The organism is Actinoplanes sp. HUAS TT8 (assembly GCF_051380535.1).
Taxonomy (GTDB): domain Bacteria; phylum Actinomycetota; class Actinomycetes; order Mycobacteriales; family Micromonosporaceae; genus Actinoplanes.
Genome location: NZ_CP195646.1, coordinates 6,833,700 through 6,891,370 on the forward strand (window position 1 = coordinate 6,833,700; position 57,671 = coordinate 6,891,370).

Sequence of the window (57,671 nt, forward strand, 5' to 3'; positions counted from 1 at the left end):
ACCGCCGCGAATCCCTGGTCGGGCTGGCCGTCGAAGGGCTGGACCGGTACGTCGCGGCGCTGCCCGCCGACGGGGCGATCGACGAGGGCTACGCCTACTGGTGGAACGGCGCCGGGCGGCTCCTCGAAGCGATCGACATCCTGACGTACGCGTCGAGCGGGGCGCTCACCGCCGAACCGGTCCCGGCGCTGCGGGCGACGGTGGCCTTCCCGCACCGGATGCACCTGGGCGGCCCCTGGTACGTGAACTTCGCCGACTGCGTGGCCCGGCCCTCCGGCGACCAGCCGTGGCGCGAGCTGCACCGGGAGGCCCGGCGGACCGTCGACGACGCGGCCCTCGCGCACGCGGCGGCACACCGGACACCCGGTTCCCCGGTCGCGCACGAGAACGACGGCCTCGGCCGGTTGCTGCGCGCCCTCACCGACCCGGCCTGGGTCGCCGCTGGTGGCCCGCCGCCGGTCGGCGAGTCGTGGCTGCCGCGCGAGGTGTGGATGCCGTCGACCCAGGTGCTGGTCGCGCGGATGGCCGCCGGCACCTCGGCCGGGCTGACCCTCGCGGTCAAGGGCGGCCACAACGGGGAGAATCACAACCACAACGACGTCGGCACCTTCGTCGTGGCCCTGAACGGGGTGCCGGTGCTGGTGGATCCGGGCCGGCCGACCTACACCGCGCAGACGTTCGGGCCGGACCGCTACGACCTGTGGACGATGCAGAGTTCGTGGCACAACGTCCCGGAGATCCGGGGACTCGCGCAGGCCCCCGGCCCGGAGCACACCGCCGACGACGTGGTCGTGAGCAGCGGCTCGGCGTACGCCCAATTGGCTCTGGATCTTGCGAAGGCCTACCCGGCGGCCGGCCGCCGGACCCGGCGCCGCGGCGGACCCGGCCCGTCGGTCGAGATCCGCGCGTGGCGCCGCACCGCGCGCCTCGACCGCGACCGGGCCGAAGTGACCGTAAGGGATCAGTGGGAGCTGGCCCCCGCCGGTCTGGCCCCGACCCGGATCCACCTGGTCGTGGCCGGGGGCGTGCGGGTGCGGCCCGGGCGCGCCGACATCACCGCCCGCGACGGCGCCGGCATGCTGCGGCTGAGCTGGAGTCCGCCCGTGCCGTGCGCGACGACCGTCCGCGAGCTCGACGACCCCCTGCTCAGCGACGTGTGGGGCGATCATCTGACCCGGCTCGAGATCGACGTCAGCGGGCTCGGCGCGATCGGTACCCTCGACCTGACCGTGAAGGAGCAGCAGCGGTGAACACATCGGACAAGCGGGGGCCGCTGCCGGAGACCCGGCGGGCCCGGCTGCTCCAGGCGTTGCAGCGGGACGGCGTGCTGCGGATCTCCGACCTGACCGAGACGCTCGGCGCGGCGGCGGTGACGATCCGCCGTGACATCGCCCAGCTGGCGGCCGAGGGGCTGGTCCGGCGCGTGCACGGCGGGGTGACGCTGCCCGGTTCGACGGTCGAGCCGGAGGCTGAACCGGAGATCACCTCGCTCGGCATGCTGGTGCCGTCGCTGGACTACTACTATCCCGCGGTCGCGCGTGGCGCCGAGGAGGCCGCCCGCGAGCTGGAGATGCGGATCGTGCTGCGCGGCTCGTCCTACGAGACCGAAGATGATCGCCCGCAACTGCTGCGCCTGGTCGATCAGGGCGTGGACGCGCTCATCGTCGCGCCGCGGATGGACGTGCCGACCGCCGGGCGGACCATCGACTGGCTGGCCGGCACCGGTCTGCCCGTGGTGCTGCTGGAACGCACCGCCGCCACCGGGCCGTTCCACGTCGCCATGGAGTCCGTGGTCACCGATCACGCACTGGGCGCGGCCATGGCCGTACGTCATCTGGTCGATCTCGGTCATCGCCGCGTCGGCGTCGTGCTGGCCACGCCCAGCCCGACCCGCCCGCACGTGCATCGCGGCTGGCTGGAGGCGGTCACCGAGCTGGGTCTGGACGTGAACGCAACGGTCGACCTGGAGATCCCGGACGCGCACAGCCCGGACTGCGGGGCCGCCCTGGACCGGGTCCTCGACCGTTGCCTGGCCACCGGGACGACCGCGCTGCTGGTGCACGCCGACGCCGAGGCGATCGCGCTGGTGCAGCGCTGCGAGGAGCGGCGGATCGCGGTGCCCGGGCAGCTCTCCGTGGTCGCCTACGACGACGAGGTGGCCGGCCTGTTCAGTCCGGCGCTGACCGCCGTGCGCCCGCCGCGCCGCTCGATCGGGCGGGCCGCCGTCCGGCTCGTCGCCGACCGTCTCCATGACCCGGATCGCCCGGCTCACCGGATGGTGATCAGTCCGGCCCTGCGCATCCGCGCGTCGACCGGAATTCCATCTCCGCACTAATGCGGATCTGTCGGGCCGATCGACAAACTCGCGCACACACGCGTAACAACCTGGGGTGATACTGCTAGCACGGACAGTGCGTTCAGGGCGGTGTTGCCAGTGCTGAAGCGTTTGTTCCCCATCGGATCGGCGGTGATCGCCGCCGTCGTTCTCACGACGGCGTGCGCGGCGCCCGAGTACACCTACGTCAAGAACTCGGACCAGAAGACGTACTTCAAGGTCCCCCACGAGTGGCACCAGACCGCCACCGGGGACCTGGACGACATCCTCGCCGGCACCAACCCGGACTCGGCGAACTCGGCCGCCCGCCAGCAGATGTGGTGGTCGGTGGCCTACGACGCGGACGCCGACCCGACGGCCGCGCACCTGCTCACCGGTCAGGTCACCGACCAGCCGATCGTCTACGCGCGGGTCTCCAAGCTGACCACCGACCAGCAGAACGCGATCTCGCTGGACGTGCTGCGCGACATCCTGCTGCCGGTCACCGCGGACGCCCGCGAGGCGGCCGCCCCGACCACCCCGCTCACCGGCTTCGAGCTGGTGCGCGACGACCTGCTCGCCCCGGCCGACGGCCTGCACGGGGTCCGGGTCGTCTACGACTACGAGCTGGCCGACGGGGTGTTGCACACCTTCGACCAGACCACGCTGGTCAACAACGCCGGCGACACGCTCTACCTGCTGATCATCCGGTGCTCGGCCAGCTGTTACCGGGAGCGGTCCGGTGAACTGGACGACATCGCCACGTCCTTCACCGTGAGGAGCACATGATGGAGGGTCTGCGTCCGCCCGACGAGGGCCCCGTCGTCCGGGAACGGGTCACGCGCAAGAGGCTGGCGTTCTGGGACCGGGTGAAGTTCCTGCTGCTCTTCACGCTGGCCTTCTTCGCCCTGGTGTGGACGGACATGGCCGACAACCCGCTCCTGCCGTTCCGGGACGCGCTCTACGAGCGGGTCCGCAGCGGCACCGGCATCACGATCATGGTGCTGGCCGGGATCGAGGTGCTGCGCCAGCTCCACTATGTGATCAGCGAGCACGCGTCCTGGTACCACCGGATGTGGACACACGGCGTGTTCGGCGGCGTCGAGCGGGTCACCCGCCGGCTCTTCTCCGACTGGACCCGTTTCCGGCTGGTCCGGGTGTTCAAGTGGCTGCTGTTCATCGCCGTGGTCGCGCTGGTGCTCGGCTCGGTGCTGGACACGTCGCCGGCCATGGCGCTGTTCCAGGTGCCGGCCCTGCTCTGGTCCGCCGCGCCGATGTTCCTGCAGGTCATATTCATCCTGTTCATCGCCGTGGGCCAGTTCGCGGCGATCTTCTGGTTCCTGTCCCGCGGCGGCGTCGAGGTCTACTACCCGGACGACGTGAAGACGCGCTTCACCGACGTGTGGGGGCAGGACCACGTGCTCGAACGCGTCAAGGAGAACATCGTCTACCTGGAACGGCCGGAGGCGATCGAGGGTCAGGGCGGCTACGTGCCCGGCGGCATCCTGCTCTGGGGCCCGCCCGGCACCGGCAAGACGCTGATGGCCGAGGCGGTGGCCGGCGAGACGGGCCGGCCCTACGTGTTCGTCGACCCGGGCGCGTTCATCAACATGTTCTTCGGCGTGGGCGTGCTCAAGGTGAAATCGCTCTTCCGCAAGCTGCGGAAACTCGCTTTGAGGTACGGCGGGGTGATCGTCTTCTTCGACGAGGCGGATTCGCTCGGCAACCGGGGCGCGCTCGCCCAGGGCGGCCCCGGCTTCCCCCGCGGCGGCTTCAGCCACACCGGCTGCAACGGCTTCTCCTACCTGTCCGACGACACGCGTTGGTCGGTCCTTCGTTCCGGGCTCGCCTCCTCAGCCTCCTCCGAGGGTGAGCAGCAAATTCGGAAAAATCGCATTATGTACGGCGGGGGCATGGGCGGCGGCGGTGGCGGCATGGGCACCCTGGAAGCCCTGCTCACCGAACTCTCCGGCCTGAAGAAGCCCCGCGGTTTCGTCAACCGGCACGTGCGCCGCGCGCTCGGCATGCGCCCCAAGCCCCCGCCGAAGTACCGGATCCTCGTCATGATGGCCACGAACCTGCCCGAGGCGCTCGACGAGGCGCTGCTGCGGCCGGGCCGCATCGACCGGATCTACAAGGTCGGCTATCCGAGCAAGGCCGGGCGGGTCCGCACGTACGAGGGGTACCTGCAGAAGGTCAAGCACGAACTGACCGCCGAGCAGATCGACAAGCTGGCCACGATCACGCCGTACGCGACCGGCGCGACCATCAAGGACATGGTGAACGAGGCCCTGATCACCGCGATCCGCGACGACCGGGACACCATCGGCTGGCGCGACATCATCAAGGCCAAGCAGCTCAAGGAACTCGGCCCGGCCGAGAACGTCGAATACATCGAACGCGAGCGGCACGCGGTCGCGGTCCACGAGGCGTGCCACGCGGTCGTCGCCTACCGCACCCGGCACCACATGGAGATCGACATCGCGACGATCGAGAAGGGCAGCGGATACCTGGGCATGGTCGCCAGCATCCCGCCCGAGGACCAGTTCACCACCTGGCGCAGCCACTACGAGTCGGACATCCTGGTCTCGCTGGCCTCCCTCGCCGGCGAGCGGATGTTCTTCGACAGCGACAACTCCTCAGGCGTCTCCGGCGATCTGGAGTCGGCGACCGCGGTGGCGACCAACATGGAAGGCGTGTGGGGCATGGGTTCGACCGTGTCCTCGTACGCGGCCTCCAGCCGCCTCGGCATCGGCACCCCCGGCGGCTTCGGCAAAGGCGTGACCAAGGGCGACAACAACGACCTGTCGGCCCGGCGGGCCCTGGCCGACCGCATCGAGGACAACCTGTCCGAGATGCTGGAACGCGCCACCACCATCCTCAAGGAGAACCGCCGGGAGGTCCTCGCCCTGGCCCACGCCCTGGAAACCCACAAGACCCTGACCGGCGAGGACGTCATCGCCGTCCTGGAGGGCCGGCCGGGCCCGCTCATCGACGGCACGGTCTACGCCGACGACCAGTTCCTCACCGAGGTGGAGAGCTACCACCGCGCGGCGCTCGTCGCCCACCAGGGCCACTCCCGCCTGGCCGCGTCGCTGCCCACCCGCATCCACCCCGAGCCGGTCCTGGCCGACGCCACCCCCGACACCCCGGCCCCGGCCCCGACCGGCCACGAGATCTGGCGCCGCCCGGACCCGCCCGGCCACCCCAACGGCAACGGCAACGGCGCCGGCCCGGCCCCCGCGCCGCCGCCCGGCGAGATCCCCCACCAGCGCGACCCCGACCCGAACTGATCACATCGGCCGGCCGACCTCAGCTGAGCTCTATCGCCGTGCCGTCGGGAGGCGGGCCCGCCTCCCGACGGGGCCACTCGGCAAGCACCTCCCGAGTGAAGGCGTGGAGGTCGGCCGCACCCCCGAGCGACTCCTGCACACGCAGGTAGATCCTGGCATCCATCCGGACGGTCAGCCCCGGTCCGCCGAGGCGGGCGGCCACCGTGGCATTGTCCAGGAACAGCGGATCCCCGGCATCGACGGCCAGGACGAAAGGTGCGTAGTAGGCCTGCATGAATCCGTCCAAGGTGACCTCGAGGTCGTCACTCTCCGGCTCGTCCTCGTCAGGATCGAAGGCATCGATCTGCAGACCGCCGTCCTCGTGGGGGAACGAAGCGATACAAAGCACACGGCATGCGGGACGAATCCCGCCGATCGCCTTGATCGAGCTCTTCTGCCTCCCCGCTTTTTCCCTGACCCTGTCGCCGATCGGCTGACTCCGCCCTTTGGCCTCCGCCACCAGCCAGTTCTCACGGCCTGCGTCGTCGAGGAACAGCCCGAACAGGTCGGCACGATGCCGTCCTGTCCGGAACGTGACCCCGCGCTGCCTCGCATACCTGCTCACATGCAGCAGATGGGATACTCCGCAGTGGGTGCGGCAGAACAACGCTGTGGCTGCCTGCCCGAGGGCGTAGACGATGCCCGCTCTCTCCGACGGATCCAGATCTTTCATCAGCGGAGCGCGTTCCAGTTCACCTCGCTCGCTCCGTCGCAGGTAGGCCGGGATGACCGCGATCCGGTGCAGCGCTTCCCAGATCGACGACTCACCGTCGTACGCCCGATCGCCGGGCTCCCGCCCGGTGGTGAAGAGCGCATGCGCAAGGTCACCGGAACTGACCGTGAGGGCGCCCCGTTCGGGAACTCCGAGCTCGGGCGGAAACTGAATACTCCGGAATGGGATCTCGTAATCAGTTCCGGCACGACCCCCCGCCAAACCCGCGGACATCAGGTCCACCAGAACATCCGAGTGCGGTTCGGTGGGGTTGAGGGCACCGGCAAGTTCTTCCGGTGCCACGGTTTTGGTCGACAGAAGCGTGTTGTGATCGTCGCTGATCGCGGCGAGCAGAACGCTCAGCTGTACAAGCTCCGGAAGCTCCCTCGGCATGCCGATCACATGTTTCACGGTGGCCCGGGAAAGGTCCGCCGATTCGAACACGAGGATCGGCCTCTGGCGGCGTAAGGCCGCGCCAAGCAGCCGATAGTGCCGCGACAGCCCGGTGGGCGACGGAATCACGACGACCGCGAGGGCACCTCTTAGATCGCCGCCTATGCCTACGGACACATCATCGGCATGATGGACCCGGACATTCCGGTCCGCCAGGATCGCCACGACCGAGTCCCGGAGCGCGCCCGGCTCGGCGATGAGAATCACCTGCATAAGGCCACTATCGCAACTCCGCCCGGCAGATTTCAGCGGAAGTGGCGGCCTCGGGGGACGGCGTCAGTCAGGAGTACGGGTGGCGCCGGATGGGTAGCGTGAACCGGCATGACCACTGATGCCATCGTCACCTACCGGACCAGCGCCGACAGCACCACGCTGGAGGCGACGCTGCTCGCACCGGAGCTGGACGTGGCCGTCGCCGACGAGTTACGCACCAGCCTGGAGAAAGCGGTCGCCGGCTCCCCGTGCCGTCAGCTGTCGCTCGACCTGGCCGAGGTCACGTTCATCGACTCGTACGCGATGGGCGCCCTGGTCGGTGTCCGCAACAGCGCCGCCGCGGCCGGCCTCACCATGGTCCTGACCCGGCCGTCGCCCCCGGTCCGCCAGGCCATCGAGGTCACCGGCCTCGCCGAGGTGTTCGGCCTCGACCCGGTCTGACCCCGGCCCCGCCGCCCGCACCCGGCCACGCGTAAACCCCACCTTCCCAAAGGGGGGATGCCGTACCCACCGAGCATTATCCGGCAAAACGATGCGTCCCCGCGGCCACCCTGTGGACAACCCGCCGGTGTGGACAAGTTGACAACGCCCTAAATCGCCTGCCACCACAGGTAGCCCGCCAGCCCGACCGCCGCCACGGCGATGGTGATGCGCAGCGGGCGTTCGGGGCTGCGCCGGACCACGGCCGGCCCGATCGAGCTGCCGACCAGGCAGCCGGCCGCGAGCAGCCCGGCCGCCGCCCAGTGCACCGGCCCGGTCAGCGCGTAGAGGATCGCGGCGGCCAGGTTGGCCGCGCCCAGCACGACCGTCTTGACCGCGTTGGTGACGGCGAACGGCTCGGTGGAGGCGACCGCCATCGCCGCGAGCAGCAGCACTCCGGCCGCCGCGCCGAAGTAGCCGCCGTAGATTCCGATCAGGAAGATGGCGACGCCGAGCGGCGGCCGCCGTCCGGGCCGGGTGTACCAGTCGCGCAGCGCTTCGCGGAACAGCAGCGCGAGCGCCCCGAGCACGATCAGGAACGGCACGATCAGTTCGAAGGCCGACGACGACGTGTTCTTGAGCAGCAGTCCCCCGGTGATCCCGCCGGCCGCGCAGACCGCACCGGTGGTGAGGATCCGCCGCCCCTGCCCTCGCAGCTCGTGCCGGGCGCCGGCCGCGGTCCCGGCCGGCGCGGCCAGGAGCGCCACGGTGTTGGTCATGCTCGCGGCCACCGGCGGGATCCCGGCGGCCAGCAGCACCGGGTAGCTGACGAGCGACGCGAGTCCGGCGATGGAGCCGGTCAGCCCGGAGCCGATACCCCCGAGGAACAGCAGCCCGGCCTGATCAAGATCCACGTCTGTTGACCCTACGGCCCGGCGGCCGAAACCGCCGGGCCCTCGGTGGTGAGATGTCAGGCAGCGGCGCGGGTCCACTGCTGGTCGGTGGCCGAGGTGGAGCAGGTGGTCTGCTGGAGGTCGACCGCGTCGGCCGCCAGGGCCAGGCATTTGCCGGAGTGCCGGGCCTTGAGCTGGTAGTAGCTGCCGTTCGCGACCCACGTCCACTGCTGGTTGGATCCGGTGCCGCAGGTGTACTGGATGATGTTGGCCCCGTCGGCGGTGGAGGCCGAGGTCACGTCCAGGCATTTGCCGCTGTTGCGGTTGATGACGTGCACGTAGCCGCCGCCGGTCGAGCGGAAGTCCCACTGCTGGTTCGTGCCGCTGTTGGCCGCATACGTCTTGACCTCGGCGTTGTCAGCGGTCGAGGAGTTCCAGACGTCGATCACTTTGGTCGTGCTGCGGTTGGTCACCCGGTAGTACGGAACGGCGCTGCCGCTGATCGTCCCGGCCGCCGCGTCCACGGTGACCGTCGGCGCCCAGGTGAGGGTCATCGAGGTGCTCGACGGGAACGTGATCGGCAGCCAGACGTACTCCGAGCTGTTGACCGCGGCGCCCCAGGCACCGGCCCAGCGGTCACCCATGTACAGGTAGCTGCTGCCGAGTTGCAGCACGTACGCCGGCTGCGAGTTGTAGGTCGTCGCGTCGCCCACGTTGGTCCACCCGGTCCACGGCCCGGAGATGCTGGACGCGGTCGCGTACTTCGACTGGTTGGGGTTCCACCCGGATGTCCCCGAGGTCAGCATGAAGTAGGTGCTGCCCCGTTTGAACAGCGCCGGCGCCTCCCTCGACGCGTCGTTCCAGAAGTTCCCGACCACCGACTCCACGTTCAGATAGTCCGCGGTCAGCCGGTAGATCATCAGGTCCTTGTTCTCGTCGGCCGCCGAGATCATGTAGGCGGCCGTCCCCTCCTGATACAGGGTTATGTCTCGCGACATGTAAGAATCGAAAGGCCGGAAGCTTCCCTGGTACGTGTAATTCCCGTCCACGGTGTCGGAAACCGCGACCGCCGCCCGCGCCTCGGCGTAGTCCGTCCCGTTCTCCTTGTGCATCCACATCACGTACTTGCCGGTGGACGCGTTGTAGACCACCTTGGGCCGCTCGATCTTGGCCGACGCCAGCTCGGACGCGGACGAGCGGGTGAGCACGTTGTTGCGGAACTCCCAGTTCTGCAGGTCGGTCGAGCGGTAGACGCTGACGGCGTAGAACGTGTCGTCGGCGTTCCGGTTCTCGCCGAACCAGTAGTAGTACGAGCCGACCTTGATCACCCCGCCGCCGTGCGCGTGCACGCCGCCCAGCTGGGTCCCGTTGGTGATCGTCACCGACGCCGCCCGGGCCGGGCCGCTCCAGAGGACGACCGAGGTCAGCGTCAGGAGCAGGGCCATCAGCGCTTTCATGCCGCGCTCCGGGAGAACTGCTGGTTGGCGCCACCGTTGCAGGTGTACTGGCTGATGTCGGTCCCGTCGGCGGTCCCCGACCCGACCACGTCGAGGCACTTGCCGCTGTGCCGCGCGACCAGCGTGAAGTAGCTGCCGGAGGCGACCCACGACCACTGCTCGTTGGTCCCGCTCCCGCAGGTGTACTGGATGACGTTGGCGCCGTCGGCGGTCGACGCCGACGCCACGTTCAGGCATTTGCCGCTGTACTGGTTGACGACCCGGACGTACCCGTTGCCGAGGTCCTCGAAGGACCATTTCTGGTTGGCGCCGCCGTTCCAGGTGTACTGCTTGACCTCGGCGCTCTCGGCGATCGAGGAGCCGACCACGTCCATCACCTTGGCGCTGTTGCGGTTGGTGACGCGGTAGTGGGTGAGCAGCGTGTTCCCGCTGACGTCGAGCCCCCACGAGTAGCGCAGCTGGTCGCGCCCGGAGTTGTTGGTGGTGGTCAGGGTCAGCGCGGTGCCGCTGCCGTTGATCTCCTGCAGCCGGTACGGGTCGGCGATGCGCACCCCCGGCCAGTAGACGGTGCCCAGCCCTTCGGCCCGCGCCTCGGCCGCGACCCCGCGGATGAACGCCACGAAGTCGTTGGTCGAGGAGGGCGCGTCGTAGTTGCGCCCGTCGGTCATGGTCGCGCCGAATTCGGTGATCAAGACCCGATTCGCGTACGAGCCGACGCTGGTCCGCAGAGCTTCCCGCCACGAGTCCTCGGTGTGCCGGGCGGTGTCGAAGAACTGGTAGATGTGCCGGGAGATGAGCGTTCCGTCGAAGCGCGTGTCGGTGGCGATCGTGGTCAGCCGCTGGTTGTAGCCGGCCCCGCTGATGATCACCCGGCCCTTGGGGACTCCGGAGTAGGTGCTGAGCCACTGGGCGGCCAGGTTCTTCCAGCCGGCGTCGCTGTATCCGTACGGCTCGTTGAAGGGTTCGAAATAGACGTTGGCGTTGGCGGAGTACTTGTTCACGATCGTCTGCCACAACGACCAGTACTGGGTGGCGTTGTCGACCAGGCCGTTCCGGGAACTGGCGCCCTCCCAGTAGCTCAGGATCACCTTGAGGCCCTTGGACGTGGCCATGTCGATCGCGCCGGTGTAGGACGCCCAGTACGACCCGGACACGGTCGCGTAGTTGACCGGCATCCGGACCGTGTTGGCGCCCAGGTTGTTGACGAAGCCGGTCAGGATCGCGTTCGCCTTGGCCTGCGTCGTGGCGTAGCTGTCGGAGGTGCTCAGCCCGCCCAGGACGAGGGTGTCGTCGACGAAGTTGTCCCGTTGGTCGGCCCAGTTGACGCCACGGAAGTCGCTGGTGGCCGCGGCCGCGGGGGTGGTGGGGACGGTGAAGAACGTCGCCAGCAGGACCGCGCACAGCGCGGTGGGGATTCGTGCTCGCATGACACAGTCGTAACGTCACCGACACACGGAAGCCACGCTGAGCGGCCAGACGTGAAGATGACGAACAGCCACCCCACCAGCCATAGCGCATCGAGACTGGACGATGTTAACGTAAACAGTCCCGCACTTCCCTAGTAACGGAACGTGTTCACCAGCGTCGTCATGTCCCCGGCCAGGCGGGACAGGTCGGCCACGGCCGCCTGCGCCTCCCGCGCGTTGGCCGACGCCTTCTGCGCCACCTCGGCCACCTCGGAGATCGCCTCGGACACCCGCCCGGTGCTGCCGGCCGCGTCGGACACGCCCCGGCTCATCTCGGTCGTCGTCGCCGTCTGCTCCTCCACCGCCGAGGCGATCGACGTGGTGTAGTCGCCGATGGTGGCGATCACCTGGACGATCTCGCCGATCGCGGCGGCCGCGTTGCCGCTGATGGACTGGATCGCGGTGATCCGGTTGGTGATCTCCTCGGTCGCCTGGGCGGTCTGCTGGGCCAGCTCCTTCACCTCGCCGGCCACCACCGCGAAACCCTTGCCCATCTCCCCGGCCCGGGCCGCCTCGATCGTCGCGTTCAGCGCCAGCAGGTTCGTCTGCTCGGCGATGGTGGTGATCAGCTTGACCACGTCGCCGATCTCCTCGGTCGCCGTGCCCAGCTCGGCCACCTGACTGTTGGTGCCCTCGGCGGCCGTGCGCGCGTTGTTGGCCACCTCGGCCGCCTTGGCCGCGCTGGACGCGATCTCGGCGATCGACGCGCTCATCTGCTCGGCCCCGGCCGCCACCGACTGCACGCCCTCGTTGACCGTGTGGGTCGCGCCCGAGGCGGTGCCCGACGACTCGGAGACGCGGGCGGCGTCGGCGCCGAGCCGGGTCGTGGTGTCGGTGAGCCGGTCGGCCGCCGCGCGCACCTCGTCGGCCGAGCCGGCGATGCCGCGCACGGTCCCGGCCACCTTCTCCACGAACCGGTTGAACGCCTCGGCCAGCTGCCCGGCCTCGTCGTCCCGGGTCACCCCGGCCCGCTGGGTCAGGTCGCCCTCGCCGTCGGCGATCTGCGCCATCCGGTCCCGCAGCTGCTCGATCGGCCGGACCACGGTGCGGGCCAGCAGCAGGCCGATCAGCGCGGCGACCAGCACCACGGCCACGGTGATCCACAGGCCGGCGTGCTGCGCGGCGGTCGCGCCGGCCAGGATCGTCGCGGTCGGCACGGTGACGATCAGCGACCAGGTGTCGACCGCGCCGAGGGTCATCGGCACGGCGACCTGCACCCGCTCGTCGTCGCCGGTGAGCACGCGCTGCGCCGCCGACCCGGACCGGGCCGCGCTAGCCCCCAGCGCGACCACCCCGGCGTCGGCCGGCTTACCGGCCTGCGCGCTGTCCCCGCCGCCGACCAGCAGGCCGTTCGAGCTGACGAGCATCGCGCTGCCGGTGCCGAACGGCTTGATCGCGGCGACCGCCGTGGCGATGGTGTCCAGGGGCAGGTCGACACCGGCCACGCCGAGCGTCCTCCCGTCCCGGATGATCGGCGCGGCCATCGAGCTCATCAGCACGTTCTTGCCCGCGACCTCGTAGGAGTACGGCTCGATCACCTTCTCCTTCCCGCTGTTGCGGGCCAGCAGGTAGTAGTCGCCCGCCCCCTCCTTGGTGTAGTCGGTCAGCACGGTCGACGTGATCGTGTCGCCGTCCCGGAACCAGTAGGGGACGAACCGCCCGGTCGCGTCGTGCCGCGCGTCGGCACTGCGGTACCGCCGGTCCAGCCCGTCGAAGGCGTCCGGCTCCCACGCCGTCCACACCCCGAGGAACGCCGGGTGGCCGGTGAGGATGGCCTTGAGCTCGGCGTTCGCGGTCGCCCGGTTGCCGCCCGCGGTCGACTCGGCCGACATCGCCTGGGTCAGGTCGCGGGCCGTGTCCATCGCGACCATCAGCTGCTGCCGCAGGTCGGCGGCGTTGCGGGCACCGGCCTCGGCCGCGTACGCGAAGCCGGTGTCCCGCGCCTCGTTGCTGTTGCGGCGGCTGATGTAGGTGGCGACCAGGGTCACCGACAGGCCGGTGAGCAGCACGACGGAGACGATCAGGCGCAGCTTGATGGTGAGACGTGGCAGGCGCACCGTTTGCCCCCTCGACGGGCCGAAGATAGTCGACATCACCCCCTTCGGCGCGAAGGCCGGTTCGCTGAGGGGCGTGCGATCATCGCCCGATGCGCCGCGCGATCATCACCCTGCTCGTCGTCTGCCAGAGCACGCAGGCGCTCATCTTCGGCGGGATCGCGCTGTTCCTGCCGCTGATCCGCACCGATCTCGGCCTGACCTTCGCCCAGGCGGGCACGCTCGCCGCGGCCGGCAACCTGGTGTACGCGCTGATGCAGATCCCGTCCGGATTCCTGGCCGACCGGTTCTCCCCGCGGACGCTGTTCCTGGTCGGGCTGCTCGGCACCAACGTGCTGGCCGCCCTGTTCGCGGTGCTCACGTCGTACCAAATGTTGCTCTTGAACCAAGCTTTTTCCGGGTTTTTCCGGGCTCTGGTCTTCGCGCCCGGTCTGATGCTGATCAGCGCGGAGTTCCCGAGCGACCGGCGCGCGACCGCGATGGGGCTCTACGTGGCCGGCGGCTTCTCGTCCAACATCCTGCTCAGTTCGGTCGGCCCGCTGCTGGTCGGACACGTCGGCTGGCGCGTGCTGTTCGGGGTGTTCGCCGTGGCCGGGCTGGGCACGCTGGCGCTGTATCGCCGCGCCGCCGGACCGGCCGTTCCGAAACCGCCCGGCGACAACCCGGCCCGCATCTCCGACCTGCCCGGACTGCTCCGGCACCGGATCGTCTGGCTGACCGGGGTGATCCAGTTCGCCCGGCTCGCGGTCGCCCAGGGCTTCACGTTCTGGCTGCCCACGTGGCTGGTCGTGGATCGCGGGCAGTCGCTCACCGCGGCCGGTCTGGTCGCCGCGCTCGGGGCCGCGCTGACCGCGCCGGCCAACTATCTCGGCGGCTACGTCTCCGACCGGATCGGGCGGCCGCTGCTGGTCATCGGCGGGTCCCTGGCGACGCTGGCGGCCGGGCTGGCGCTGCTCACGTACGTACCGGGAATGCCCGCCGTGCTGGTCGTGGTCGCGATGATCTCGGTGGTCGTGCAGGTCTACTTCGGACCGCTGTTCGCGCTGCCGATCGCCGTGCTCGGATCGCAGCGGGCCGGACTGCTCAGCGGCTTCGGCAACTTCTGCGCCAACCTGGGCAGCTTCGCGTTCGTCTACGCGCTGGGCGCGGTGAAGGACGCCACCGGCTCGTTCCGCGCCGGGTTCCTCAGCCTCTCCGTGGTCTGCGTGGTCGCGCTGGTCGCGGCGTTCCTGGCCCGGCCCCGCGTCGCCTTGTCGTCGTAGAGGCGCGCGTCGGCGACCGCGTAGAGACCGTCGAAATCGGTGCCGTCCAGACCGACCACGGCCACACCCGCGCTGGCCGCCGTCCGCTCGGCCAGCGCCGCCCGCAACCGCTCGGCCACCGCGGTCGCCGAACAGGCCTCGCGCAGCAGCACCACGAACTCGTCACCGCCGAGCCGCGCGACCACGTCCCGGTAATGGACCGACGATCGCAGCGTGCACGCCACCCAGCGCAGCAACTCGTCCCCGGCGGCGTGCCCGCGCGAGTCGTTGAGCTGCTTGAACCCGTCCAGATCAAAAATCAGCAGAGCATGCGCGGGTACGGCGGTGAACCGCTCGCCGAAACCCCGCCGGTTCAGCAGGCCGGTGAGCACGTCCACCCGGGACAGTTCGGTCAGGCGGCGACGCTGCCGGGCGGCGGTGCGGCCGAGCATCGAGGTGGCGACGGCCGCGGCCGCGGTGCCGGTCAGGTTGATCGCCACGTACCAGAAACCGGCCCCGCCGACCAGGAACGCCATGCCCACGTAGAGCGCCCCGGCGACGACCGCCACCGGCGCGGCGACGGCGGGCCGCATGCCGAGCATCAGCAACGGGATGCCGAGCAGCATGCCGATGCCGAGCGTGCTGTCCACGCCGCCGTCCAGCGCGGCGATCGCGGCGCACCCCAGGAACGAACTCATCGCGAACAGCAGCATCAACGGGCGGGCCATCGGCGACCGGCTGAGCCAGCCGGCCCCGGCGACCACGGCCAGACCGGTCAGGAAACCCCACACGCAGAGCGTGATCATGCCGGGCCGGGACGTGTCACCGGCGGTGAACAGCAGGACGTAGACGGCCGCGACCGAGGTCTGGGCCATCGCCATCCAGCCCGGGTCGGCGATCGCGTGCCGCCGCCGCTCGTCACCCCGGACCGTCGCCGCCTGTCCGGGAGTGATCAGGGCCCGGACCTCGGCCACCGCCTCGGCCGACGGCGCGTGCCGCTCCCGCGCGTCCTTGTCCGCGTAGAGGTTGCGGTCGGCGGCGGCGGCCAGCCCGGCCGCGTCCGTCGCGTCCCGCGGGAACGTGGCCGCACCGACGCTGCACGGCGCGTGCCCGTGCAGCCGCTCCCGGATCCCGTCGGCCTGCGCGGCGTCCCGGACGATCAGCGCGAACTCGTCCCCGCCGAGCCGGCCGGCCGTCGCCCCGGGCACCCGGCGCAACTCCCGCCCGGCCCAGACCAGCAGATCGTCACCGGCCCGGTGCCCGTCCCGGTCGTTGACCGCCTTGAAGTGATCCAGGTCGAGCAGCACCAGAGTCACCTCGCGCCCGGCCCGCTCGGCGCCGGCCAGCTCGGCGGCCAGCCGCAGGTCGAACCCGCGCCGATTCAGGCACCCGGTCAGCGGATCGGTACGCGAACTGTCGGCCAGCCGGCGCCGCAACCCGGCCAGGACGGCGGTGTGCCGCTGGCAGAGCACCGCCGAGCCGCCGAAGGCGAGCACGTGGACCAGCACATATCCCGACGGGGCGGGATCACCCCAGAAAACGATCATTCCGTACGCGAGAGCGCTGCCGCCCGCCGTCACCAGGAACATCCGGGGCGGCAGCACCGTCGCCAGCACCACCACCGAGCCGGGCACCAGCGTCCCGAGCGGCCCGGCCACGCACCCGTCCAGCAGTCCGAGCGCGGCCGCACCGGCCACGTTCACCACGGCCCCGGCGATCAGCGCGGCGGACCAGCCCCGCCGGGCCCCCGCGAGCCGCCCGGCCAACGCCCACAGCAGCACACCGGCCAGCACCATCAGGACGGCCACGGCCAGCATGGCCGGACGGTTCCGGCCGTGCTGGGTGACGACCGCGTAGACGGCGGCGAGCAGTGCCGGCGCCCCCGCGTTCACCGCGACGGCCCGCAGTCTCCAGCGCCGCGAACCCGCGTCTCCCGCTGATACCCCAGGCATGGCCGCACTGATCGGCGCCGCCCGCGCACCCCTGAGCATTCGGGTCACCGTTCCGCAACCCGGCCCGGTTCCCGGGCGGATCCGCGCCATCCTGATCCGCAACGCGGCACACCCGTACTGCAACCAGGTACGGCTTCAGCCGGGGATTCGTCGGACGAAGTTCCATGTGCCACCAGCCGCCGACCACGGCGGCGCCGCCCCACCAAGGAGACGCGCCATGGACAAGCTGACCATGATCTTCGCCTACGTGCACGCCCGCTACTTCTCGCCGCACAACGACGACGAGGGTGCCACCGCCGTCGAGTACTCGCTGCTCGCGGCCCTGATCGCCGGCATCTGCATCGTCGCCGTGACCGCGTTCGGCAAGCAGGTCGCCTCGATCTTCAACACCCTGACCGGCAAGCTCGTCATCACCTGACGAGGCGCCACCTCTACTTTCAGCCGCCCCGGGGCGGCGACCCCCTTCGCAAGGATGCGCCATGGAAAAGCTCAACATGATCGCGGCATATCTCCGCGCCCGTTACTTTCTCCCCGGCGACGATCGGGGCGCCACCGCCGTCGAGTACTCGCTGCTGGCAGCGCTGATCGCCGGCATCTGCATCGTCGCCGTGACGGGCTTCGGCAACCAGATCTCCACGATCTTCAACACCCTGACCGGAAAGATCAGCATTCCCTGACGACGTCGCGTGCCCGAACACGCGGTGTCACCGAGCTCGGCAAAGGGGTACGGCCACCGGCCGTACCCCTTTGCCTGTTGCCGACCCCGGCCGCGCCAGCGTTCATGACGCCGACTCCCCCGCAACAACCCTCAGCACCAGCCGAACACCGCAACCTTCGCGCCAGCCCAGCCCGCCACGCGGGTCACGGTCCCAGCTGGTACTCACGGCTGTTTTCAGGCCCGAAAACAACCCTCAGCACCAGCTGAACACCGCGACCTTCGCGCAGGCCCAGCCCGCCACGCGAGTCACGGTCCCAGCTGGTACTCACGGCTGTTTTCAGGCCCGAAAACAACCCTCAGCACCAGCCGAACACCGCGACCTTCGCGCAGGCCCAGCCCGCCACGCGGGTCACGGTCCCCGGCTGGTGCTCACGGCTGGATTCGGACCCGAAAACAACCCTCAGCACCAGCTGAACACCGCGGCCATTGCGCCGGTCCGGGCCGCGTCGCGGGGCGCGGTCCCGGCTGGTGCTCATGGCTGGTCGGAGCCGGGCAAGCGTGAGGAGTGCGGGCGGACGGAGGGAGCGGTCGGGAGAGGCGGGGGTGTGGGGGTCAGAAGAGGCGGCGGGGGACGGCGGCGGCGAGGGCGGCGTAGCCGGACGGGTTGAGGTGGAGGTGGTCGCCGACGTCGTAGGCCGGGTTGAGGCGGGCGGGGGCGGCCGGGTCGGCGACGGCGGCAGCGAAGTCCACGTAGGAGTCGAAGAGGCCGCCGCGGATGACGCCGTTGATCGTGACGCGGGCGCGTTCGCGCAGGCCGGCCGGGTCGTCGTAGCCGGTGTTGCCGCCGAACGGGGTGATCGTGGCGCCGTAGACGCGCAGGCCCTGGGCGTGGGCGCGGGTCACGACCTGACGGTACGCACCGGTCAGCGCCGTGATCACCTGGCGCTGGCCGGCTTCGGTGGCGTCGGCGGCGCCGATGTCGTTGACGCCTTCGAAGATCAGGACCCAGGCGGCGCCGCTGATGCTGAGGACGTCGCGGTCGAGGCGGGCGAGGACGTTCGGGCCGAGGCCGTCGTGCAGGACACGGTTGCCGCCGGCGGCCTGGTTGAGGACGGCCAGCCGGGGGTCGCCGAGTCGAGCGGCGAGCTGGTCGGGCCAGCGGTCGTTGCCGTTGGTGGTGGAGCCGCGGCCGTCGGTGAGCGAGTCGCCGACGATGACCACGCCGGCCGCGGAGCCGGCGGTGACTTCGAGGCCGCTGAGCAGGTACCAGTGGTCGACCGGGGTCGCGCCGGACAGGTCGGGCTTCTCCGACTGGTCGCCGTTGACCAGCCAGGAGGTTGTCCGGGAACCGGGGTGCCCGGTCAGGCTGAGCCCGGCCTGCCCGGCCGCCAGGTAGGCGGAAACGGTCAGGTTCGACCGGGCCGCCACGGTGAACGGCACCGGGTCGGAGACGATCTGCGCGCCGGCCGGGACGACGACCGACGTCTGGCCGCCGAAGGTCAGCGGGCGTGAGCTGCCGGCGACGATCCCGGAGGCGCCGGCCGTGCCGCCGAGGGGCCGGGCGACCGAGGCCGCGGTGATCGGCAGGTCGGTGGGGCCGAACGCGTTGGAGAAGCGGACCCGGATCCGTTTTCCGCCGATCGAGGTGTGCAGGGTCTGCCGCAGCGTGCTGTCCACCAGCACCGCGTCCGTTCCGGTGAACGGCGCCGGCGGCAGGTTTCCGGGTTCGGTCAGTTGCGGCATCGCCGTCCAGGTGTGCACCCAGGCCGGTGCCGCTGCGGACGAGGCCGAGGCGGGTGTCGCCGGGACCAGGCCGGCGGCGGCGACACCGGCCGATCCGGCCAGGAGATCGCGTCGTTTCATGTCAGAACCTCCGGCTGGTCGGCGGGCCGAGATAGCTGTACTTGACCCCGCCGGTGTCCACGATCAACCGCTGCAGGATCACCGCCGGGTCGACGGCCTGGAACGTGATGGTGTGCGTGCCGGCGCGGGCGATCTCGTGCGTGGTGGTGGTGACGTTGACGTTGTCCGAGGTGTTGCGGGCCCACTGGCGGTTCATCGTGGTGTCGTTGGCGCCGGTGGCCGCGACCGCGTCGACCTCCTGCGGCGTCCCGCCGTCCACCGCGATCGTGTATCGCAGTCGCCCGTTGCGGGGCGCCAGCAGCGCGGAGATCCTGACCGGCCCGGTGGTGGTCAGCGTGACCTTGTAGGAGGCTTGCGGGGACGCGCCGGCCGGCATGATCCCGTCGCCGGTCTTGCCGATCCCGGGCAGTACCCGCCAGCTGCCGGTCTTCTGATCGAAACCGGTCGCCGGGATGGACACGTACCCGTTGGCCTCGGCGTACCCCCGCGGCGTGATCCCGGGGTTGCGGATCGGCGCGCGGACCACGGCCGTGCTTCCCGCGCCTTCGACCTTCAGCGGTACGGACGTGACCCCGGCCGGGGCCCGCTTCCAGTCGACCGAGACGTACGCCCGGATCTGCTCGGCCACCGTGCCGGAGGCGGCGCTGACGTGCACCCACGGAACCGGCGAGGTGATCTTGTAGGCGAACGGCGTCGTCCCCCTGTTGTAGACGTCGATGTACTGCCGGTTCTGCGCCTGCCAGGGGCTGAACTCGGGCAGCACCGAGCTGTCACCGCCGTCGAGCGCGACCCCGAGCGACGCCCCGGACGGCACCTCGATCCGCTTCAGATACGGGTAGATCTCGTCCGGCAGCGCCACGTTGTTGAGCTCGGGCTGCTGCCACGGCGCGTTCGGGCCGTAGCGGGCGACGTTCCCGTACCCGATCTTGGGCTGGAGCTGCCAGTCCTTCCACTTCCCGCCGGCCAGCGCGGTGTTGTAGTGGGCGTTGAGCGCCTGGTCCTCGGCGAATCGCGCCTCGGCCTCGTCGGCCAGGCGGTTGGTCGCGGCCCGCCCCTGCGCGGCGTACATGATGTTGGTGAACTCGGCGCGCCGCAGCTGGTACAGATTCGCGGTCGCCTTCACCTGGTAGAAGACCATTTGGAAGTACGCATCCTGCCAGGCCTCGGGCACCCGGGCGCGCAGCCGGGTCGCGCGGTCGGCCAGCGCTGTCCACTCGGCGACCACCCGGTCCATCTCCCCGTAGTCGGTGAGACTGAACGGATTCCCCTGGTCGTCGTAGACCACCGCGGTCGGGTCGGTCCGCAGGTCCTTGGCCGGGTCCACGGTGATGCGCCGGTTGAGCAGTTCGGGCTTGCGGCGGGACTGCAGAACGCCGTACTCGGAAAGGATCTCCGCAATCGGAGCGGAGAGTGACTGACCGAAGCTCTGCGCCGCGTAGCGGCGTTCCCACGCGTTGATGCCGTCGAGCGGAATCGCATCCGGATTCCACGCGTAGTCCAGGAAGAACTGGGTCGGCTCCTCCTCGTTCTTGAGGTCGCCGACATTCGCCACCCAAAGACGATCAACACCTGAGGTGTACGACCGGTGGAGCTGTTCCCACGTGTTGACCAGGTTCGCGGTGTCGGCCCACTTGTAGTTGCGGCCGTCGCCCACGTAGTCGAAGTGGTAGTACATCCCGTAGCCGCCGCTGCGGGCCGGCAGCGATGGGTCGGGCAGCTTGCGCATGTTGCCCCAGTTGTCGTCGCAGAAGACCACGGTCACGTCGTCCGGCGGCCGATAGCCCTGGTCCCAGTAGCGCTGCACCTCCTTGTAGAGGGTCTGCACCTGGGGTGCGCCGAGCATGCCCTCGTCGGCCAGGATCTGCCGTTGCGACGAGATGATCGAGTCCATCAGGTCGATGCCGTCGCCGTCGGGCAGGCTCACGTCACCGTTGCCGCGCATGCCGAGCGTGACCACGCCCTCGATGTCCTGGTCGCGCATCCGTTCGATGCCGGTCCGCCAGTAGTCCTTGATCGCGTCCGGGTTGCGCCGGAAACTCCAGTCGCCGGTGCCGGCCGGATGCCGGTTCCACTCCTCGATGCCGCGCATCATCGGCGCCTCGTGCGAGGTGCCCATGACGACGCCGTAGTAGCCGGCGGTGGCGTGGTTGGCCGGGTCGTCCTCGGCGAAGGCGCGACCCCAGACGGCCGGCCACAGGTAGTTGGCCTTGAGCCGGAGCATGGTCTCGAAGACCTTGGCGTAGTAGTTCGCGTTCAGCCCGCCCGGGTATCCGGAGGCCTTGCCCGGGCCGAAGAAGGCCGGCGCCCAGGTCCCGGTGTCCGGGTTCTCGTCGTTGATGAAGAACCCGCGGTACTTGACCTTCGGGGTGCCCTGGCTGTGCCGGCCGGGCAGGGCGTAGAGCGCGTCCGCGTGCGGGACCGGCACGTCGTCCCAGAAGTGCCAGGGCGAGACCCCGATCAGGCGCGACACGTCGTAGGCGCCGTAGATGGTGCCGCGCTGGTCGCTGCCGGCGATCACGAACGCGCGGCGCACGCCCGGGAGCGGGTGGTCGACGACCTGCTGGATCGACGTCTCCCACTTCCCGGCGATGCCTGTGGTGTCGAGTTTGCCGCCGGCGATCATCCGGTCGATCAGGGCGGAGCGGCCGATGGTCCCGACGATGATCGGGTCGCGGCCGCTCTGCTCGGCGGCCGGGGTGACGCCGGTGGCCGCGCCGATGTCGGAGCGCAGGTCACCGGCCACCCGCAGCACGCCCGGGTAGTCCTCGGGGCTGGTCACGACGGGTGCGGCGACACCCCGTTCGACGAGTGGGAAGCGGCCGGGACCGGCCTTGGTGGAGATGTAACCGGTCGCCCCTTTGTCGGGCGCGGCGTGGGCGGGGATCGGGTTGAGGAGGGCGAGCACAGCAACAGCGCCCGCGAGATGACTTCGCATGGGTACGCCTCCGGTGGATGAAGCGCTCCGAAAGTTTCGGGAAGATGCCGATCGCGTGTCGGTAACGTATAGCTCTACGTCTATACGAGTCAACCGGTGAACAGGCGATCAACTTGCTCAATGTCCCGAAACTTTCGGAGAACCCCGATCCGCTCAGAGAACCGTGCAGGTAGTGCCGTTCACGGTGAACGTGGCCGGGACCGGGTTGCTGCCGGTCCACGAGGCGAGGAAGCCGACCGAGGCCGAGCCGCCCGCGGCGATCGTCGCGTTCCAGGAGGCGCCGGTGACCGAGACCGCGCTGCCGGACTGGGCGACCGTCCCGTTCCAGAGCTGGGAGATCGTCTGGCCGCCGGCGAAGGTCCAGGCCAGCTTCCAGTTGGCGATGGCCGACGAGCCGGTGTTGGCGATCTTCACGTCACCCTGGAAACCGCCGGGCCAGCTGCCGGTGATCTTGTAGGTGACCGCGCAACCGCTCGGCCCCGCTGACGTCGAGGCGCTCGGGGACACACTCGCCGAGGGTGACGCGGTCCCGCCGATCTTCGAGGGATCAACCACTCCCCAGTACGCCGATTTCGCCTGCAACCGCGTGTCGAACAGCAGCGGCGCGTCCTTGCGGGTCACCGGGTACGTGTCCAGCCAGGTGTTGTCGTCGGCCAGCCCCCACAACGTCACCGAGGTCAGGTCGGCCTTGTACCTGCGGAACAGCGCGAACATGTCGCGGTACATGTACGCCTGGGCCAGCAGCCGATCGGCCGGCGGCGTCGGGAACGACTCCCCGCTGCCGGTGTAGATGCTGACGTCCATCTCGGTGATCTGCTGCTCGACGCCGATGCCCTCGAACTTCTTCAGCATCGCCTCGGTGTCCGAGATCGACGGCCAGCTCACGTTGACGTGCATCTGGTGGCCGACGCAGTCGATCGGCACACCCTCGCCCTTGAGCTGGACGACCAGGTTGTAGAGGGCGTCCCGCTTGGCCGCCACGTTCGTGTTGTAGTCGTTGATGCAGAGCTTCGCCGACGGCGCGACCTCGCGGGCGACCCGGAACGCCGTACGGATGTAGTCCAGTCCCGTGATCGTGTACCAGCTGCTGCGCCGCATCCCGTCCGACTGCGACTCGTCGATGACCTCGTTGACCACGTCCCAGGTGCCGATCGTGTCGCCGTAGTGCGCGGCCACGTTCCGGATGTGGTTCTCCAGCCGGGCCAGCAGCAACGCCTTGTTCTCGGCGGTCGCGGTCATCGTGGCCCCGTTCGCGTCCTGGAAGACCCAGGCCGGTGTCTGGTTGTGCCAGACCAGGGTGTGCCCACGCACCTTCATGTCGTGAGCCTTGGCGAACGCGATGATCGGGTCGGCCTGCGTGTAGGTGAACGTATTCTCGGTCGGCTCGGTCGCGTCCCACTTCAGCGCGTTGCCCGGCGTGATCGAGTTGAAGTGCCGGGCCAGCAGGTCGCCGTGCTCGGTGGTGATCTCGGCGCCGGTGACCGCGGCCCCGACCGGGAACTCGGTGACGACGTCCTTGACCGCGGGGATGTCGGTCTGGATCGGCAGTGCCGGCACGTAACTGGCGGTGACGTCGTCGAGGTAGAGCGAGCCGGTGGTGGAGGCCGTCTCGACGTACAGGTTGAGGAAGTCGACGTCGGCCGAGAGCGTGTAGTGCCCGGTCAGGTTGACCCAGCCGGACGAGGTGACCGCGGTGTTGCCGACCACGGTCTCGTACGTCGCGGTCCCGCCGGTCCGCCGCTCGACGCTGAGCCGGGCGTTGTCCGAGCCGTCGGCCATCCGGACCCAGGCCGAGATCGTGTACGCGGTGCCCTTCTCGAACGTGCCGAGCACGCTCAGCGACGGGCCATTCCAGGTGGCGGTCCGGCCGGTGACCGCGAGGCTGTGCGTGCCGCCGTGCGCGACGGTGGTGCCGACGGCCAGGGACTCGGCCGAGCGCCCGGTCCAGCCCTGGACCGTACCGTCCTCGAAGTCGCTGGTCAGAACCGTGACGGGGGTGGGGTCGGCGGCCGCGTGGGCGGCCACGACGGCGGTGAGCGGGACCGCGACCACGAGTGTGGCCAGGGCCAGCCGCGCGAGAGCGCGCATCCGTGTTCCCTTCGGGGGCAGGGAGTTCGGCTGGCGCTGACGGCTGTTCCCGAGCCGTCCGGACAGCCCTCAGCGCCAGCCAAGGACAGTGACCGCCATCGTTACATGGGAGCGCTCCCATTACAATGCTGTGACAAGAATGTTGCCGCACCAGGTCTTCTCAGTTCAGCGGGAGGGCGGCCGATCAGACGATCGTGCCGGACCAGATGTATCTGCTGGCCAATCTCGTGATCATGGTGGCCTACTCGGCGATCACGGTCGCCATCGTGGTGCCCGTCCGCCGCGCCGGGCAGCTACGCAGCAACAAGCTGGCCACCGCGACCGCGCTGATCTTCTTCAGCTGTGCGGTCGGGCACGGGCTGCACGCGCTGGCCGCACTGCTGGTGGCCGTCCGCGGCACCGGGCACGCCGCGGCCCACGCCGGAACCGGCGGCTGGTTCTGGGCCTCGGCGTTCTGGGACGCGTTCACCGCCACCGTGGCCGTCTACTACTGGACGCTGCGCCGCGGGTACGGGGTGCTGCTCGGCAAGGGCGCGATCTACGTCGACCCGTGGAGCCGCCACCAGCTGGACGAGGCCGGCGCGCGGGAACAGGCCGCGCGGGACGTCGCCGAGGCGCACCGGGTCACCCTGGCCACCGTCGTCGAGCACAGCGACGACGCCATCGTCGGACTCACCCCGGACGGCATGATCACCGCCTGGAACCACGGCGCCGAACGCGTCCTCGGATACACCGCCGAGGAGGTCCTGGGCCGGCCGATCACCATGATCGCCGAGGACGAGGCCGGCGCCGGCAAGCAGCGCGAGGTGATGGCCCTCATCCGCGGCGGCGCCCGCAGCGTCACCTACGAGGCGCGACGCATCCGCAAGGACGGCACCGCGGTCGACGTCTCCCTGATGATCACCGCGATCCGGGACCGGGCCGGCACGATCACCGGCATCTCCACGGTCGCCCGGGACATCACCGCCGCCAAGGAGCACGCCGAACGGCAGCGCGCCGTGCAGGAACGCACCCAGCAGGCGCAACGCATGGAGAGCCTGGGCAACCTGGCCGGTGGTGTGGCCCACGACTTCAACAACATCCTGGCCATCATCGCCAACTACACCGACTTCGCGATCGAGGAGACCGCCGACCGGCCCGCCGTGCAGGCCGACCTGGTCCAGGCCCGCACCGCGGTCGAACGGGCCACCAACCTGACCCGGCAGCTGCTCACCTTCACCCGCGGCGACGCCATCCAGCCACGGAACGTCGCGCTCAACAGCGCCCTGGCCGAGACCCAGGCGATGCTGGAACGGACCATCGGCGAACACATCCACCTGGTGGTGGTGCCGAGCGAGACCCCGCTGACCGTGCACGCCGACCCCGGCCAGCTCCAGCAGGTGCTGCTCAACCTGGCGATCAACGCGCGGGACGCGATGCCCGACGGCGGCACCCTGGTCCTCGAGGCCAACCGCGCCGACCTGGACGGCGACGAGGTCAACATGCAACCGCACCTGCCGGCCGGCCGGTACGCCCGCCTGGAGATCAGCGACACCGGCGAGGGCATGCCGCCCGAGGTGGCGCAGCGGATCTTCGAGCCGTTCTTCACCACCAAGCCGCGCGGCAAGGGCACCGGGCTGGGCCTGGCCACCGTGTACGGCATCGTCACCGAGGCCGGCGGCAGCGTGAACCTCTACTCGGAGCAGGGCGTCGGCACCACCTTCCGGATCTACCTGCCCCTGGTCGACGCCCCGGCCGACACGACCGTCACCCCGGGCCGCCGCACCGCCCCACCCCGCGGCGACGGCCGCCGGGTCCTGGTCGTCGAGGACGAGATCGCCCTGGCCCGCATCGTCACCCGCATCCTGACCGAGAACGGCTACCGCGTCGTCGCCGCCAACAACGGCCGCCAGGCGCTGTCCCTGTTCGACCAGTACGGCTGCGACCTGCTGCTCACCGACGTCATCATGCCGGAGATGTCCGGCCCCCGCCTCGCCGAACTCCTCACCGAACGGCGGCCCGGCCTCCCGGTCATCTACATGTCCGGCTACAGCAACGGGCTGCTCGGCAGCACCCACGTCCTCGACGGCGACATCACCTTCATCGAGAAGCCGTTCACCGCCGCCGACCTCCTCCACAAACTCGCCACCACGAGCACCCGCACCCCGGTCCGGTAGAAAAACGTCCGGGCCGAGGGCGATGTCGTGGTGCCGGGCGCCGGCCTCGTCGGGGTGCGGGTGAACTGCCCGGTGCGATGACCGTCGTGTGGGGACACCCCGCTCATCGAAGATCTTGACTCGTTGTTTGTGAGCGTTAACACTCAGGAAACGTAAACGACGCGAGGCAAGGAGTTGCCATGCCCCGGAGCACCGTCCGGCTCCTGCGAACGAAACTGTTAACGCTCCTCACAACGACCACCCTCCTGGCCGGCGTGCTGGCCACCGCGAGCCCGGCCGCCGCGGCCGTCGATGACGGGCTGCTGCTCTGGTACAAGTTGGACGAGAAGTTCGGCGCGGTCGCCGCCGACGCCTCCGGCCACGGCCGGGACGGTGTGGTCACCGGCGCGTCCTGGACCGGCGGGCCGGGGCTGAGCTTCGACGGGACCAGCACCTACGTGAAGGCGCCGGACAACCTTCTGGCCGATCTGGACGCGGTCACCGTCGCGTTCGACGTGAAGCTGGACAGTGCACAGGCGACTCCGTACTTCCTCTACGGATTCGGCAACACCGATGCGTCGACCGGTTACGGCAACGGCTATCTCTTCGCCACCGGCGACAGTTTCCGCACCGCGATCTCGCTCGGCAACTGGTCCGGCGAGCAGAACACCCGGCCCGCGACCGGGTACAACCTGACCCGGAACGCCTGGAAGCACGTCGCCTACACGCAGGCCGGGACGACCGGCACGCTCTACGAGGACGGCGTCGCGGTGGCCACCAACACCGCGATCGGGATCCTCCCGGGCGCGATCGGCGGCGGCACGACCACCGCGAACTACTTCGGCCGGTCGCTCTACACCGGCGACAGATACCTCAAGGGCGGGATGCGCGACGTCCGCGTCTACGACCGGGCGCTCTCCGCCGACGAGGTGAACACCCTGGCCACGCCGGTGAACGAGGCGGCCGTGGCGGCCGACCGGGCGAGCCTGGACCTGGGCGACACCGGCGCGCTGACCGCCGACCTGGCCCTGCCCGCGACCGGCGCCAACGGTTCGAAGCTGACCTGGTCGAGCAGTGACCCCGCGGTGATCACCGATGCCGGCCGGATCACCCGTCCGCGCGCCGGGCAGCCCGACGCGCAGGCCACGCTCACCGCGACCGTCCGGCGCGGCACGATCCGGGCGACCAAGGACTTCGCGATCACCGTCCGGGCCGAGCTGGACGACGCGGCCACGGCCGCCGCCGCGGCAAAAACCCTGGAGATCAAGAACCTCGATGACGTACGGGGGAATCTCGCCCTGCCGAACAGCGGCGCCGCCGGCACGACGGTGACCTGGACCAGCGACGACCCGGCCGTGATCACCGCGTCGGGCGAGGTCCACCGGCCCGCGCCCGGCGCCGGCGCGACCACGGTGACGCTGACCGCGGCCGTGACCCGGGGCAGCGCCACCGCGACCCGTGACTTCACCGCGCGGGTGCCCGCGCTGCCCGCCCCGGAGCCGTTGAAGGGGTACCTGTTCAGCTACTTCACCGGTGAGGGTTACTCCAACGGCGAGCAGATCTACAACGCGCTCAGCAACGGCAACGACCCGCTGAGCTGGCGTGAGATCAACGACGGGCAGCCGGTGCTCACCTCGACCCTGGGCACGCAGGGTCTGCGCGACCCGTTCATCATCCGCTCGCCCGAGGGCGACAAGTTCTACCAGATCGCCACCGACCTCAAGATCTACGGCAACGGCGACTGGGACGCGTCTCAGCGCAGCGGCAGCAAGTCGATCATGGTGTGGGAGTCGACCGACCTGGTCAACTGGACGAACCAGCGCCTGGTCAAGGTCTCCCCGGACACGGCCGGCAACACGTGGGCGCCGGAGGCCTTCTACTCCCGCGAGCTGGGCTCGTACGTCGTCTTCTGGGCCTCGAAGATCTACGACGCGGCCGACACCGGGCACACCGGGACGACCTACAACAAGATGATGTACGCGACGACCCGCGACTTCTACACGTTCAGCGAGCCGAAGGTGTGGAAGGACCCGGGCTACTCGGTGATCGACTCGACCATGGTCGAGCACGACGGGCAGTACTACCGGTTCACCAAGGACGAGCGGAACAACAGCTCCTCGTCGCCGTGCAGCAAGTACATCATCGAGGAGAAGTCGGCCGACGTCCTCGACCTGGACTACGACTTCGTCTCCGAGTGCATCGGCTCCCCGGATCTCAGCCGCGGCGAGGGCCCGCTGGTCTTCAAGAGCAACACCGAGGACAAGTGGTACCTGTTCATCGACGAGTACGGCGGCCGCGGCTACGTGCCGTTCTCCACCACCGACCTGGACTCCGGGAAGTGGACGCCGGAGACGAAGTACACGCTGCCGGCGCGGCCCCGGCACGGCACGGTCCTGCCGGTCACCCAGGCCGAGTACGACCGGATCTCCGCGAAGTACGAACCGCCGGCACCCGCGCCCGGCCTGCGACTCCGGTACAAGTTCGACGAGACCAGCGGCACGGTCGCCAAGGACTCGTCGGGCAACGGCTTCGACGGGACGTACACCAACAACCCCGTACTCGACGGCAATGCCGTCGCGCTCTCCGGCGGCTCGTACGTGACCATCCCCAACGGCGTGCTCAAGGGCGCGACCAGCGCGACCGTCAGCCTGTGGGCCAAGTGGAACGCGTCCACGACGGTCAACCAGTGGATCTACGGGCTCGGGCCGGACAGCAACAAGTACCTGTTCACCAGCCCGTCCAACGGTTCGTCGCTGCTCTACTCGGCGATCACCAGCGGCAGCTGGTCGGCCGAGTCGAAGCTGGCGGGCAGCGGTCAGCTGCCCGGCGGGACCTGGCAGCACCTCGCGGTGACCGTGGACGGGACGACCGCGGCGATGTACCTCAACGGGCGCAAGCTGGCGACCGCCACCGGGGTCACCGTCAGACCGGGCGACCTCTACGACGCGTCGAAGAGCTATTCCGGGTACGTCGGCCGGTCGCTCTACGCGGCCGACCCGTACTTCTCCGGGGCGGTCGACGACTTCCGGATCTACAACACCGCACTCGGCGGCGCCGCGATCCTGAACCTGGCCGGGAAGGGCACCTCGGTCGGCGGAGTCACGTTGTCGCAGCTCAAGGTGGACGCGATCGTCGACGACACGGCCGGGACGGTGAAACTGCCGGTGGCCGAGGGCACCGACGTGACCGCGCTGGCGCCGCAGTTCACGCTGGCCGAGGGCGCGACGATCAGCCCGGCGTCGGGGACGGTCCGGGATTTCAGCCGGCCCGTCACGTACCGAATAATCGATGGTGATGGAGCCGAGCGGACCTGGACCGTTTCGGCGTTGGTGATGCGAAGCCCGGTCTTGCCGGGCCTGAACGCCGATCCGAACATCACCGTGTTCGGCGACACGTTCTGGATGTATCCGACGACCGACGGGTTCGCGGGCTGGTCGGGCACGCAGTTCCACGCGTTCTCGTCGAAGGATCTCGTGCACTGGACCGACCACGGGGTGATCCTCGACCTCGGTCCGGACGTCTCGTGGGCCGACAACAGTGCCTGGGCTCCGACGATCGCCTCTCGTGGCGGGAAGTACTACTTCTACTTCTCCGGGGGCCTGGCCAGTGGGAACACGGCCAAGCAGCTCGGCGTGGCGGTGGCCGACAACCCGGCCGGGCCGTTCACCGACGCACTCGGCAAGCCGCTCGTCGCGGCCGGCAACTACAGCGGGCAGATGATCGACTCGGCGGTCTTCACCGACGACGACGGGAAGTCGTACCTGTACTGGGGCAACGGCAACTCGTACCAGGTGCCGCTGAACGACGACATGGTCTCGTTCGACCCGGCGCTGGTGAAGACGTATCACCCGGCCGGCTACAACGAGGGCTCGTTCGTGATCAAACGGAACGGGACCTACTACTTCATGTGGTCGGAGAACGACACGCGCAGCGCCGACTACCGCGTCGCCTACGCCACCGGCAGTTCCCCGACCGGCCCGTGGAGCGATCGGATCGGCGTGATCCTGTCCAAGGACACGTCGCTGGGCATCCTCGGAACCGGGCACCACTCGGTGGTCCGCGCCCCGAACAGCGACGACTGGTACGTGGCGTACCACCGGTTCGCGATGCCGGGCGGCGACGGCACCCACCGCGAGACCACGATCGACCGGCTCACCTTCGACGCCACCGGGAGGATCAACCCGGTGGTGCCGACGCTGGAGAGCGTGGACCCGGTGACCGTGGCCCACGCCGGCGCGGACGTCTCCGGGCCCGAAGGCGGCGCGATCCCGATCAGCGGAACCGTGTCGAACGATGCCAACGCTCCGCACTGGTCGGTGAACGGGCCGTGCGTCGTCGCCGACCCGAACGCCCTCGCCACGACGGTGACCTGCACCGACGACGGGCAGTTCACGGTCACGCTGACCGCCGGCGGCAGCCGGGACACGGCCGGGCTGACCGTGCACAACGTCAGCCCGGTGGCAGGGACGCCGTCGACGCCGGCCGCGCCGGTCGCGACCGGCAAGGTGGTCACGGTCAGCGTTCCGGTCGCCGATCAAGACCCCCTTTCCTGTACGGCGTCCTGGGGCGACGGTTCCGCCTCGACCGGCACGGTCAGCGGCGGGACGTGCGTGGTGACGCACGCCTACCCGGCCGGCGGGGTCCATCAGCCGTCGATCACCGTGCGCGACGACGACGGGGCGGCCGTGACGGTGACCGCGGCGCGCGTGGTCACCTACGGTCCGGGGCAGGTGGCCGGGAACGGGACACTGATCGCGCCCGCCGGCTGCCTCGACGGGTTCCGGTCCGGTGGGACGATCGGGTTCGCGTTCAACTCCGGGGCGCCGGGTGGTAGCACCTGGATCCAGTTCCCGGCCGGCGACCTGGACTTCCGGTCCACGTCCCAGTCGGGGCCGCTGATCCTCGGGAACACGGCGACGTATCAAGGGACCGGGAAGGTCAACGGCTCGGGCTCGTACAAGTTCCTGATCACCGCGATCGACGGGAACGATCGGCTGGCGATCCGGGTCTGGGACGCTCGCACCGGTAGGTCCGTTCTCAACCTGTCGACCCTCTCGCCCGCTCGCTTGACCAGCGGCGGCATCGTGATCGCCCCTCCGAAGCGGCACTGATAAGCGGGGGTGCTGGTTTTCCGGCACCCCCGCTTCACTCTCGGTCGTGGGTGGTTGCGGTTTTGCTTGCCAGCACCCTCCCGCTCCGCTTCCGGTGGCTGCCGCCGCTCGCGGTCCGGCGTGGTTGCGGTTGTCCGCGATGTGGGCGCTGGTCCCGGCAGGTGGGCGCGTCGCGGGCTCGGCTGGTGCTCACGGTTGCCGCAAGCCCGTTTTGCAGCCGTGAACGCCAGCCACCTCCGCTCGGCTGGTGCTCACGGCTCCATAGCCGCCGTTTTACGACCGTGAGCACCAGCCGGAGATCTCGCTTTCCGCAAGCCCGACCCGAGCGGGTTCTCCGGCGCCAAGCAGCGGCCGCGACCGGCGGCAATCACCGCGAGCGAAGACTGAGGGTGCCGGCAAGCAAAACCGCAACCACCCACGGCCGCGAGCGGCGGCAGCCACCGGAAGCAGAGCGACAGGGTGCCGGTGAGCTCAGGTCTGCGGGACCGGGCCCTCCATGACGTGCAGGGTCTCCACCGGCCGGAAGCCGAAGCGCCGGTTGGTCGCGATCATCGCGTCGTTGCCATCGGCCGTCCAGGAGTGCAGGTGGCGCACCCCAGGGAACTGCTCCGTCAGCTGGGCGAGGTTGGCCGACTTGAGGACCGCGCCGAGGCGGTGGCCGCGGTGGGCGCGGAGGACGAACGTGTCGTCCTGCTGGGCGTGAAGACGGTCGGAGTTGACGAAGACGCGGGTGTATCCCGCGGGTGTTCCGTCCGGGCCGCGCAGCAGTGCGGTGACCAAGCCCCAGCCTGCGGTGGCGAGGCGTTCGTCGCTGCGTTGCACCTGGTCGGCGGTGACGACGGTCGGCTCGTGGTCGCGTTCGCCGGTGGGGACGTCCTGTTCCATCAGGGTGGACATGGCGGCGAAGTCGGCGGCCGAGTCGGAGGCGACCGGGCCGGTCCAGGTGTGCAGCCGGTATCCGGCGGGCAGGTCGGCCGCGACCGGGGCGGCGGGGAGTCCGAGAAGGTAGCGGCGTTCCTGCAGTTTGCTGTCGAAGCCGCGGGCGAGGGCGAACCGGCCGCCGTCGTGCTCGGTGAGTGACTGGGTGAGGGGCACGTGGAGTTCGGTGGAGATGACCCGGCGTCCGTGGGCCCGGGCCAGGGCGAGGCCGGCTTCGTACAGGGCGGTGCCGGCGCCGCGGTGGCGGTGTTCGGGGGCTACGGCCAGTTCGAACTCGGTGGTGTGGGTGTTCGCGGCCCGGGGCAGGTTCACGATGATGCCGCCGAGGCATTCGTCGCCGTCCCACGCGCCGTACGCCTGGCGGTCGAGGGTGGCGTTGCTCGCGGTGGTGCGCAGCGATGTCAGGGTCGACTCGGCGCCGGCCACGGTCGGTTCCTCGCGGCCGGCGACGATACCGGCGCGGAACGCCGCGTGCCACGAGTCGGCCTCGGGATGGTGTGGATCAAGCGCGCGCAGCTGCATCCGGCCATTCTGGACAGGTGCCGGGGGCGGGGCAACCCCATTCGCGGCGGGCCCGCGAAAGGTCAGACAGGAAACCGCATTCCCTCTGCTGGATGCGCTTTCAGTATCGTTGACTATCGATCGATTAGCGTGGGATGCTGCCCCGGCGCATCGAATGTCGCCGATCTAAACGCCCCGGAAGGCCCCGCCGCGGCGGCGATGTCGTCGTGCGCTGAAACGTTCCAGGGATCCGGGAGGCGTCATGGCGGTCAGCAGGCGAACACTTCTCCGAGCCGGGCTGGCGGCCGCCGCGGCCGGGGCGGGCGCCGCGGGGTGCGGCGACAGCGGGAGCGACGCGAAGACGCTGCGGTTCGCCTGGTGGGGCAGCGAGGAGCGGGCCAAGGTGACCCAGCAGGTCGTGGACCTGTTCCACACCCGGCACCCGGACATCACGATCAAGACGACGTACGCGGCCTTCGACCCCTACTTCCAGAAACTGGCCACCGAGATGAGCGGGGGCAACGCTCCCGACGTGCTGCAGATGAGCGAGCGCTACATCCGCGAGTACGCCGAACGCAACACCCTGCTCGACCTCACCCCGCACCTCGGGTCGACGGTCAGAACCGCCGACCTGGAGAAGAAGCTGTTCACCCAGGGGCTGATCGGCGAGAAGACGTACGGGCTGCCGATGGGCCAGACCACGCACGTGCTGCAGTACGACGCCGAGCGCTGGACCCAGGCCGGCGCGAAGCTGCCCGCCGACGGCTGGACCTGGGACGACCTGCGCGACGCGGGCGCCGCGGTGAGTGCGAAGTTCGGCCCGAAGGTCAGCGGTCTCAGTGACTTCTTCGGCATCGAGGACTGGTTCGGCGACTGGCTGCGCCAGCAGGGCAAGGATCTTTACACGGCGGACGGCAAGCTCGGCTACACCGACGCCGAGGTGATCCGCTGGTGGAAGATGGCGGTGGACTTCAAGGACGCGAAGGCGCTCACCCCGCCGGCGGTGACCAGCAACACGACCGGCACGCCGTTCCCGCGCAAGGAGTCGACGGCCGAGTTCGCGCCCGACTCGACCGTCGGGATGACCTCGTGGGACACGTACGGGAGCGAATTCAAGCTCTCCGCCTTCCCGACCGCCGGCAGCGGGATCGGCCAGGTCACCCAGCCGCCCATGATGATCAGCGTCGCTCAGCGGACGAAGAGCCAGGACGCCGCGCTGACCTTCGTGGACTTCTTCCTGAACGATCCGGAGGCCGGCGCGCTGCTCGGGATGAGCCGGGGTCTACCGGCCAACCTGACGATCCGGCAGTCGCTGGCCGGGACGCTGACCGACGAGTGGAAGATGGTGGCCGACTACGAGGCCCTGGTCAGCCCCGAGCTGCTGCCCGCCCCGGCCCCGCCGCCGAAGGGCGCGGGCGTGGTGAAGACACAGTTCCAGCGGATCTACGACGACGTGATGAACGCGACGGCCACGCCCGAGCAGGCCGCGCCGCGGCTGATGAGCGAGATCAAGCAAGCGCTCGGGGCCTGAGCGGATGCGCACCGGTGAGCGGCCGTCGGTCGCGTACCTCTTCCTCTCCCCCTGGATCGCCGGCGCGCTGCTGCTCACGCTCGGGCCGATGGCCGCGTCGCTGTATCTCTCGTTCACCGACTACGACCTGTTCACCAGCCCGGAGTGGACCGGGATGGACAACTACGCGCGGATCCTGACCGACGATCCGCATTTCTGGAACGCGGTCGCGGCGACCACCAAGTTCGTCGTGATCTCGGTGCCGGTGCAGCTGGCCGCCGCGCTCGGCGTGGCGATGCTGATCAACCGGCGCAGCCGGGCGCAGGGCACCTACCGGTCCGCGTTCTACGCGCCGTCGCTGCTCGGGGCGAGCGTGAGCGTGGCCGTGGTCTGGCGGGTGATCTTCCACGACTGGATCGGGCAGCCCGACCGGGCACTGCTGGCCCTGGTCCTGCTCGCGGTCTGGCAGTTCGGCGCCCCGATGGTGATCTTCCTGGCCGGGTTGCAGCAGATCCCGCCCGAGTACTACGACGCGGCCGCGGTGGACGGGGCCGGGCCGTGGCGCACGTTCCGGTCGATCACGCTGCCGATGCTGTCCCCGGTGATCTTCTTCAACCTGGTGCTGGACACGATCCGCGCGTTCCAGGTCTTCACCGGCGCGTACGTGCTGAGCAACGGCACCGGCGGGCCCAGCGACTCGACGCTGTTCTACACGCTCTACCTGTACGAGAAGGGGTTCGTCGAGTTCCGGATGGGCTACGCCTCGGCCATGGCGTGGCTGCTGCTGGTCGCCGTGGCCGCGGTGACCGCCTTGCTCTTCCGTACGTCGAGAAGCTGGGTCTTCTACGGCGGTGAGTCATGATCCGGCGCATCGGGTGGCACCTGCTCGTGCTGGCTCTGCTGGTCCCGCTGCTCTATCCGATCGTGTGGCTGGCCGCGGCGTCGTTCAAGCCGTCCGGGGAGATCCTGCAGAGCCTGGCCCTGCTGCCGAAACGCGCGATCCTCGACAACTACGCCTACCTCGCCGGTGGCCTGGCCGGAGTGCCGGTGTGGCGGTTCTTCGTCAACTCGATCCTGGTGTCGGCCGGGTGCGCGGCGGCCAACGTGGTGAGTTGTTCCCTGGCCGGGTACGCGTTCGCGCGGCTGCGGTTCCGGCTGCGCGGGCCGCTGTTCGCGTTCATGCTCGCGACGATCATGCTGCCGACCCACGCCGTGCTGATCCCGCAGTACACGATCTTCCAGCGGCTCGGGACGGTCGACACGTTCTGGCCGCTCATCCTGCCCAAGCTGCTGGCCACCGACGCGTTCTTCGTGTTCCTGATGGTCCAGTTCATGCGCAACATCCCGCGCGAGCTGGACGAGGCGGCCCGGCTCGACGGCTGCGGCTCGATCCGGATCTTCCCGGCGGTGATCCTGCCGCTGATCCGGCCGGCCGTGGTCACCACCGCGATCTTCACGTTCATCTGGACCTGGAACGACTTCCTGAGCCAGTTGATCTACCTGTCCGATCCGGAGAAGTACACGCTGCCGCTGGCCCTGCGGCTGTTCATCGACACGACCGACCCGAACGCGTACGGGCCGATGCTCGCCCTGTCCGCGCTCGCGCTCGTGCCGATCCTGCTGTTCTTCGCCGCGTTCCAGCGGCTGCTCGTCGAGGGCTTCGCCACGTCAGGACTCAAAGGCTAAGGGGAAACGACATGACAGAAATTTCCCGGCGTACGTTCGTCCGTGGCGTTGCCGCCGCGCCGGCTTTCGCGGTGCTGCCGGCGGGCGCGGCTCAGGCCGTACCCCAGCAGGTCGTGACCGCGCCCGAAGCGGCGCCAGAGCGAATAAACCTGCGGTGGTTGGAGGGGAAGCCCGCCGCAGGCGTCGGGAACACCTGGGGTGTGCCCTGGCCGAAGGGTGCGCTGGCCGCGGACCAGGCGTTCGCGCTGGCGGCCGCCGACGGCGCGGATGTGCCGGTACAGACCTGGCCACTCGCCTACTGGCCGGACGGCACGCTGAAGTGGACCGCGCACGCCATCTCGGCCGACGCGCCGCTGAGCGACAGCTACACGCTGACCCGCGGCACGCCGAGCCCCGGCAGGACCCCGCCGGTGCTGGTGGTCGAGTCCAAGCAGCGGGTCACGGTCAACACCGGTGTGATCAAGGTGGCCGTCGAGAAGCGCGGCACCGACCTGATCAGCTCGATCACCCGCGACGGGGTCGAGATCGCGCGCCACCTGCGACTGATCAGCCTGCGGCAGCGCAAGATCGAGGAGTACCGGGCCGAGAGCGAGCAGCTGACCAGCACGATCACGTCGGTGCGGGTGGAGCAGCGCGGGCCGGTGCGCGCGGTGATCCGGGTCGACGGGACGCATCAGCGGCGTGGCAAGTCGTGGCTGCCGTTCAGCGTGCGGCTCTACTTCTACTCCGGCGCCGAGCACGTCCGGATGGTGCACACCTTCATTCTGGACACCGACGGGAGCAGCGAGTTCATCGCCGGGCTGGGCGTCCGGGTGGGCGTGCCGATGCGCGACGCCCTGCACGACCGGCACGTGCGGCTCAGCGGCGACGGCGACGGGCTGCTGCGCGAGGCGGTCCGCGGGATCACCGGGCTGCGGCGCGACCCGGGCGCGAACGTGCGGGCGGCGCAGATCGCCGGCGAGAAACTACCCGACCCGGCGACCTGGGACCAGCGCGTCACCACCCGGCTCGACCTGATCCCGGCGTGGGGCGACTACACGCTCAGCCAGGCGACCAGCGAAGGCTTCACGATCAAGAAGAGGACCAGGCCGGGGTACGGATGGATCGGCGCCGACGCCGGTCAGCGTGCCCAGGGGTTCGGGTACGTGGGTGGCGCCACCGGCGGACTCGGCTTCGGCATGCGCGACTTCTGGCAGCGGCACCCGTCCCAGCTGGACATCCGTAACGCGGCCACGGACGAGGCGGAGGCCACGATCTGGATGTGGTCGCCCGAGGCCGGGCCGATGGACACGCGCTTCTATCACGACGGGATGGGGCAGGACACGTACGCGGAGCAGCTGCAGGGTCTGGAGATCACGTACGAGGACTATGAACCCGGCTTCGGCACGCCCTACGGCATCGCGCGCACGACCGAGCTGATGTTCTGGGCCCTGCCCGCCACCCCGTCGGCCCCGGAACTGGCCGCGCTGGCCCGGACCGTCGCCACTCCCCCGCAGATCGTCGCCCCGCCCGGACACCTGGCCGCGACCGGCGCGTTCGGCGGCCTGTTCGCCCCGGTCGACCGGTCCACGGCGGCTCGCGCCAAGATCGAGGACCGGCTCGACTTCCTCTTCGACTACTACCGCAAGCAGCGCGAGCAGCGGCACTGGTACGGCTTCTGGAACTACGGCGACATCATGCACACGCCCGACGTGGACCGGCACGTCTGGCGCTACGACGTCGGCGGCTACGCCTGGGACAACTCGGAGCTCTCGCCCGACCTGTGGCTGTGGTTCGCCTACCTGCGATCCGGTCGCGCCGACATCTTCCGGTTCGCCGAGGCGATGACCCGGCACACCGGCGAGGTCGACGTCTACCACCTGGGCAGGTGGGCCGGGCTGGGCACCCGGCACGGGGTGCTGCACTGGGCCGACAGCGCCAAGCAGCAGCGGATCAGCACGGCCGTCTACCGTCGCGTCTACTACTACCTGACCGCCGACGAGCGCTGCGGTGACCTGATGCGCGAGCTGGTCGGCTCGGATCAGACGTTCCTGGCGCTCGACCCGCTGCGCAAGATCCGGACCGAGCCGTACACGCCGGACCCGCACGCGCTCTCGATCGGCCTCGGCACGGACTGGAGCGGCCTGGCCGCGGCCTGGCTGACCGAGTGGGAGCGGCGCGGCCCGTCCCATAAAACGGCCGAGAGGAAGCTGCTGGCCACGATGCGGACGATCGCGCGGATGCCGAACGGTTTCGTCACCGGCAGCGGCCTCTACGACATCGACACCGGCGAGTTCGCCGAGATCGGGAAGGTCGTCAGCGTGTCCCACCTGAGCGCCATGTTCGGCCAGGTGGAGATCTGCGCCGAGCTGATCGGGCTGGTCGACGTGCCCGGCTTCGAGCAGGCCTGGCTGCAGTACTGCCGGCTGTTCAACGCGACCAAGGCCGAGCAGGCGGCCGAGACCGGCGCCGACTTCGGCAACCTGATCCTCAAGCAGGGGCATTCCCGGCTTTCCGCGTACGCGGCGGTCCGGTTGAACGACGCCGCGCTGGCCGCCCGCGCGTGGAGGGAATTCACCGGCACCGACGGATACACCGACGCCTCGCCGTGGCAGACCACGCGTCGCGAGGGCCCCGAGGTGCTGAATCCGGTCGACGAAGCGTCCTGGGTGGACACGAATACCACCGCTCTGTACGGGCTTGCGGCGATCCAGAATCTGGCGTTGATCGGTGATCGTCTGAGCTCTTGACATCGATGTTGGTCCGTTTCCAGACTGTTACGACCACCGATGTTTACGTAAACACGAAGGGTCACGCATGAGGATCCTGCTCGCCGCTCTCCTGAGTGCCACCTCCCTGTCCGTTCCTGCGGCCTCGCTCGAAACTGTCCAGATCACCCCCGACCCCTCCTATCAGGGCGCCGCCTGGCAGGGCTGGGGCACCAGCCTGGCCTGGATGTCCGAGGCCACCGGCGGCTACCCCGACGAGATCCGCAGCAAGCTGGCCGACCTGGTCTTCGGGGCGGACGGGCTGAACCTGAACATCGCCCGCTACAACATCGGCGGCGGGAACGCGCCGACCGTGCAGCCCTACCTGCGCCCGGGCGGGGCGGTGCCCGGGTTCTGGAAGGCCGATCAGCCGTACACGCCGGCCGACAAGGACTGGTGGGATCCGGCTTCTCCTGATGCCTGGAACTGGGACGCCGACCCGAATCAGCGCTGGTGGGTCGACCGGATCAAGGACAAGGTCACGCACTGGGAGGCGTTCAGCAACTCACCGCCGTACTTCCAGACCGTCAGCGGCTACGTCAGCGGCGGCTTCAGCGCGACCACCGACCAGATCCGGGCCGACCGGGTCGACGAGTTCGCGCAGTACCTGACCCGGGTCACCCGGCACCTGGAGCAGGCCCACGGCATCACGTTCGACTCGATCGAGCCGCTCAACGAACCCAACACCAACTACTGGGGTACGACGCTGGGCGCGAACGGGCAGCCGACCGGCGGACGCCAGGAGGGCGCCCACGCCGGTCCCGCCTCGCAGGCGGCGGTCATCTCGGCGCTGGCCCGCGCGTGGGACGGGAACATCGCGGCGCCCGACGAGACAAATCCGGGCACGATGGTCACCGACTACTACGGCTGGACGGACGAGGCGCGGGCCGCGGTGGACCGGCTGAACGTGCACACGTACGGCACCGGGCAGCGCACCAGCGTCCGCGACATCGCCAAGGCCGAGCAGAAGCCGCTCTGGATGAGCGAGGTCGAGGGCAGCTGGGGTCACGACTACACGAGCATGGACTCGGGCCTCGGCATGGCCCAGCGCATCGTCGACGACATCCGCGAGCTGGAGCCGTCGGCCTGGGTGCTGTGGCAGCCCATCGAGGACCTGGACAACATGGTCGCCGAGGGCAACCTGCAGTGGGGCGAGATCCACGTGCCCTTCGACTGCACCGCAACTGACACCCTGACGACCTGCCCGATCAAGACGAACACCAAGTTCGACACGATCCGGAACTTCACCCACTACATTCGCCCCGGCGATCACTTCGTGAAAATCGATGACACCCGCAGCCTGGCCGCGGTGAACAGCACCGGCGCGACTGTCGTGCACGTGAACCCGGCGACGACCGCCGAATCGGTCACCCTGGACCTGTCGAAGTTCGCCACGATCCGTCACGGCGCCACCGTCACACCGGTCGTGACCAGTGCGGACGGCAAGCTCGCACAGGGCTCGCCCGTTCGCATCTCCGGCGCGCGGGCCACACTCACCGTCCCGGCCCAGTCGGTGACCACGTTCCTGGTCGACGGCGTCTCAGGGGCGGCCACGGCGCACATCGTGGCCGGGCACCCGTACCGGCTGCAGGGTGTGGCCAGCCGGAAGTCCCTCGCGCCGGGCCTGACCATCCGCACCTCGTCGGCGACCGCGGCCGACCAGCTGTGGACGTTCGAGCCGGTCGGCGACGCCTACCGGATCACCAACGCCGGCACCGGGCAGGTGCTCGACTCCCTGTGGCGCGTCTCCACCACCGGGGACGGGACGTACACCCTGATCAACGTGGCGGCCCGGCAACTCCTGGACGTGAACGGCGGCTCGACCGCGGACGGCGCGACGGTCGGCCTCTACCAGCCGACCTCGGGCGGCAACCAGCGCTGGACGTTGATCGACGAGAACGTGGGCGCGCTCGCGGCCGCACAGACCTACACCGTGCCGGGCCGGACACCGACCCTGCCGGCGACGGTCACCGACGGCCGGCACGCGCTGCCGGTGGTCTGGAAGCTGCCGCCGGAGAAGACCTGGCGCAAGCCCGGCCTGGTCACGGTCACCGGCACCGCCACCGACGTGCTCGGCAAGACGCACCGCGCGACCGTCGAGGTGACCGTCGACGTCTTCACCTCGACCGAACCGGGACGGGCCAAGACGTTCCCCGGCGGGCAGCCGGCGCTGCCCGCGACGGTGGTCGCGGTCGGTAAGCACGGCGGCCGAGCCGACGTTCCCGTGACCTGGGAATCGGCCACCTATCCGGCGACCGGAGTGGTCACGGTCCACGGCACGGTTCCCGATCTCGCCCTTGCCGCGACGGCCCGGATCCAGGTCACCGACCCGGTCGACCGGCCGCTGACCAGCGGGGTCTCGGTCGCCGCGACCTACACCGAGCCCGGTTACTCCACGGCCGGGCTGACCAACGGCGACACCACCGACAAGGCCTGGTCGAACTGGAAATCGGCCGGCCGCAACCCCACCGACACCCTGACCGCGACCCTGCCCGCCGGAACGTCGCCGTCCCAGCTCACCGTGCACTTCTACCGGGACAACTCGTCCGGTGGCGGGCTGGCGCAGAGCGTGCAGGCCGGGGTGCCCGACGCGAGCGGCGCCTGCGCGGTGTCCGGGCCGGTGGTCGCGGTCGGGGTGGACAGCCCCCTGGACGTGGCCGTGCCGGTGCCGGACGGCGCGGGCTCGACCGTGTGCGTGGTGCTGACCGCCGTGCCGAACGGGTACCTGACCGTGGCCGAGCTGCAGGTGTCGGCGAAGGCGCCGGGCGTGGGCACGAACGCGACGGCCTCCGGGATCAGGGTCGACGGGGTGCCGGTCCGGGGATTCGATCCGGCTGTCACGACGTACCGAATGACAGTGAAGCATCCGGAACGTGCGGTGCTCACCGTGACCACGGCGGACCCCTATGCGACCGCGACCGTCACGCGGACCGGGACCACCCGGATCGTGACCGTGACCGCCGAGGACGGCGTGACCCAGGTCCGCTACCGCATCCGGCTCGGCTAGCGAGGTTCGGGGCGGCGGCTCACCCGCCGCCGCCCCGTGAACTGCATAACCTGGTGAACTTCTATTTGTCAATCAAAGAAACCTGAAAATCCGCTGTCTTTTTCATGATCGATTCACCGGCGTCATTTGTTTGATTCACCTTCTGTTCAACCTATTGGCATGCGCTTGCCCCGGCAGGGGGATCAAGATGCGTTCGTGACGCCTTTCTCAAGCAACCGTCCGACCAACGTGGACGAGTACACGGAATGGAACACCAAGGAGCTGGCCAAGTCGTCGATCAGCCGCCGCTCGGCGCTGAAGGCGGTCATGGCCGGCGCCGGCGGTTTCACGGCCGCCCAGTTCAAGCTCGCCGACGCGGCGTTCGCGGCCGGTGGCGGCACGGCCGGCTCGGCCGGCGTGGTGGTCTCCGGCCGCCACCTCTCGTTCGTGCCCGGTAAGGACGGCGTTCCGCAGCCCGCGATGGCGGTGACCGCCCAGCTGGTCAGCAAGACCGGCAGCCTGCCGCGCGGCCTGCGCGCCTACGTCGAGGTCGGCACCGCGCCCGGCCACTACGGCGCCCGCCACGAGGCCGACATCCAGCACCTGGTCGGGCAGTACGCGATCGCCGGCGGCCCGATCGGCAGCCAGTTCTACCTCAAGGCGAAGATCACCGGCCTGCGGGCGAGCACCGTCTACCACTACCGGGTCCGGCTCTCCGACGGCACCGTCTCCGGCGACGCGCACTTCACCACCGCCCCGGACACGCACCACTCGCTGCACGTGGCCAAGCCGTTCACGTTCACCGCGTTCGGCGACGTCGGCACCAACAACGCGCCGGTCGACCCCAAGTATGCCTGGGGTCAGGACCCGGCCACGGTCACCGCCGCCGGCGGCGCCTGGCCGAAGGGCGTGTTCGACAACAACTACTACAGCGCCACCGACCCGGTCGCCGGCACCGGCGGCACCGACCCCACCCCGGCCGTCACCCAGACCAACCTGATGGCCTCCCAGCACCCGGTGTTCACGCTGCTGGCCGGCGACATCTGCTACGCCGACCCGTCCGGCACCGGGCTCCCGGCCGACGACTCGGAGGCGCTGACCACGGGCGCGGCCGCCGGGAAGAACCTGTACAACCCGTACGTCTGGGATGTGTTCTTCAATCAGATCGAGGCGCAGGCCGCGTTCACACCGTGGATGTTCGCGACCGGCAACCACGACATGGAACCGCTCTACAGCGACACGGCGTTCCTCGGCGACAGCCGGACCCACGGGTACGGCGGCCACATCAAGCGCCTCGACCTGCCCACCAACGGGCCGCACACCTGCCCGTCGGTGTACCGCTTCGTCTACGGCAACGTCGGCGTCATCTCGGTCGACGCCAACGACCTGTCCGCGGAGATCCAGACCAACACCGGTTACTCCAAGGGCGCCCAGGTCACGTGGCTGGAGGAGACCCTCAAGGAGTGGCGCACGGACGACGAGCTGTCCGAGCGGGTCGACTTCATCGTCGCGTTCTTCCACCACTGCGCGTACTCCACCACCAACAACCACGCGTCCGACGGCGCGGTCCGCTCCGCACTCGACCCGCTGTTCACCAAGTACCAGGTCGACCTGGTCGTGCAGGGCCACAACCACCTGCTCGAACGCACCGACCCGATCAAGAACGGACGGCGGTCCAAGGGTGCCCCGGACGGCTCCACGATCCACCCGGCGACCGACGGCGTCACCTACATCACCGCCGGATCCGGTGGGCGCCCCCGCTACCCGTTCCGGCCCGCACCGAGCGCCGCCGCGCCCGCGCCGACCGGGATCACGCCGGAGGGCGCGCAGCTGCTGCCCGAGGGTCAGCGGTACCGCGGATACACCCCGCCGGGCGGCGCCAACGTCACCGAGAACAACACCGAGAACATCGTGAACAGCTACTACTGGTCGACCGCGGGCACCGCGATCAACGCGTCGGGCTACCCGGCGGGCACGAAGGTCGCGGAAACCGTCGACTGGTCCCAGGTCCGCTACGACGACTACGCGTTCATCGCCGTCGATGTCGTCCCGGCGCGGCGCGGGCAGCGCACGACGTTCACCATCCGGACCCTGGCGGATGCTCTCCCGGGCAGCGGGCAGCCGTACACCGAAATCGACCGGATCACCCTGGCGCGCGTCGCCGGACTCAACCGCATCCGCACCATTCACCACTGATCATTTTCATCCACTCTCACCGGCGGCCCGGCACGTCTCTCGTGCCGGGCCGCCGCATGCGTGTCGCTGTTTGTTTCCCGGTCAAGATCAACTTCAAATTCTTCATTGCCTCGGTCCGCCGGGGTACAGACCGTCGCTCCCGCGGGGACCCTTCCGGGCCTCGCAGGCCGCTGGCGCGGCCAGAACGCGAGGCCCGCAAGGGCGACGTGGTCGGGTGGGCACGGTCAACCCACAAAACCCCTTCCGGAACTCCGGGACGACAACGTTCGGATTAGCCGGATCTTCGACCTTTTCCCGGACGGCGGACCACCCGGAGTGCCCGATCGATGAACATCAGGGGTACAAACGGGCAGGATCGATGTTGATCTCGATCCGATGTGGAGCCGTTCCCGTGAGTGATGTCGGTGGGCAGGGGGCTCACCTGACATTTGTGGGGGATATTCATGTTCAAAACCAAGCGGTCCCGGATCCGTGCACTCGCGCTGACCGGGAGCCTCGTGGCCGCCGGGGGCACCATCGGCGCGGTCACCTACAACGCGTCGGCCGCCGAAACCGGCGTCGTCGCCACCTCGGCCGCCGCGTCCAACACGAACGCGGTCGCGCCCGTCGTCAACGCGATCCCGATCGACATCCGCCCGCCGGCCGGCTCGCGCCCGATCGGGGCGTACGTGGTCACCAACGGCACCCAGAACTACACCTGCTCGGTCCCGGACGGCGCGGCCACCGGCACCTACCCGCTCACGTCCACACCCGAGGCGCAGCTGCTCGGCACCGGCGGCCGGATCCACCACTTCGCCGGGCCCAGCTGGCAGTCCGTCCGCGACGGATCCCTGGTCACGGCCAAGAAGGAGAGCGGGGTGCCGCGCGCCGGGACGATCGACGAACTGCGGCTCGTGGTCACCAGCCACACCGGGAGCGGCGTGCTGAGCAAGGCCGACTACATCAACCGCCTGTTCACCTCGGGCGGCGTCGCGCCCAAGACCAGCTGCACCGCGGGGCAGACCGTGCAGGTCCCGTACAAGGCCCTCTACGTCTTCTGGGACGCCCCGGCCACCCCGGCCGCCTGACCCACCGACGACATCGGCCCGGCGGCCACCCCGCCGGGCCGGTCAGCCGGCATCCCGCCACTTGAAACGAACCAGGAACTCCGGCTCCTGCTCCCAGAAGAGCGAGATCTCGGTGATGATCGCCTGCAGGTTGTCGGCCACCTCGGGCGGCAGCGGTTCAAGGTTGTCGTCCCAGCGCGGCGAGGCCGGAATGATGTAGCGGATCTGATGGTCGCCGCGGTCCACCGGAATCATCAGCCAGTGCTCACCGAGCTCCAGGATCATGTCGTCGCGGCCCGCGCCGGCCAGGGTCACCCCGGTTTCGACATGCAATGCCATCTGTGACATCACCTCGCGGACCGTCATGCCGGCAACCTCCTAGAACGGGTCTATCTCATTGATCTTCGTAATGTTCGGGTTCAACTGCAACGCCGGCTTCTCCCTGGTGTACCAGACGCCCATCGGATTGGCGTCATGTGTCCAGGCGGTGGCCTCGCCCGACGCGTTCTGCGCATAACGCTCGGACAACCGCTGCCAGATGCCGAACGCCTGACCGTCGTTAACCGGTGAGCCACGCTCGAACAGCTGCATGTCGTCGAATCGCCGGCCTCCGGGTGTCATTTCCAGAGTCAGCGACCTCACCCCGTCCACCTGCTTCTCCGCGTACACGCGCATCTTCTCGTCATTCGGCTGCGTGCCGGAGTAGAAGTGCGCGCCGTTGAGGGGACTGCGGACATCCGCGTTCTCGACCTCGTGCATCAGGCCCTTGAACGCGGTCCTCCGGCTGCCGTTCATCGTCGTCTCGGCGAGTTTCTCGGCACCGGCCTTCTCCAGCATCTTGGCGGCCTTGCGCAGCATCGCGGCGATCTCCCGCTCGATGAGCGCCATCGCCTCGTGGATCAGTTTCCGGACCGCCACCCGGGTCAGCCCGATCCACACCGGGATCTCCGCGAGGGTCGCCCCGGCCGTGACCGTCGCCGTCGCGATGGCCTGGCCGACCTCGATGGCCAGCGCGGTCAGCTGGGCGATGAACGCCGCTTTCAGCCCGACCGTCACGCCGGCCATGGCGATGAGCGCGCCGCCGATGAGTTCGGCCGCGGTGGCCGCCTCGGACAGGTGGCGTCCGGGGCCGTCCTCGCCGTTCCACCAGCGTTCGAACGCCTCGACGGTGGCGCCCTCGTTGTGCAGCCAGACGTCGCGGGCGGCGGCGGTGGCCTGGTCGGCGTGGGCCCGCATCCGGGTGCCGTGGTCGATCCAGGCCCGGCCGTCGGCCTGGAGCTGGTCCTCGTCGGCTTCCGGCCATTCCAGGCCGATCCAGCTGAGGGGTTCGGTCAGTTCGTGCGGCAGCGTGATCGTCATGGCCGGCTACCCCCCGCCGCCGCTGGCCGGGGTGGGTGTCAGCGTGCCGACGGGTGTCAGCGTGCCGACGGGTGTCAGCGTGCCCGGCCCGTCGGGCGCGAGCGACGGCCCGCCGACCGGCGTCAGCGTGCCCGGGGCGGGCGTGGGCGACGGTCGGCCGGCAGCGAACGCCGCGTCCGATCCACCTGCTGCCGCGTTCGAAGCGCCACCACTCGGAGCCGCGCCGCTCGGGACGCCGTCGCTGGAAGCGCCACCACCCGCAAGAGCACCCCCACCCGGAGCACCGCCCGCAGGAGCGCCACCGCCGGGGGCGCCCGTCACCTCGTACAGCGAAGAGGCTCCTGCGGCGTCAGCCGCCGAGACCGACCGCGCCTGCATGACCAGCGTCGCCGCCGCGAAGCCGACCTGTTCGGTGTACGAGGCCATCGCGTCCAGCGCCACGTCCCGCACCGCCCGGTAGGCGAGGGCGAACATGCTCCCGGTCTCGTCGGTCCCCCACGGGTCGGAGCCGGCGCCGACCGCGGTCTCCAGCGTCGCCACGTCGTCGGCGAGGCGCTGCGCGATACCGGCCAGGTCGCGCCCGGCGGCGGCGACGCTGTCCGGGTCGATGCGGAGCCGTCCGGTCACCACGGCCGAGCCGCCCGCCGGTTGAGGTCGTACAGGGCGGTGGAGACTTCGGCGAACCGTCGTTCGGCGGTGTCCGACGCCTCGGACAGCGCGGCCCGCAGGCGTTCGGGGGCGACCGTGGCGCCGTATCGGGTGGTGGCGTCGGCGGCCTGGTCCCGTACGCGATCCTGGGCCTGTTGAAATGCCGCGATGAGCGCCTCTCGCAGCTCGTCGAGCGGCAGATAGGCGACCCGCGGGTCGAGGTAGAGGTCGGTGAGCCGGCCGTCGGTGCCCAGCTCGACCCAGACCCGCCCGTCGGCGGCTTCCCCTGAGACAAAGTCCCCCATGGCGCCCCTCCACATCGGCCGTTACGGGAACGCCGTGTGAAGCGGCGCTCACCCCCTGTGCTGCCGAATACAGCGGGAAGATGGAGCGCGTTCAATGAAAAAGCCCCGCGGACCGAAAAAGGTCCGCGGGGCCGGAAACGCCGAGGGGTCCTACTCGCCCGTGTCGGGGCCGTTCGTCAGGTCCATGAGCTGCTGCGTCACGTGGTTGGTGAGCGCCTGCTGGTAGCCGGAGGCGAGCTGGCCGAGCTTGTCGATCTCGTCGATCAGCTGGGCCCGCTTCTCCACCAGGCTGTCCATCGCCTCGGCGTGGTTGCGGCGCGCGTCGCTCTCGATCGTGCTGGCCTTCATCTGGGCCTCGGCGGTGAGCTGGTCGGCCTTGCCGCGGGCCTGCTCCATCAGCGCCTCGACCTCGCGCTGGGCGTCGCGCATGTGCTCGTCGGCGGTGCGCTGGGCCATCATCAGCACCCGGGCGTTGCGGTCGTCGTCGCCGACGGTCGGCATCGCGCCGGACGGGGAGGCGCTGCGCGCCCGCTCCAGCTGGGCCTGCATGTTGCGCGCGTTCTGCTCGGCGCGGGCGCGGGCCTCCTGGAGGCGTTCGAGCTGGGCCTGCAGGTCGGCGAACTCGTTGGTGATGACCATGGTCGCGGCCGGGTTGCCGCCACCGCCACCGCCGCCGCGCTGAGCCTGGCCGCGGAGCGAGTTGTTCTCCTCGAGCAGCCGGATCAGCTCCTGCTCGACCTCGTCGAGGAAGGCGTCGACCTCTTCCTCGTCGTAACCCCGCTTGCCGATAGGCGGCTTCTTGAAGGCCACGTTGTGGATATCAGCTGGGGTGAGCGGCATCGCATTCCTCGGTTCCCGTCGGCGGACGTGGTGCGGCCCGAAATCCTACGCAACGGCGGCACGTTACCGCCCGTGGGCATGATCACGCGCCCCCGAAGTCGCTGACCAGGCTCAATGTGAGCAGGCGCACGCCCGGGTCACGGCGTGCAGGTCACGGATAGTACCGGCCGACGGCCCGGGACGCACCAGGAAGATCATGACATCCGGAGGGCGGCGGCCACCGCGGCGTGGGCCGCCAGGCCGGTCCAGGCGCCCAGCACCATGAACCGTCCGGCCGCCTTGCGCTGCGGATCCGTGGCCTGCCAGAGCCCGGCGGCGACGACGAGCGACACCGCCAGTACGCAGAGCGCGCCGGAGACACCGCCGGGCGAGGTGTCGGCCACGCAGAGCAACTGCGGAATGAATCCGGCGTCGAAGCCGATCATCCGCGGCCATCGTCGGCGCCACCATCCGGCCATCGCCTGCACCCCCGTACGCGCATTGTCCGAAGTAAATGTAATTCTTCGGCACCTGCGATTTCGGGCACGGGTCGTCAGACCTTGGCGACGCGGACCTCCCCGGCCCGATGCTGGGCGACGCCGGTGGCCACGCCGGCCACCATGATCGCGGCGCAGAGGGCGACCCGCGTGACCGGAGCGAGCCCCGGCAGCAGCGTGACGAGAAGCACCAGGGGCACACCGAGGCCGGGCCAGACCAGGGCGACCCGCCAGCGCCGGGAGAGGACGGCCTGGATCACCGCGGCGCTGAGCAGGTAACCGGCCAGGCCGGCGCCGAGCACGGTCCGGGCGCCGGGCGACAGGTCGCCCTCGGCACCGTGCAGGATGACGTGTTCCAGCCCGACGGCGACGGCGGCCAGACTCACGGCGACGGGGAGATGGGCGTACACGTAGAAATCGTGCACACCCTGGCGCGTGTGCTCGCCGCCCTCCTGGACCAGGCGCCGCTTGGCCGCCCCGCCGGAGAGGTCGAAGTAGGACCACCACAGCGCCGCCGTGGCCAGGAACCCGCAGGTCGCGGCCAGCAGCACCTCGGCCACCCAGTGGCCGTCGCGCAGGCCGACGACGATCGCGGCGACCGACTCGCCGAGCACCAGGATGACGAAGAGCCCGAAGCGCTCCGGCAGGTGTTCCATGTGCAGTGGTGGTGCGTCCGGCACGCGGGCGGCCAGGGTCGGGCCGAGCAGGTCGAGGACGACACCGACGGCCCACAGGGCGTACCGGCCGGGGCCGGGCACGGCCAGCGAGATCGTCCAGCAGGCGGCGCCGGCGGCATGGCCCCAGAGGTACGGCCGGATCCCGGCCCGAGCCTCCGGCAGGTTCCGCCACACCCGCAGGTAGCCGAGCACCAGCACCACCCGCAGCAGCACGTAGCCGAGCGCGAACCAGCGCGACTGCTCCCCGATCGCCTGCTCGGCCGAGGCGGCCATGACGATGACCCCGCCCATGCCGGCCAGGGTGAGCAGCCGGAAGATCGCGTCGTCGGTGTCGAACCGGTTGGCGTAGAGGGTGGCGCTGGCCCAGGCCCACCAGCCGGCCACCAGGATCGCCACGAACCGGAAGCCGCCACTGAACGTCTCGTGCTCGGCCAGCACGTCCGCGCAGCGTCCGACGAACAGGATGAAGGCCAGGTCGAAGAAGAGTTCGAGGCGGGTCGCCGAGCGGTTGGCGTCGCGGTTGACGCCCGGTGGCCGGATCAGTTCGCGCTCTTCCCGGTCCTCGCGGTCCAGCTGTTCCCGTTCGGTCATGCGGTTGTTGATACCCGCCGGGGAGTGATCCGAATCAACGTCACCACCATGAGGAAAGCGCTTGCCTGCATCGATGTTCGCTGATTTGATGACGGGCATGACGCTTGATCGGAGAACCCTCCTGCGCGCATCCCTCGGCGGCGCCGCCGCCGCGCTGGGAATGCCGGCCGCGGCCTCGGCCCGCCGGCGCACCACCGTCTTCGTCGCCGGCGACTCCACCGCCGCCACCTACGCGATCGCCGACATCCCCCGGGCCGGCTGGGGTCAGGCCCTGCCGGCCTTCCTTCGGCACGACGTCGCCGTGGTCAACGGCGCGCTCTCCGGCGCCAGCTCGAAGAGCTTCGTCGACCTGGGCCGGCTCGACCTGATCCTGGACGCCATCCGCCCCGGCGACACGCTGCTGGTCTCGTTCGGGCACAACGACGAGAAGGTGGAGGACCCGGCCCGCGGGACCGACCCGTGGACCACGTTCCAGGACTACCTGCGGCTCTACCTGGACGGGGCTCGGGCCGCGCACGCCCACCCGGTTCTGGTGACGCCGGTCGAGCGGCGCCGATTCCGGGCCGACGGCACCCCGTACCTCTCGCACGGGGAGTACCCGGACGCGATGCGCGCTCTCGCCGAGCAGACCCGTACGCCGCTGATCGATCTGACCGCGCTCTCCTTCGACCTGTGGTCGAAACTCGGCCCGGAGGCCACAAAGGACTATTTCCTCTGGCTCGACGCAGGCCTTTCTCCGAACTATCCGGACGGTGTCGCCGACAACACGCATTTCCAGGCGCACGGCGCGATCGAGGTGGCCCGTCTCGTGGTGACGCAGGGTTGTACGATCCCCGGCCGCGACCAGCGTGCCCTGCACAATCCGTCCATCCCGGACGACGTGCTCGTCTGGCCGACAACTCGCCCGGCGGAGAGCTGAAACAGCAGGTGAATGCACAGCGAAATCTATAACTTCGCTATGGATGGGGGCCGCGAAATGGGTAGACGCTGATTTCGTGACCGAAACAACCGTGGTCCTCATCCTCGTGGTCATCACCGCCCTCGGCTTCGACTTCACCAACGGCTTCCACGACACGGCCAACGCGATGGCGACCTCGATCGCCACCGGCGCGCTGCGTCCCAAGGTTGCTGTGCTCCTGTCCGCCGTGCTCAACCTGGTCGGCGCGTTCCTCTCGGTCGAGGTCGCGCTCACCGTCACCAACGCGGTGGTCAAAATCCAGAACAGTGACGGCACACCGAAACCGGAGCTACTCGCCGACGGTGGCCAGGCACTACTGCTGATCGTCCTGGCCGGCCTGGTCGGCGGCATCCTCTGGAACCTGCTGACCTGGCTGCTCGGTCTCCCGTCGAGCTCCTCGCACGCACTGTTCGGCGGCCTGATCGGCTCGGCGATCGCCGGGCTGGGCTGGGCCGGCGTCAAGTGGAACGGCGACGGCTCCAAGCTCGACGGTGTCGTCGGCAAGGTGCTGCTGCCCGCGATCATGTCCCCGGTGATCGCCGGCGTGGTCGCGGCGGTCGGCACCTGGATCATCTACCGGATCACCCTCGGGGTGGCCAAACGGTTCACCGAGAACGGCTTCCGCTGGGGCCAGATCGGCTCGGCCTCACTGGTCTCGCTCGCGCACGGCACCAACGACGCACAGAAGACGATGGGTGTCATCACGCTCGCGCTGATCGCCAGCGGCGAGTGGACCGACACCAAGAACATCCCGCTGTGGGTCAAGATCGCGTGTGCGCTGGCCATCGCGCTCGGCACCTACCTGGGTGGCTGGCGGATCATCCGCACGCTGGGCAAGGGCCTGGTCGAGATCAGCTCGCCGCAGGGCATGGCCGCCGAGTCGGCCTCGGCCGCGGTCATCCTGGCCTCCAGCCACCTCGGGTTCGCGCTCTCGACCACGCACGTGGCGACCGGCTCGATCCTGGGTTCGGGTGTCGGCAAGCCGGGCGCCAAGGTGCGCTGGGCGGTCGCCGGCCGGATGGTGGCGGCGTGGCTGATCACGCTCCCGGCCGCCGCCGTGGTCGGCGCGGTCATGTGGTGGATCGGTGACCTGGTCGGCGGGCTCGGCGGCGCGCTGGTCGTGTTCGCGATCCTGGTCGCGCTGGCCGCGTACATGTTCATCCGGTCGCGCCGCGAGCCGGTCGACCACAACAACGTCAACGACGAGTGGGACGCCCCGGCCGACGCGCCGAAGGCCACCGCCGGCGCGGCGAGCTGAGAGGACAGGAATCGTGCACAACCTGACCCTGGCCTTCGAGGGCGCCTGGAAGGTGCTGCTCGCCGGTCTGATCCTGGGTGCCGGGCTGCCGGCGATCTTCGCCCTCGGCATCCGCTCGCTCGCGTACGGCGCGGGCGGCGAGGCCGAGGTGCACGAGGCCGGCACGGCCGGCCCGCGGGGCCACGCGATCGGTACCGTCGGCGGGTACGTCGCGTTCGCGGTCGTGCTGCTCGGCATCGCGCTGGGCATCACGTTCGTGGTGGCGACCGGTTTCGGCAAGGCGCTCAGCTTCGAGCACATCTACCCGACCATCGTCGACAAGCACTGACCGGAGACGACATTGAGCGAGCAACGGTCGAACTTCGTCACCCGCGCCGTCGGGTGGCTGCGCGCCGGCTACCCGGAGGGTGTGCCCCGGCAGGACTACGTCGTCCTGCTCGGCCTGCTGCGCCGGAAGCTGACCGAGGACGAGGTCCGCAAGATCGCGCAGGAACTGGCCGCCCAGACCGACCCCGCCGACGGCCCGATCACCAGTGCCGACATCGAGGACATGATCAACGAGACGATGCTGCAGGAGGCGACCCCGGCCGACGTGGTCCGGGTCTCCGCTCACCTGGCCGCGGGTGGCTGGCCGCTGGCCGACCCGCCCACCGAGTGAATGTGACCGAGTAGGGTCCGGACGGCGCCCGCGGGCGGCGTCCGCGGCCCGGTCCAGATCGCCAGCAGATCCCGGGGCAGGGTGAGCCCGGGCAACGGCACGTGACGCAACCGGCCGGCTCGCAGGTCGTCCTCGACGGCGAGCCGGCTGACCACGGCCGGAGCACCTCCGGCGAGCACCGCGGCCCGGACGGCGGCCGTGGTCGAGAGCTCCAGAGCGGGCGGCGCCGGTTCGAAGCCGGCCCGGCGCAGCGCCGCCGTGAAGAAGTCCCGGGTGCCCGAGCCGCGCTCGCGGGTGACCATCGCGGTCCCGGCCAGTTCGGCCGCGGTCACCCCGCCCGCGCGCCGGGCCCACCGGTGGTCGGGCGGCACGACGAGCACCAGTTCGTCGTGCGCGACCACCCGGCTGTGCACCCCGGCCGGCACGGTCGGCCCCTCGGTGAACCCCAGATCGGCCGCGCCGGCCAGCACCTGCTCGATCACCTGATCGCTGTTGCCGGCCGTGAGGACCACCTCGGGCGGGGTCCGGCCCTCCCGGACGGCGGCCGCCTGGCAGCCGACCAGCCAGCCCGGCAGCAGATGCTCGGCGATGGTCAGGCTGGCGCTGACCCGCAGCCGGCTGCGGCTGTCGTCGCGGAGCGTGGCCAGCCCGGCGTCGACCTCCTCGGCCAGCCGGATCAGCCGGTCGGCCCACTGCGCGACCACGACGCCCTCGCGGGTGAGCCGGGTGCCGCGGGTGGTCCGGGTGGCCAGGCGCACGCCGGTGCGCGCCTCGAGAGCGGCCAGCCGCGCCGAGACCGCCTGCTGGGTCAGCCCGGACTCGCGGCCGGCCGCGCTCAGCGTCCCGGTGCGGGCAACCGCGAGCAGGACCTCCAGGGCGGCCAGGTCCGGCATGCGTTGGCTCAGGGTCACAAGATTTGATGGTACGGAGTCACAAGCGCTCTTTGTGACTCCACAAGATCTCGACGGCTACCCGCCCCGCGCCGGACCGCCGATCGTTGAGGCCATGCTCCTCGCACCGCCCCGGCCGGTTCACAAGCCGACCCGAACCATCCAGCCGGCCCCGAACTGGTTCGCCTCGGTGATGGGCACCGGCATCCTGGCCACCGCCGCCGCCTCCCTCCCCTGGCAGTTCCCCGGTCTGCGCCCGATCGCGCTGACCGCCTGGATCCTCTCCGTCGTGTTCCTGGCCGCGCTGCTCACCGGCGTTCTGCGCCGCCCCCGGACCGCCCTCGGCCACGGCGGCGACCCGGTCCTCGCGCACTTCTACGGCGCCCCGCCGATGGCGCTGCTCACCGTCGGCGCGGCGACCCTGCTGGTCGGCCGGGACGTGATCGGCCCGACCGCCGCGGTCGCGGCCGACTGGGTGCTCTGGCCGGTCGGCACCGCGCTCGGGCTGGTGTCGGCCGTCGCGGTGCCGTTCCTGCAGTTCACCCGGCACACCGGCGGGGACGGGGCGACCGGCGCCTGGCTGATCCCGGTGGTGCCGCCGATGGTGTCCGCGAGCACCGGCGCACTGCTGGTCCCGCACGCCCCGGCCGGGCAGTTCCGGCTGACGCTGGTGCTCGGCTGCTGGGCGATGTTCGGGCTGAGCCTGGTCGCGTCGTTCGTGGTGCTCACCCTGATCTGGCAGCGCCTGGCCGCCCGGCCGGTCGGGCCGGCCGCGACGATCCCGGCGCTGTGGATCGGACTCGGGCCGTTCGGCCAGTCGATCACCGCGGCCAACCTGCTCGGTGATGCCGGTCACGGGGTGCTCCCGGCGCACTACGATCGGGCGTTTGCGCTGGTCGGGGCCGTTTACGGCGTACCCGCATGGGGTTTTGCCGTGCTCTGGGCCGGCCTGGCCGCCGCCGTGACGCTGCACACCCGCCCGTCCTTCTCGCTCGGCTGGTGGTCGTTCACGTTCCCGGTCGGCACCGTCGTGACCGGCACCTCGGCGCTGGCCGCACACCTCGGTTCGGCGATGTTCGCCCTGGTCGCAGTCGCCCTCTACGTGGCCCTGCTGGCGGCCTGGGTCATCGTCGCGGCCGGCACCGCCCGTGGCCTGCGCACCGGAGCGCTCCCCCGCCCGGCCTGATCCCGACGGCTGGACCCGGGCCGCCGATCGCACCCGGGTTACGGAAGAATTGCTGCTCGGATCTTGTAGTGCTTGTTCAGCAGAGAGGAGGACCCGACGTGACGGTGACCCAGAACGCACCCGCGGTCCACACACAGCCGGGGCCCACCGACAACCAGGCCGTCCTGATCGTGCACGGCAAGGACCGGACCGGCATCGTCGCCGCGATCAGCGCGGTCCTCGGCAAGCACGACGCCAACATCGTGTCGCTCGACCAGTACTCCGACAATCCCCACGGCGGCGCGTTCTTCCAGCGCACGGTCTTCGCGCTCGACCACCTCAAGGCCAAGCTGCCCCAGGTCGAGCTGGACCTGCAGGCCAAGCTGGCCGAGGGCTTCGAGCTGGAGTACACGCTGCGCGACCTGTCCGTCCCCAAGCGGGTGGCGATCTTCGCCTCCAAGGACGACCACTGCCTGCTCGACCTGCTCTGGCGTCACCGCCGCGGCGAGCTGCCGGTCAACGTCTCGATGGTGATCTCCAACCACGCCGACACCGCCAACGAGGTCCGCTTCTTCGGCGTCCCGTTCTTCCACGTGCCGTCGGCCGGTCCGGACAAGTCGGCCGCCGAGGCGCAGCACCTGCGCCTGCTGCAGGGCAACGTCGACTTCATCGTGCTGGCCCGCTACATGCAGATCCTCAGCGGGACCTTCATCGAGCACGTCGGCGTGCCGATCATCAACATCCACCACAGCTTCCTGCCGTCGTTCATCGGCGCCGGCCCCTACGCCAAGGCCAAGGCCCGCGGCGTCAAGCTGGTCGGGGCGACCGCCCACTACGTCACCGAGGACCTCGACGAGGGCCCGATCATCGAGCAGGACGTGGTCCGCGTCTCCCACGCCGACACCGTCGCCGACCTGCAGCGACGCGGCGCCGACGTGGAACGGGCGGTGCTCTCCCGGGCGGTCCGCTGGCACAGCGAGGACCGCGTCATCCGCCACGAGAACCACACCATCGTCTTCGCCTGACCCCCAGCCTCCCCTCACCCTGAGCTGCGACAACCTTCTCGCGGCCCAGCCTCCCCTCACCCTGAGCTGCGGCAACCTTCTCGCGGCCCAGCCTCCCCTCACCCTGAGTTGCGGCTCAAGGCCGCGATTGCCGCAGTACGGCGATAAGCCCGGCCCCCACCTCGGGGCCCCTCGCAGCCCAACCCCACCGCAAGGCGCGCCGGCTGGCGCTGACGGCTGTATCCCGGGCCCCGAAACAGCCCTCAGCGCCAGCCGGACAGCCCACACCCACCGCACCGCCGGCGCCAGAGCCGGCGCGGGTCTCCAGCTGGCACTGACGGCTGCATCCCGGGGCCCGAAACAGCCCTCAGCACCAGCCGGGCAGCCCACGCCCGCCGGCGCCAGGGACGGTGCGCGTTTCCAGCTGGTGCTGAGGGCTGTATCCCGGGGCCCGAGACAGCCCTCAGCGCCAGCTGGGCAGTCTGCGCCGGCCGCGCACGCCCGAGCCCAGGGCGGGTGGTCAGGTGGTGGGCCGGCGGGCTGGGTGGTGGGGGGGGTCAGGCTGGTTGGGTGGAGGGGACGGAGATCCAAGTCGTGTACTTGCCGGTGCGGTTGTCGCCGGAGGACTGGCCGCGGATGCGGCGCTGGATCCACGGGAGGACGTGCTCACGGTAGTAGCGCGCCTCGGCCAGCAGACCGCCCCGCGCGCCCGGCCCGGGATCGATCACGTGGGCCGGTGTCGGGTGGCCGAGCGCGGTCAGCACGGTGGACGCCACCCGGCGGTGGCCGGCCGCGTTGAGGTGCAGGCGGTCGGCCGACCAGTACCCGGCCTTCTGGATCTCCTTGTCGTGCCACATGTCGACGAAGGTGAGGTCGTACTTCTCGGCGAACGGCGCGACCGCGGCGGTCAGGGCGTCGCCCTTGCGGCGCATCGAGCTGCCGAACGGCAGCCGGCTGGACGGGTCGGCGCCGAACAGCATCAGCACTTTCACCCCGTCGTCGAGGCAGCGGCGGATGGCCTTCTCGGTCATGTCGACCAGGGTCGTCATGTCGCTGCCGGGGCGCATCATGTCGTTGCCGCCGCCGTTGAGGGACAGCAGGGTCGGCTTCGGGTCGAGGGCGAGCGCGGCGTCGAGCTGGTCGGTCACGATCGGCTGCAGGAGACGGCCACGGATGGCCAGGTTCGCGTACTGGATCGGCTCGCCCAGGCCGGCCGCGAGCCCGGCGGCGACGAGGTCGGCCCAGCCGCGCTCGCTGCCGTCCGGCTGGGTGTCGCCCATCCCCTCGGTGAAGCTGTCCCCGATAGCGACATACCGCATCCCCGAACTCCTGCCGTCCGTGCCCCAGTTGATCAGCCCCAGACTAGGGCTCCGGAGCGTGGGACGCGCCGGAGTGAGGCGAGGTCCACGAATCCCGGGCGGCTGCGGCGGGGCTCGTCCCGTACCTCCGCAATCGGAGCCGGACCATCGGCGGCCGTGACGTGCCGGATCGAGCGAGCGACGGCCCGCCGGGGAAGCCGGCGGGCCGTCGGAGAAGTTCAGCTCAGCGGCAGGACCCGGGCGATCTTGACGGCCGAGGTGGAGCTGCCGGCCGCCGCGTAGGCGACGCTGCCGTCGGCGTAGGCCTTGAACGACATGTAGTCGTGGTCCTTGGCGCTGACGGTGAACTTGGCGCCGACCGTCTTGCCGGTCCCGGAGTCGTAGGCCTGCGCGGCCATCGACGACCCGGACTGCCAGCTCAGCAGCATCCGCCCGGTGCCGTAGGTGACCAGGTGGGGGTGCCCGGTCGCGGCCCCGGTGCTGATCGTCTTGTCGGACTTGGCGCTGGTGAAGTGCTCCAGCCGGGCCTTGCCGCCCTGGCTCCAGGCCGTCCAGTAGCCGCTGGACCGGGCCAGCACCAGGTCACCGCCGAAGAGCGTGCCGTCGCAGGTCCCG

At 70.2% G+C, this 57,671-nt stretch carries 42 protein-coding genes and 1 pseudogene (2 of these 43 cut by a window edge); 23 read left to right on the forward strand and 20 right to left on the reverse strand.

Annotated features, from left to right (window positions below; translation table 11 throughout):
• From ACSHV8_RS30235 to ACSHV8_RS30250, 4 genes are all read left to right on the forward strand, one after another.
• Window positions 1-1,250 carry the 3' portion of a heparinase II/III domain-containing protein gene (locus tag ACSHV8_RS30235; protein WP_436521140.1) on the forward strand. It extends 679 nt beyond the left edge of the window, so 1,250 of the gene's 1,929 nt are visible here — the last part of the coding sequence; its start codon lies beyond the left edge, outside the window; its stop codon occupies window positions 1,248-1,250.
• Window positions 1,247-2,335, forward strand: a complete 1,089-nt coding sequence (locus ACSHV8_RS30240) for a substrate-binding domain-containing protein (RefSeq protein ID WP_436521142.1) — start codon at window positions 1,247-1,249, stop codon at window positions 2,333-2,335. The genes ACSHV8_RS30235 and ACSHV8_RS30240 overlap by 4 nt, the downstream gene beginning before the upstream one ends.
• 99 nt (window positions 2,336-2,434) lie before the next feature.
• The gene (locus ACSHV8_RS30245; RefSeq protein ID WP_436521144.1) at window positions 2,435-3,103 is read left to right on the forward strand and encodes a hypothetical protein; all 669 of its coding nucleotides are present in this window, start codon (window positions 2,435-2,437) and stop codon (window positions 3,101-3,103) included.
• A complete protein-coding gene (locus tag ACSHV8_RS30250) occupies window positions 3,103-5,607 on the forward strand; it encodes an AAA family ATPase (RefSeq protein ID WP_436521145.1) in 2,505 nt (834 codons plus the stop codon). Before ACSHV8_RS30245 ends, ACSHV8_RS30250 begins: the two co-directional genes overlap by 1 nt.
• A gap of 19 nt (window positions 5,608-5,626) precedes the next feature.
• Here ACSHV8_RS30250 and ACSHV8_RS30255 read toward each other — a convergent pair whose 3' ends face one another.
• A complete protein-coding gene (locus ACSHV8_RS30255; protein WP_436521147.1) occupies window positions 5,627-7,024 on the reverse strand; it encodes a hypothetical protein in 1,398 nt (465 codons plus the stop codon).
• Between the two features lie 108 nt (window positions 7,025-7,132).
• Here ACSHV8_RS30255 and ACSHV8_RS30260 point away from each other — a divergent pair, with 108 nt between their 5' ends.
• Complete coding sequence (locus ACSHV8_RS30260) at window positions 7,133-7,465, forward strand: STAS domain-containing protein (protein ID WP_436521149.1); 333 nt, start codon at window positions 7,133-7,135, stop codon at window positions 7,463-7,465.
• Window positions 7,466-7,614: 149 nt separating this feature from the next.
• Here the strand turns inward: ACSHV8_RS30260 and ACSHV8_RS30265 are convergent, their stop codons facing one another.
• The 4 genes from ACSHV8_RS30265 to ACSHV8_RS30280 form a co-directional block, all read right to left on the reverse strand.
• On the reverse strand, window positions 7,615-8,358 hold the full coding sequence (locus ACSHV8_RS30265; protein ID WP_436521151.1) for a sulfite exporter TauE/SafE family protein: 744 nt from the start codon (window positions 8,356-8,358) through the stop codon (window positions 7,615-7,617).
• A 56-nt stretch (window positions 8,359-8,414) separates the two neighbouring features.
• On the reverse strand, window positions 8,415-9,794 hold the full coding sequence (locus ACSHV8_RS30270; protein ID WP_436521153.1) for an RICIN domain-containing protein: 1,380 nt from the start codon (window positions 9,792-9,794) through the stop codon (window positions 8,415-8,417).
• Window positions 9,791-11,221 carry an RICIN domain-containing protein gene (locus tag ACSHV8_RS30275; RefSeq protein ID WP_436521155.1) on the reverse strand — a complete coding sequence of 477 codons (1,431 nt, stop codon included), beginning with the start codon at window positions 11,219-11,221 and terminating at the stop codon, window positions 9,791-9,793. Before ACSHV8_RS30275 ends, ACSHV8_RS30270 begins: the two co-directional genes overlap by 4 nt.
• Window positions 11,222-11,352: 131 nt before the next feature.
• Complete coding sequence (locus ACSHV8_RS30280) at window positions 11,353-13,317, reverse strand: methyl-accepting chemotaxis protein (protein WP_436521157.1); 1,965 nt, start codon at window positions 13,315-13,317, stop codon at window positions 11,353-11,355.
• Between the two features lie 89 nt (window positions 13,318-13,406).
• Here ACSHV8_RS30280 and ACSHV8_RS30285 point away from each other — a divergent pair, with 89 nt between their 5' ends.
• On the forward strand, window positions 13,407-14,576 hold the full coding sequence (locus tag ACSHV8_RS30285) for an MFS transporter (RefSeq protein ID WP_436521159.1): 1,170 nt from the start codon (window positions 13,407-13,409) through the stop codon (window positions 14,574-14,576).
• Window positions 14,577-14,605: 29 nt separating this feature from the next.
• Here ACSHV8_RS30285 and ACSHV8_RS30290 read toward each other — a convergent pair.
• Window positions 14,606-16,597, reverse strand: a pseudogene (locus ACSHV8_RS30290) (diguanylate cyclase domain-containing protein); the annotation flags it as partial.
• Here ACSHV8_RS30290 and ACSHV8_RS30295 point away from each other — a divergent pair.
• Window positions 16,506-16,925 (forward strand): Flp family type IVb pilin, encoded by a 420-nt coding sequence (locus ACSHV8_RS30295; protein ID WP_436521161.1) that lies wholly within the window; start codon window positions 16,506-16,508, stop codon window positions 16,923-16,925. The pseudogene ACSHV8_RS30290 and the gene ACSHV8_RS30295 overlap by 92 nt on opposite strands.
• A 61-nt stretch (window positions 16,926-16,986) precedes the next feature.
• Window positions 16,987-17,184, forward strand: a complete 198-nt coding sequence (locus ACSHV8_RS30300; protein ID WP_436521163.1) for a Flp family type IVb pilin — start codon at window positions 16,987-16,989, stop codon at window positions 17,182-17,184.
• Between the two features lie 593 nt (window positions 17,185-17,777).
• Here the strand turns inward: ACSHV8_RS30300 and ACSHV8_RS30305 are convergent.
• The 3 genes from ACSHV8_RS30305 to ACSHV8_RS30315 form a co-directional block, all read right to left on the reverse strand.
• The gene (locus ACSHV8_RS30305; protein ID WP_436521165.1) at window positions 17,778-19,028 is read right to left on the reverse strand and encodes an SGNH/GDSL hydrolase family protein; all 1,251 of its coding nucleotides are present in this window, start codon (window positions 19,026-19,028) and stop codon (window positions 17,778-17,780) included.
• A gap of 1 nt (window position 19,029) precedes the next feature.
• A complete protein-coding gene (locus tag ACSHV8_RS30310) occupies window positions 19,030-21,963 on the reverse strand; it encodes a glycosyl hydrolase 115 family protein (RefSeq protein WP_436521167.1) in 2,934 nt (977 codons plus the stop codon).
• Window positions 21,964-22,116: 153 nt separating this feature from the next.
• Window positions 22,117-24,051, reverse strand: a complete 1,935-nt coding sequence (locus ACSHV8_RS30315) for an endo-1,4-beta-xylanase (RefSeq protein WP_436521169.1) — start codon at window positions 24,049-24,051, stop codon at window positions 22,117-22,119.
• A 194-nt stretch (window positions 24,052-24,245) separates the two neighbouring features.
• On the opposite strand from ACSHV8_RS30315, the gene ACSHV8_RS30320 reads away from it, so the two are divergent.
• Window positions 24,246-26,207, forward strand: a complete 1,962-nt coding sequence (locus ACSHV8_RS30320; protein ID WP_436521171.1) for a PAS domain S-box protein — start codon at window positions 24,246-24,248, stop codon at window positions 26,205-26,207.
• 179 nt (window positions 26,208-26,386) lie between these two features.
• Window positions 26,387-31,297: a family 43 glycosylhydrolase gene (locus ACSHV8_RS30325; RefSeq protein ID WP_436521173.1), complete on the forward strand. Its 4,911-nt coding sequence runs from the start codon at window positions 26,387-26,389 to the stop codon at window positions 31,295-31,297.
• A 471-nt stretch (window positions 31,298-31,768) separates the two neighbouring features.
• Here ACSHV8_RS30325 and ACSHV8_RS30330 read toward each other — a convergent pair whose 3' ends face one another.
• Window positions 31,769-32,758, reverse strand: a complete 990-nt coding sequence (locus tag ACSHV8_RS30330; RefSeq protein ID WP_436521175.1) for a GNAT family N-acetyltransferase — start codon at window positions 32,756-32,758, stop codon at window positions 31,769-31,771.
• 241 nt (window positions 32,759-32,999) lie between these two features.
• Between ACSHV8_RS30330 and ACSHV8_RS30335 the strand changes: the two genes are divergently transcribed.
• From ACSHV8_RS30335 to ACSHV8_RS30365, 7 genes are all read left to right on the forward strand, one after another.
• Window positions 33,000-34,268 (forward strand): ABC transporter substrate-binding protein, encoded by a 1,269-nt coding sequence (locus ACSHV8_RS30335; protein ID WP_436521177.1) that lies wholly within the window; start codon window positions 33,000-33,002, stop codon window positions 34,266-34,268.
• Between the two features lie 4 nt (window positions 34,269-34,272).
• Entirely contained in the window at window positions 34,273-35,109 is an 837-nt protein-coding gene (locus ACSHV8_RS30340; protein ID WP_436521179.1) for a carbohydrate ABC transporter permease, read from the forward strand.
• Window positions 35,106-35,933, forward strand: a complete 828-nt coding sequence (locus tag ACSHV8_RS30345) for a carbohydrate ABC transporter permease (protein ID WP_436521181.1) — start codon at window positions 35,106-35,108, stop codon at window positions 35,931-35,933. The genes ACSHV8_RS30340 and ACSHV8_RS30345 overlap by 4 nt, the downstream gene beginning before the upstream one ends.
• An 11-nt stretch (window positions 35,934-35,944) precedes the next feature.
• Window positions 35,945-38,662 (forward strand): hypothetical protein, encoded by a 2,718-nt coding sequence (locus ACSHV8_RS30350; protein ID WP_436521183.1) that lies wholly within the window; start codon window positions 35,945-35,947, stop codon window positions 38,660-38,662.
• Between the two features lie 67 nt (window positions 38,663-38,729).
• The gene (locus ACSHV8_RS30355; RefSeq protein ID WP_436521185.1) at window positions 38,730-41,687 is read left to right on the forward strand and encodes an RICIN domain-containing protein; all 2,958 of its coding nucleotides are present in this window, start codon (window positions 38,730-38,732) and stop codon (window positions 41,685-41,687) included.
• Window positions 41,688-41,846: 159 nt separating this feature from the next.
• Window positions 41,847-43,862 carry a purple acid phosphatase family protein gene (locus ACSHV8_RS30360; protein ID WP_436521187.1) on the forward strand — a complete coding sequence of 672 codons (2,016 nt, stop codon included), beginning with the start codon at window positions 41,847-41,849 and terminating at the stop codon, window positions 43,860-43,862.
• Between the two features lie 443 nt (window positions 43,863-44,305).
• A complete protein-coding gene (locus ACSHV8_RS30365; RefSeq protein WP_436521189.1) occupies window positions 44,306-44,929 on the forward strand; it encodes a DUF3455 domain-containing protein in 624 nt (207 codons plus the stop codon).
• A 42-nt stretch (window positions 44,930-44,971) separates the two neighbouring features.
• Here ACSHV8_RS30365 and ACSHV8_RS30370 read toward each other — a convergent pair whose 3' ends face one another.
• From ACSHV8_RS30370 to ACSHV8_RS30400, 7 genes are all read right to left on the reverse strand, one after another.
• Window positions 44,972-45,274: a hypothetical protein gene (locus ACSHV8_RS30370; protein WP_436521191.1), complete on the reverse strand. Its 303-nt coding sequence runs from the start codon at window positions 45,272-45,274 to the stop codon at window positions 44,972-44,974.
• Window positions 45,275-45,286: 12 nt separating this feature from the next.
• Entirely contained in the window at window positions 45,287-46,267 is a 981-nt protein-coding gene (locus tag ACSHV8_RS30375; protein ID WP_436521193.1) for a hypothetical protein, read from the reverse strand.
• A gap of 6 nt (window positions 46,268-46,273) precedes the next feature.
• Window positions 46,274-46,894 (reverse strand): hypothetical protein, encoded by a 621-nt coding sequence (locus ACSHV8_RS30380; RefSeq protein WP_436521195.1) that lies wholly within the window; start codon window positions 46,892-46,894, stop codon window positions 46,274-46,276.
• Entirely contained in the window at window positions 46,891-47,220 is a 330-nt protein-coding gene (locus ACSHV8_RS30385; protein WP_436521197.1) for a YbaB/EbfC family nucleoid-associated protein, read from the reverse strand. Before ACSHV8_RS30385 ends, ACSHV8_RS30380 begins: the two co-directional genes overlap by 4 nt.
• 150 nt (window positions 47,221-47,370) lie before the next feature.
• Window positions 47,371-48,060, reverse strand: a complete 690-nt coding sequence (locus ACSHV8_RS30390; RefSeq protein WP_436521199.1) for a DivIVA domain-containing protein — start codon at window positions 48,058-48,060, stop codon at window positions 47,371-47,373.
• Between the two features lie 194 nt (window positions 48,061-48,254).
• Window positions 48,255-48,485 (reverse strand): hypothetical protein, encoded by a 231-nt coding sequence (locus ACSHV8_RS30395; protein ID WP_436521201.1) that lies wholly within the window; start codon window positions 48,483-48,485, stop codon window positions 48,255-48,257.
• Window positions 48,486-48,592: 107 nt separating this feature from the next.
• Window positions 48,593-49,804: a low temperature requirement protein A gene (locus ACSHV8_RS30400; RefSeq protein WP_436521203.1), complete on the reverse strand. Its 1,212-nt coding sequence runs from the start codon at window positions 49,802-49,804 to the stop codon at window positions 48,593-48,595.
• Window positions 49,805-49,901: 97 nt separating this feature from the next.
• On the opposite strand from ACSHV8_RS30400, the gene ACSHV8_RS30405 reads away from it, so the two are divergent.
• From ACSHV8_RS30405 to ACSHV8_RS30420, 4 genes are all read left to right on the forward strand, one after another.
• Window positions 49,902-50,723 (forward strand): rhamnogalacturonan acetylesterase, encoded by an 822-nt coding sequence (locus tag ACSHV8_RS30405; RefSeq protein ID WP_436521205.1) that lies wholly within the window; start codon window positions 49,902-49,904, stop codon window positions 50,721-50,723.
• Between the two features lie 76 nt (window positions 50,724-50,799).
• On the forward strand, window positions 50,800-52,020 hold the full coding sequence (locus tag ACSHV8_RS30410; RefSeq protein ID WP_436521207.1) for an anion permease: 1,221 nt from the start codon (window positions 50,800-50,802) through the stop codon (window positions 52,018-52,020).
• A 13-nt stretch (window positions 52,021-52,033) separates the two neighbouring features.
• Complete coding sequence (locus tag ACSHV8_RS30415; RefSeq protein WP_436521208.1) at window positions 52,034-52,348, forward strand: hypothetical protein; 315 nt, start codon at window positions 52,034-52,036, stop codon at window positions 52,346-52,348.
• A gap of 12 nt (window positions 52,349-52,360) precedes the next feature.
• Entirely contained in the window at window positions 52,361-52,678 is a 318-nt protein-coding gene (locus ACSHV8_RS30420; RefSeq protein ID WP_436521210.1) for a DUF3349 domain-containing protein, read from the forward strand.
• Here the strand turns inward: ACSHV8_RS30420 and ACSHV8_RS30425 are convergent.
• Entirely contained in the window at window positions 52,630-53,589 is a 960-nt protein-coding gene (locus tag ACSHV8_RS30425) for a LysR family transcriptional regulator (RefSeq protein WP_436521212.1), read from the reverse strand. The two genes, ACSHV8_RS30420 and ACSHV8_RS30425, sit on opposite strands and share 49 nt — an antisense overlap.
• A 94-nt stretch (window positions 53,590-53,683) precedes the next feature.
• On the opposite strand from ACSHV8_RS30425, the gene ACSHV8_RS30430 reads away from it, so the two are divergent.
• Both ACSHV8_RS30430 and purU read left to right on the forward strand, forming a co-directional pair.
• Window positions 53,684-54,754, forward strand: a complete 1,071-nt coding sequence (locus ACSHV8_RS30430) for a TDT family transporter (protein WP_436521214.1) — start codon at window positions 53,684-53,686, stop codon at window positions 54,752-54,754.
• Between the two features lie 98 nt (window positions 54,755-54,852).
• On the forward strand, window positions 54,853-55,758 hold the full coding sequence (gene purU, locus ACSHV8_RS30435; RefSeq protein WP_436521216.1) for a formyltetrahydrofolate deformylase: 906 nt from the start codon (window positions 54,853-54,855) through the stop codon (window positions 55,756-55,758).
• Between the two features lie 536 nt (window positions 55,759-56,294).
• Here the strand turns inward: purU and ACSHV8_RS30440 are convergent.
• Window positions 56,295-57,056 (reverse strand): SGNH/GDSL hydrolase family protein, encoded by a 762-nt coding sequence (locus ACSHV8_RS30440; protein ID WP_436521218.1) that lies wholly within the window; start codon window positions 57,054-57,056, stop codon window positions 56,295-56,297.
• Between the two features lie 218 nt (window positions 57,057-57,274).
• Window positions 57,275-57,671: the end of a hypothetical protein gene (locus tag ACSHV8_RS30445; protein ID WP_436521220.1), read on the reverse strand. 971 nt of this gene lie beyond the right edge of the window; 397 of the gene's 1,368 nt are visible here — the last part of the coding sequence; its start codon lies beyond the right edge, outside the window; it ends in the stop codon at window positions 57,275-57,277.

Bases quoted from the DNA above. Each gene is read 5' to 3' on its own strand.
- ACSHV8_RS30250 (WP_436521145.1), top strand. From the start codon at position 3,103: ATGGAGGGTCTGCGTCCGCCCGACGAGGGCCCCGTCGTCCGGGAACGG.
- ACSHV8_RS30255 (WP_436521147.1), bottom strand. From the start codon at position 7,024: ATGCAGGTGATTCTCATCGCCGAGCCGGGCGCGCTCCGGGACTCGGTC.
- ACSHV8_RS30260 (WP_436521149.1), top strand. From the start codon at position 7,133: ATGACCACTGATGCCATCGTCACCTACCGGACCAGCGCCGACAGCACC.
- ACSHV8_RS30270 (WP_436521153.1), bottom strand. From the start codon at position 9,794: ATGAAAGCGCTGATGGCCCTGCTCCTGACGCTGACCTCGGTCGTCCTC.
- ACSHV8_RS30275 (WP_436521155.1), bottom strand. From the start codon at position 11,221: ATGCGAGCACGAATCCCCACCGCGCTGTGCGCGGTCCTGCTGGCGACG.
- ACSHV8_RS30285 (WP_436521159.1), top strand. From the start codon at position 13,407: ATGCGCCGCGCGATCATCACCCTGCTCGTCGTCTGCCAGAGCACGCAG.
- ACSHV8_RS30295 (WP_436521161.1), top strand. From the start codon at position 16,506: ATGGCCGCACTGATCGGCGCCGCCCGCGCACCCCTGAGCATTCGGGTC.
- ACSHV8_RS30300 (WP_436521163.1), top strand. From the start codon at position 16,987: ATGGAAAAGCTCAACATGATCGCGGCATATCTCCGCGCCCGTTACTTT.
- ACSHV8_RS30305 (WP_436521165.1), bottom strand. From the start codon at position 19,028: ATGAAACGACGCGATCTCCTGGCCGGATCGGCCGGTGTCGCCGCCGCC.
- ACSHV8_RS30310 (WP_436521167.1), bottom strand. From the start codon at position 21,963: ATGCGAAGTCATCTCGCGGGCGCTGTTGCTGTGCTCGCCCTCCTCAAC.
- ACSHV8_RS30315 (WP_436521169.1), bottom strand. From the start codon at position 24,051: ATGCGCGCTCTCGCGCGGCTGGCCCTGGCCACACTCGTGGTCGCGGTC.
- ACSHV8_RS30325 (WP_436521173.1), top strand. From the start codon at position 26,387: ATGCCCCGGAGCACCGTCCGGCTCCTGCGAACGAAACTGTTAACGCTC.
- ACSHV8_RS30330 (WP_436521175.1), bottom strand. From the start codon at position 32,758: ATGCAGCTGCGCGCGCTTGATCCACACCATCCCGAGGCCGACTCGTGG.
- ACSHV8_RS30335 (WP_436521177.1), top strand. From the start codon at position 33,000: ATGGCGGTCAGCAGGCGAACACTTCTCCGAGCCGGGCTGGCGGCCGCC.
- ACSHV8_RS30340 (WP_436521179.1), top strand. From the start codon at position 34,273: ATGCGCACCGGTGAGCGGCCGTCGGTCGCGTACCTCTTCCTCTCCCCC.
- ACSHV8_RS30345 (WP_436521181.1), top strand. From the start codon at position 35,106: ATGATCCGGCGCATCGGGTGGCACCTGCTCGTGCTGGCTCTGCTGGTC.
- ACSHV8_RS30350 (WP_436521183.1), top strand. From the start codon at position 35,945: ATGACAGAAATTTCCCGGCGTACGTTCGTCCGTGGCGTTGCCGCCGCG.
- ACSHV8_RS30355 (WP_436521185.1), top strand. From the start codon at position 38,730: ATGAGGATCCTGCTCGCCGCTCTCCTGAGTGCCACCTCCCTGTCCGTT.
- ACSHV8_RS30360 (WP_436521187.1), top strand. From the start codon at position 41,847: ATGCGCTTGCCCCGGCAGGGGGATCAAGATGCGTTCGTGACGCCTTTC.
- ACSHV8_RS30365 (WP_436521189.1), top strand. From the start codon at position 44,306: ATGTTCAAAACCAAGCGGTCCCGGATCCGTGCACTCGCGCTGACCGGG.
- ACSHV8_RS30370 (WP_436521191.1), bottom strand. From the start codon at position 45,274: ATGACGGTCCGCGAGGTGATGTCACAGATGGCATTGCATGTCGAAACC.
- ACSHV8_RS30375 (WP_436521193.1), bottom strand. From the start codon at position 46,267: ATGACGATCACGCTGCCGCACGAACTGACCGAACCCCTCAGCTGGATC.
- ACSHV8_RS30385 (WP_436521197.1), bottom strand. From the start codon at position 47,220: ATGGGGGACTTTGTCTCAGGGGAAGCCGCCGACGGGCGGGTCTGGGTC.
- ACSHV8_RS30390 (WP_436521199.1), bottom strand. From the start codon at position 48,060: ATGCCGCTCACCCCAGCTGATATCCACAACGTGGCCTTCAAGAAGCCG.
- ACSHV8_RS30395 (WP_436521201.1), bottom strand. From the start codon at position 48,485: ATGATCGGCTTCGACGCCGGATTCATTCCGCAGTTGCTCTGCGTGGCC.
- ACSHV8_RS30400 (WP_436521203.1), bottom strand. From the start codon at position 49,804: ATGACCGAACGGGAACAGCTGGACCGCGAGGACCGGGAAGAGCGCGAA.
- ACSHV8_RS30405 (WP_436521205.1), top strand. From the start codon at position 49,902: ATGACGCTTGATCGGAGAACCCTCCTGCGCGCATCCCTCGGCGGCGCC.
- ACSHV8_RS30430 (WP_436521214.1), top strand. From the start codon at position 53,684: ATGCTCCTCGCACCGCCCCGGCCGGTTCACAAGCCGACCCGAACCATC.
- ACSHV8_RS30440 (WP_436521218.1), bottom strand. From the start codon at position 57,056: ATGCGGTATGTCGCTATCGGGGACAGCTTCACCGAGGGGATGGGCGAC.